General features: G+C 64.2%; 54 protein-coding genes (1 of these 54 cut by a window edge). 26 read left to right on the top strand and 28 right to left on the bottom strand.

Going from position 1 to position 54,958, the window contains the following annotated elements:
• Nucleotides 1-1,489, bottom strand: the 5' portion of a protein-coding gene (locus tag ACE3TY_RS15390; RefSeq protein WP_374654497.1) for a protein-disulfide reductase DsbD family protein. Its footprint begins 425 nt before the window's first position; the window shows 1,489 of its 1,914 coding nt (coding positions 1-1,489); the start codon lies at nt 1,487-1,489; its stop codon lies off the left edge, out of view.
• Nucleotides 1,490-1,671: 182 nt separating this feature from the next.
• Here ACE3TY_RS15390 and ACE3TY_RS15395 point away from each other — a divergent pair, with 182 nt between their 5' ends.
• Nucleotides 1,672-2,247, top strand: coding sequence for a YqgE/AlgH family protein (locus tag ACE3TY_RS15395; RefSeq protein WP_374654499.1), 576 nt, complete (start codon nt 1,672-1,674; stop codon nt 2,245-2,247).
• 18 nt (nt 2,248-2,265) lie between these two features.
• Here ACE3TY_RS15395 and ACE3TY_RS15400 read toward each other — a convergent pair whose 3' ends face one another.
• The 13 genes from ACE3TY_RS15400 to coxB form a co-directional block, all read right to left on the bottom strand.
• Complete coding sequence (locus ACE3TY_RS15400) at nt 2,266-2,907, bottom strand: GNAT family N-acetyltransferase (RefSeq protein ID WP_374654501.1); 642 nt, start codon at nt 2,905-2,907, stop codon at nt 2,266-2,268.
• 82 nt (nt 2,908-2,989) lie between these two features.
• A complete protein-coding gene (locus tag ACE3TY_RS15405) occupies nt 2,990-4,270 on the bottom strand; it encodes a M16 family metallopeptidase (RefSeq protein ID WP_374654503.1) in 1,281 nt (426 codons plus the stop codon).
• 88 nt (nt 4,271-4,358) lie between these two features.
• On the bottom strand, nt 4,359-5,774 hold the full coding sequence (thrC, locus tag ACE3TY_RS15410; RefSeq protein ID WP_374654505.1) for a threonine synthase: 1,416 nt from the start codon (nt 5,772-5,774) through the stop codon (nt 4,359-4,361).
• Nucleotides 5,775-5,931: 157 nt separating this feature from the next.
• The gene (locus ACE3TY_RS15415) at nt 5,932-8,019 is read right to left on the bottom strand and encodes an ATP-binding protein (protein WP_374654507.1); all 2,088 of its coding nucleotides are present in this window, start codon (nt 8,017-8,019) and stop codon (nt 5,932-5,934) included.
• A 135-nt stretch (nt 8,020-8,154) separates the two neighbouring features.
• A complete protein-coding gene (locus tag ACE3TY_RS15420; protein WP_374654509.1) occupies nt 8,155-9,648 on the bottom strand; it encodes a carboxypeptidase M32 in 1,494 nt (497 codons plus the stop codon).
• A 9-nt stretch (nt 9,649-9,657) separates the two neighbouring features.
• Nucleotides 9,658-10,380, bottom strand: a complete 723-nt coding sequence (locus tag ACE3TY_RS15425) for an SURF1 family protein (RefSeq protein WP_374654511.1) — start codon at nt 10,378-10,380, stop codon at nt 9,658-9,660.
• A 7-nt stretch (nt 10,381-10,387) separates the two neighbouring features.
• The gene (locus ACE3TY_RS15430; protein WP_374654513.1) at nt 10,388-10,744 is read right to left on the bottom strand and encodes a DUF983 domain-containing protein; all 357 of its coding nucleotides are present in this window, start codon (nt 10,742-10,744) and stop codon (nt 10,388-10,390) included.
• A 26-nt stretch (nt 10,745-10,770) separates the two neighbouring features.
• The gene (locus ACE3TY_RS15435; RefSeq protein ID WP_374654515.1) at nt 10,771-11,592 is read right to left on the bottom strand and encodes a cytochrome c oxidase subunit 3; all 822 of its coding nucleotides are present in this window, start codon (nt 11,590-11,592) and stop codon (nt 10,771-10,773) included.
• Between the two features lie 77 nt (nt 11,593-11,669).
• The gene (locus tag ACE3TY_RS15440; RefSeq protein WP_374654517.1) at nt 11,670-12,287 is read right to left on the bottom strand and encodes a cytochrome c oxidase assembly protein; all 618 of its coding nucleotides are present in this window, start codon (nt 12,285-12,287) and stop codon (nt 11,670-11,672) included.
• On the bottom strand, nt 12,287-12,421 hold the full coding sequence (locus tag ACE3TY_RS15445) for a hypothetical protein (RefSeq protein WP_374654519.1): 135 nt from the start codon (nt 12,419-12,421) through the stop codon (nt 12,287-12,289). Before ACE3TY_RS15445 ends, ACE3TY_RS15440 begins: the two co-directional genes overlap by 1 nt.
• A 2-nt stretch (nt 12,422-12,423) precedes the next feature.
• Nucleotides 12,424-13,317, bottom strand: coding sequence for a heme o synthase (gene cyoE / locus ACE3TY_RS15450; RefSeq protein WP_374654666.1), 894 nt, complete (start codon nt 13,315-13,317; stop codon nt 12,424-12,426).
• Between the two features lie 127 nt (nt 13,318-13,444).
• Nucleotides 13,445-15,067, bottom strand: coding sequence for a cytochrome c oxidase subunit I (ctaD, locus tag ACE3TY_RS15455; protein ID WP_374654521.1), 1,623 nt, complete (start codon nt 15,065-15,067; stop codon nt 13,445-13,447).
• A 35-nt stretch (nt 15,068-15,102) separates the two neighbouring features.
• Nucleotides 15,103-16,032: a cytochrome c oxidase subunit II gene (gene coxB, locus ACE3TY_RS15460; protein WP_374654523.1), complete on the bottom strand. Its 930-nt coding sequence runs from the start codon at nt 16,030-16,032 to the stop codon at nt 15,103-15,105.
• 456 nt (nt 16,033-16,488) lie between these two features.
• Here coxB and hrcA point away from each other — a divergent pair, with 456 nt between their 5' ends.
• The 3 genes from hrcA (at nt 16,489) to ACE3TY_RS15475 (ending at nt 19,217) form a co-directional block, all read left to right on the top strand.
• Nucleotides 16,489-17,583, top strand: a complete 1,095-nt coding sequence (gene hrcA / locus ACE3TY_RS15465; protein WP_374654525.1) for a heat-inducible transcriptional repressor HrcA — start codon at nt 16,489-16,491, stop codon at nt 17,581-17,583.
• A 39-nt stretch (nt 17,584-17,622) separates the two neighbouring features.
• Complete coding sequence (gene grpE / locus ACE3TY_RS15470; RefSeq protein ID WP_374654668.1) at nt 17,623-18,207, top strand: nucleotide exchange factor GrpE; 585 nt, start codon at nt 17,623-17,625, stop codon at nt 18,205-18,207.
• Between the two features lie 113 nt (nt 18,208-18,320).
• Nucleotides 18,321-19,217, top strand: a complete 897-nt coding sequence (locus ACE3TY_RS15475; RefSeq protein WP_374654527.1) for a DMT family transporter — start codon at nt 18,321-18,323, stop codon at nt 19,215-19,217.
• A gap of 4 nt (nt 19,218-19,221) precedes the next feature.
• On the opposite strand, the gene ACE3TY_RS15480 is transcribed toward ACE3TY_RS15475, so the two are convergent.
• Nucleotides 19,222-20,226, bottom strand: a complete 1,005-nt coding sequence (locus tag ACE3TY_RS15480; protein ID WP_374654529.1) for a helix-turn-helix domain-containing protein — start codon at nt 20,224-20,226, stop codon at nt 19,222-19,224.
• Between the two features lie 261 nt (nt 20,227-20,487).
• Here ACE3TY_RS15480 and ACE3TY_RS15485 point away from each other — a divergent pair, with 261 nt between their 5' ends.
• Together ACE3TY_RS15485 and ACE3TY_RS15490 are read left to right on the top strand one after the other, a co-directional pair.
• Nucleotides 20,488-20,802 (top strand): hypothetical protein, encoded by a 315-nt coding sequence (locus tag ACE3TY_RS15485; RefSeq protein ID WP_374654531.1) that lies wholly within the window; start codon nt 20,488-20,490, stop codon nt 20,800-20,802.
• 57 nt (nt 20,803-20,859) lie between these two features.
• Nucleotides 20,860-22,563, top strand: coding sequence for a methyl-accepting chemotaxis protein (locus tag ACE3TY_RS15490; RefSeq protein ID WP_374654533.1), 1,704 nt, complete (start codon nt 20,860-20,862; stop codon nt 22,561-22,563).
• Between the two features lie 35 nt (nt 22,564-22,598).
• On the opposite strand, the gene ACE3TY_RS15495 is transcribed toward ACE3TY_RS15490, so the two are convergent.
• Complete coding sequence (locus ACE3TY_RS15495; protein WP_374654535.1) at nt 22,599-23,507, bottom strand: LysR substrate-binding domain-containing protein; 909 nt, start codon at nt 23,505-23,507, stop codon at nt 22,599-22,601.
• Nucleotides 23,508-23,643: 136 nt separating this feature from the next.
• Between ACE3TY_RS15495 and ACE3TY_RS15500 the strand changes: the two genes are divergently transcribed.
• Both ACE3TY_RS15500 and ACE3TY_RS15505 read left to right on the top strand, forming a co-directional pair.
• The gene (locus ACE3TY_RS15500; protein WP_374654537.1) at nt 23,644-24,408 is read left to right on the top strand and encodes an SDR family oxidoreductase; all 765 of its coding nucleotides are present in this window, start codon (nt 23,644-23,646) and stop codon (nt 24,406-24,408) included.
• Nucleotides 24,409-24,484: 76 nt separating this feature from the next.
• The gene (locus ACE3TY_RS15505; RefSeq protein ID WP_374654539.1) at nt 24,485-26,347 is read left to right on the top strand and encodes a glycoside hydrolase family 15 protein; all 1,863 of its coding nucleotides are present in this window, start codon (nt 24,485-24,487) and stop codon (nt 26,345-26,347) included.
• Here the strand turns inward: ACE3TY_RS15505 and ACE3TY_RS15510 are convergent.
• The 5 genes from ACE3TY_RS15510 to lgt are packed head-to-tail and all read right to left on the bottom strand — an operon-like array spanning nt 26,344 to nt 30,123.
• Nucleotides 26,344-27,036 carry a MarC family NAAT transporter gene (locus tag ACE3TY_RS15510; RefSeq protein ID WP_374654541.1) on the bottom strand — a complete coding sequence of 231 codons (693 nt, stop codon included), beginning with the start codon at nt 27,034-27,036 and terminating at the stop codon, nt 26,344-26,346. The two genes, ACE3TY_RS15505 and ACE3TY_RS15510, sit on opposite strands and share 4 nt — an antisense overlap.
• Before the next feature lie 55 nt (nt 27,037-27,091).
• On the bottom strand, nt 27,092-27,451 hold the full coding sequence (locus tag ACE3TY_RS15515; RefSeq protein ID WP_374654543.1) for a cupin domain-containing protein: 360 nt from the start codon (nt 27,449-27,451) through the stop codon (nt 27,092-27,094).
• Nucleotides 27,452-27,467: 16 nt separating this feature from the next.
• The gene (gene pgeF, locus ACE3TY_RS15520) at nt 27,468-28,232 is read right to left on the bottom strand and encodes a peptidoglycan editing factor PgeF (RefSeq protein WP_374654545.1); all 765 of its coding nucleotides are present in this window, start codon (nt 28,230-28,232) and stop codon (nt 27,468-27,470) included.
• Nucleotides 28,229-29,311, bottom strand: a complete 1,083-nt coding sequence (locus tag ACE3TY_RS15525) for a class I SAM-dependent methyltransferase (RefSeq protein ID WP_374654547.1) — start codon at nt 29,309-29,311, stop codon at nt 28,229-28,231. Before ACE3TY_RS15525 ends, pgeF begins: the two co-directional genes overlap by 4 nt.
• Nucleotides 29,312-29,313: 2 nt before the next feature.
• On the bottom strand, nt 29,314-30,123 hold the full coding sequence (gene lgt / locus ACE3TY_RS15530; protein ID WP_374654549.1) for a prolipoprotein diacylglyceryl transferase: 810 nt from the start codon (nt 30,121-30,123) through the stop codon (nt 29,314-29,316).
• Between the two features lie 78 nt (nt 30,124-30,201).
• Here lgt and ACE3TY_RS15535 point away from each other — a divergent pair, with 78 nt between their 5' ends.
• From ACE3TY_RS15535 to ACE3TY_RS15555, 5 genes are all read left to right on the top strand, one after another.
• On the top strand, nt 30,202-30,462 hold the full coding sequence (locus ACE3TY_RS15535; RefSeq protein ID WP_374654551.1) for an accessory factor UbiK family protein: 261 nt from the start codon (nt 30,202-30,204) through the stop codon (nt 30,460-30,462).
• A gap of 243 nt (nt 30,463-30,705) precedes the next feature.
• The gene (locus ACE3TY_RS15540) at nt 30,706-31,209 is read left to right on the top strand and encodes a YbjN domain-containing protein (RefSeq protein ID WP_374654553.1); all 504 of its coding nucleotides are present in this window, start codon (nt 30,706-30,708) and stop codon (nt 31,207-31,209) included.
• A gap of 39 nt (nt 31,210-31,248) precedes the next feature.
• Nucleotides 31,249-32,076, top strand: coding sequence for a pyrroline-5-carboxylate reductase (gene proC, locus ACE3TY_RS15545; RefSeq protein WP_374654555.1), 828 nt, complete (start codon nt 31,249-31,251; stop codon nt 32,074-32,076).
• Nucleotides 32,073-32,543 (top strand): YbaK/EbsC family protein, encoded by a 471-nt coding sequence (locus ACE3TY_RS15550; RefSeq protein ID WP_374654557.1) that lies wholly within the window; start codon nt 32,073-32,075, stop codon nt 32,541-32,543. The genes proC and ACE3TY_RS15550 overlap by 4 nt, the downstream gene beginning before the upstream one ends.
• Nucleotides 32,540-33,859, top strand: a complete 1,320-nt coding sequence (locus ACE3TY_RS15555; RefSeq protein ID WP_374654559.1) for an NAD(P)/FAD-dependent oxidoreductase — start codon at nt 32,540-32,542, stop codon at nt 33,857-33,859. Before ACE3TY_RS15550 ends, ACE3TY_RS15555 begins: the two co-directional genes overlap by 4 nt.
• A 6-nt stretch (nt 33,860-33,865) precedes the next feature.
• Here the strand turns inward: ACE3TY_RS15555 and ACE3TY_RS15560 are convergent, their stop codons facing one another.
• The 3 genes from ACE3TY_RS15560 to ACE3TY_RS15570 all read right to left on the bottom strand — a co-directional run bounded on the left by ACE3TY_RS15560 (nt 33,866) and on the right by ACE3TY_RS15570 (nt 38,370).
• Entirely contained in the window at nt 33,866-36,172 is a 2,307-nt protein-coding gene (locus tag ACE3TY_RS15560; protein ID WP_374654561.1) for a PAS domain S-box protein, read from the bottom strand.
• Nucleotides 36,169-37,602, bottom strand: a complete 1,434-nt coding sequence (locus ACE3TY_RS15565; protein ID WP_374654563.1) for a PAS domain S-box protein — start codon at nt 37,600-37,602, stop codon at nt 36,169-36,171. Before ACE3TY_RS15565 ends, ACE3TY_RS15560 begins: the two co-directional genes overlap by 4 nt.
• A gap of 150 nt (nt 37,603-37,752) precedes the next feature.
• Complete coding sequence (locus ACE3TY_RS15570) at nt 37,753-38,370, bottom strand: glutathione S-transferase family protein (RefSeq protein ID WP_374654565.1); 618 nt, start codon at nt 38,368-38,370, stop codon at nt 37,753-37,755.
• A 110-nt stretch (nt 38,371-38,480) separates the two neighbouring features.
• Here ACE3TY_RS15570 and ACE3TY_RS15575 point away from each other — a divergent pair, with 110 nt between their 5' ends.
• The 3 genes from ACE3TY_RS15575 to ACE3TY_RS15585 all read left to right on the top strand — a co-directional run bounded on the left by ACE3TY_RS15575 (nt 38,481) and on the right by ACE3TY_RS15585 (nt 41,313).
• A complete protein-coding gene (locus ACE3TY_RS15575) occupies nt 38,481-38,858 on the top strand; it encodes a DUF427 domain-containing protein (protein WP_374654566.1) in 378 nt (125 codons plus the stop codon).
• A 43-nt stretch (nt 38,859-38,901) separates the two neighbouring features.
• On the top strand, nt 38,902-40,578 hold the full coding sequence (locus ACE3TY_RS15580; protein ID WP_374654568.1) for a flavin monoamine oxidase family protein: 1,677 nt from the start codon (nt 38,902-38,904) through the stop codon (nt 40,576-40,578).
• A gap of 81 nt (nt 40,579-40,659) precedes the next feature.
• Complete coding sequence (locus ACE3TY_RS15585; RefSeq protein WP_374654570.1) at nt 40,660-41,313, top strand: hypothetical protein; 654 nt, start codon at nt 40,660-40,662, stop codon at nt 41,311-41,313.
• 105 nt (nt 41,314-41,418) lie between these two features.
• On the opposite strand, the gene ACE3TY_RS15590 is transcribed toward ACE3TY_RS15585, so the two are convergent.
• Nucleotides 41,419-41,721 carry a plasmid stabilization protein gene (locus tag ACE3TY_RS15590; protein WP_374654572.1) on the bottom strand — a complete coding sequence of 101 codons (303 nt, stop codon included), beginning with the start codon at nt 41,719-41,721 and terminating at the stop codon, nt 41,419-41,421.
• A 2-nt stretch (nt 41,722-41,723) separates the two neighbouring features.
• The gene (locus tag ACE3TY_RS15595) at nt 41,724-41,942 is read right to left on the bottom strand and encodes a hypothetical protein (protein WP_374654574.1); all 219 of its coding nucleotides are present in this window, start codon (nt 41,940-41,942) and stop codon (nt 41,724-41,726) included.
• A gap of 218 nt (nt 41,943-42,160) precedes the next feature.
• On the opposite strand from ACE3TY_RS15595, the gene ACE3TY_RS15600 reads away from it, so the two are divergent.
• The 9 genes from ACE3TY_RS15600 (at nt 42,161) to ACE3TY_RS15640 (ending at nt 52,646) form a co-directional block, all read left to right on the top strand.
• Nucleotides 42,161-42,877: a DeoR family transcriptional regulator gene (locus ACE3TY_RS15600; RefSeq protein ID WP_374654576.1), complete on the top strand. Its 717-nt coding sequence runs from the start codon at nt 42,161-42,163 to the stop codon at nt 42,875-42,877.
• 160 nt (nt 42,878-43,037) lie between these two features.
• Complete coding sequence (gene deoC / locus ACE3TY_RS15605) at nt 43,038-44,039, top strand: deoxyribose-phosphate aldolase (protein ID WP_374654578.1); 1,002 nt, start codon at nt 43,038-43,040, stop codon at nt 44,037-44,039.
• A gap of 3 nt (nt 44,040-44,042) precedes the next feature.
• The gene (locus ACE3TY_RS15610) at nt 44,043-46,442 is read left to right on the top strand and encodes an aldehyde dehydrogenase family protein (protein ID WP_374654580.1); all 2,400 of its coding nucleotides are present in this window, start codon (nt 44,043-44,045) and stop codon (nt 46,440-46,442) included.
• A gap of 87 nt (nt 46,443-46,529) precedes the next feature.
• Nucleotides 46,530-46,985: an RbsD/FucU family protein gene (locus ACE3TY_RS15615; RefSeq protein ID WP_374654582.1), complete on the top strand. Its 456-nt coding sequence runs from the start codon at nt 46,530-46,532 to the stop codon at nt 46,983-46,985.
• 16 nt (nt 46,986-47,001) lie between these two features.
• Nucleotides 47,002-47,937, top strand: coding sequence for a ribokinase (locus ACE3TY_RS15620; RefSeq protein ID WP_374654584.1), 936 nt, complete (start codon nt 47,002-47,004; stop codon nt 47,935-47,937).
• Nucleotides 47,937-48,809 carry a carbohydrate ABC transporter permease gene (locus ACE3TY_RS15625; protein WP_374654586.1) on the top strand — a complete coding sequence of 291 codons (873 nt, stop codon included), beginning with the start codon at nt 47,937-47,939 and terminating at the stop codon, nt 48,807-48,809. Before ACE3TY_RS15620 ends, ACE3TY_RS15625 begins: the two co-directional genes overlap by 1 nt.
• Nucleotides 48,806-49,834, top strand: a complete 1,029-nt coding sequence (locus ACE3TY_RS15630) for a carbohydrate ABC transporter permease (RefSeq protein WP_374654588.1) — start codon at nt 48,806-48,808, stop codon at nt 49,832-49,834. Before ACE3TY_RS15625 ends, ACE3TY_RS15630 begins: the two co-directional genes overlap by 4 nt.
• Nucleotides 49,835-49,893: 59 nt before the next feature.
• Entirely contained in the window at nt 49,894-51,465 is a 1,572-nt protein-coding gene (locus ACE3TY_RS15635; protein WP_374654590.1) for an extracellular solute-binding protein, read from the top strand.
• 89 nt (nt 51,466-51,554) lie between these two features.
• Nucleotides 51,555-52,646 carry an ABC transporter ATP-binding protein gene (locus tag ACE3TY_RS15640; RefSeq protein WP_374654592.1) on the top strand — a complete coding sequence of 364 codons (1,092 nt, stop codon included), beginning with the start codon at nt 51,555-51,557 and terminating at the stop codon, nt 52,644-52,646.
• A 12-nt stretch (nt 52,647-52,658) separates the two neighbouring features.
• Here the strand turns inward: ACE3TY_RS15640 and ACE3TY_RS15645 are convergent, their stop codons facing one another.
• Nucleotides 52,659-53,444 (bottom strand): carnitinyl-CoA dehydratase, encoded by a 786-nt coding sequence (locus ACE3TY_RS15645; protein WP_374654594.1) that lies wholly within the window; start codon nt 53,442-53,444, stop codon nt 52,659-52,661.
• 331 nt (nt 53,445-53,775) lie between these two features.
• Between ACE3TY_RS15645 and ACE3TY_RS15650 the strand changes: the two genes are divergently transcribed.
• Nucleotides 53,776-54,282: a phasin family protein gene (locus tag ACE3TY_RS15650; protein ID WP_374654596.1), complete on the top strand. Its 507-nt coding sequence runs from the start codon at nt 53,776-53,778 to the stop codon at nt 54,280-54,282.
• A gap of 128 nt (nt 54,283-54,410) precedes the next feature.
• Here the strand turns inward: ACE3TY_RS15650 and ACE3TY_RS15655 are convergent, their stop codons facing one another.
• Nucleotides 54,411-54,860, bottom strand: a complete 450-nt coding sequence (locus ACE3TY_RS15655; protein WP_374654598.1) for a hypothetical protein — start codon at nt 54,858-54,860, stop codon at nt 54,411-54,413.
• Between the last annotated feature and the right edge of the window lie 98 nt (nt 54,861-54,958).

The following is a 54,958-nucleotide window of genomic DNA, read 5'->3' on the forward strand; positions in this document are numbered from 1 at the left end:
GCCCCAGCGCCCGCTTCATCCACAGCATCCAGCGGCCGGGGCGCGGCAGCCAGGCAACGAGATGTGGAAACGAAGCGATGGCGAGATAGGGCAGCGCAAGGCCCAGGCCGAGCGCTGCAAAGATCGTGACGATCTCGCCCGGGCCCCGCGCCAGGGCGAAGCCCACCGCCGTGCCGACGAAAGGCGCCGAACAGGGTGTCGCGAGAACGGTGGCGAGAATGCCGGTCGTGAAGCTTGCCAGCAGCGGCCGGCGCGGTTCCGCCCGGTCGGCGATATTGCCGAGCGCGCCCGCGATCGCCGGCACGGGAATCTGGAACAGGCCCCAGACATTGGCCGCCAGCGCAAAGCAGAGCAGCGCCAAGGCGCCGAGGAAGACAGGCTGCTGGAACTGGATGCCCCAGCCGATACTCTCGCCGCTCGCCTTGACGGCGATGAGGACGCCGGCCAGCGCCATGAAGGCGGTGACGATGCCGGCGGCGCTGGCGAGGAATCCGGTGCGCATGTGCCGCCGCGCGGCACCCGCATGCTCCAGCACATGGCTGAGCTTCAGGATCAGCACCGGCAGCACGCAGGGCATGACGTTGAGGATCAATCCGCCGGTCAAGGCCACCAGCAGCATCGGCCACAGGCGCGATTCCGCGGGCAAAACGGGGGCCGGCCTCGCCACATCGGCGAATATTTCCGGCACCACGTTCTGCTCCAGCGCGCGCGTGCCGTCGAAGACGGTGAGCGTCAGCGCGGTGCTGGCGGGATCGGGCGCCTCCGGCTGGCGGTCGATCGGCAATGTCAGGCGGGCGAGGCGGCCTGCCTCCAATATTTCGACTTTGGGTTTGTCGAAATAGAGACCGCTCGGTCCTTCGACGATGGCATCGGGCTTGAGCAGCGGCGCACCGTCGGAGCGCAGCAGAATGGCAAGCGTGTCGTCCTCCACCCGCACATCCTGCAGGCTGAAGCGGGCCTTGGCACCAGCATCGGGCACCAGCGCCTGATAGCGGCTGATCAGGGCGGCATCGTCGCTGACCGCGGCCGTACCCGCTGGCAGGTCGAGGGCTAGTCGATGTTCATAGGGAATGCAGATCTGCTCGCAGACGAGATAGCGCAGAGTGGCGCGCAGGCCGATCGGCGAACCCGGCCGGCGCGGCGTGATACTCAACGGAAAGACGACTTCCTCGCCATAGCCGAAGGTCTGCAGGCCAAAGAGTTCGAACCGGTGCGGCACCGGGAAGGCAAGGTCCGCCGCCGCCACATTCTCCGACCCGGCTATGTCGATGCTGGGCGGAAAGCCGGCATCGCCGGGGCTGCGCCAATAGGTCTTCCACCCGGATTTCAGCGTGATGGCGACACCCAGCGGAATCTTGGCAAGATCGCCGGTGGCGGTGACGGCCGAGACAAGCTCAACGCGCGTCTGGTCGGTCGTGGCCGAATCTTGCGCCAAGGCCGGGCCGAGAGGTCCCGGAACGCCCGCCAGCAGGCCCAGAACGGCCCCCATCCGGCCCGAATTCGCCAGCCATCGCAAAGACTTGATATACGCCAAGAGATTCACTATTTGCCAACTTTCCAGCGCAATTATACCCTCAGGGCTTACGGATGGCGCTGCCATCTTGTTTCACCGGCAGCGCGTCATTTTGCCGCCAAACAGGGCCGAACTTGACCGAATACGGACTGTCTGCCATGCATAAAGGGCTTTTACATCAGGGCTTTATGACAGGGCAACTGCTCGTCGCGATGCCGCATATGCGCGATGCCCGGTTTACCCGGACCGTCATCTATCTGTGCGCCCATACCAGCGACGGCGCCATGGGGCTTGTTCTCAACCGGCTGGTCGGCGCTCTCACTTTCCCCGATCTCCTGAGCCAGCTCGGCATCGATCCGGTGCCGGATGCCGAACATATCCGTATCCGCTCCGGCGGCCCGGTCGAAACGGGCCGCGGCTTCGTGCTGCACTCGGCCGATTATGTCGAGGATGCGACGCTGAAAGTTGGTTCGGAAATCGGCCTCACCGCGACACTCGATATTCTGCGCGACATCGCCGCCGGCCAAGGCCCGCGCCGCTCGGTCCTCGCCCTGGGCTATGCCGGCTGGGGGCCAGGTCAATTGGATGCCGAGATGCAGGCCAATGCCTGGCTCAACGTGCCGGCCGACGAAGAACTCATCTTCGATGACGATCTCAACGAGAAATGGGAACGCTGCATCGGCAAGCTCGGCGTCAACATCAGCGCGCTCTCGGGCGATATCGGCCACGCGTGAGATAGCGCTGCTTCAGCGTCAAGCAAGATGCTGACGGGATAGCCCCCCATATTCCTCCGCCAGCAATTGGTGGCAGAGATGGTCGCGCCAGTCGCCGGCGATCTTGAGATAGCCGGGTGCCAGGCCGATTTCGCGAAAACCGCAGCGACGCAGCAGATGCCTGCTGGGGTCATTGTCCGGGATGCAGGCGGCATCGATGCGATGCAGGCCCAGACCCGGCTGCTCGGCTTCCAGCGGTGCGAAGGCATAGGGCAGCAGCAGATCTAGCGCCGCATGCATCAGTCCCTGGCCCGCGAAGGGTTCCCCCATCCAATAGCCCAGATTGCAGCATTGCGCGGATAGGCGCCGCACATTGTTGAGATTGACGCCACCCAGCAATGTCTCGCGGGCGAGGCCATTCCTGCCGGTGGCGAAAATATAGAAAGCATAGCCAAGGTCGCTGTTCCATTCCCGCACCACGCGGCTGACGCGGCCGCGATAGGTGCCGCGCGAGAGCGCATTCTCACCCCAGACCGGTTCCCAGGGTTCGAGAAAAGCACGGCTATGCCCGCGAAGTTCCGCCCAGGCGCGATAGTCCGCCAGCAGGGGCGGCCGCAGGTAAACTCTTTCGCCCGTCAGGACCGGCGGCTTGGGCCGGTAGGTCGGTTCGAACAGAAACATGCTTCATCCCCAGCCTTTATATCTGGGCCACTATCTCCGGGCCGTGGCTGGGGAACGGCCCGGCGCCGGCTGTTTCGACGATTCAAGCCTGCAGGCGGCCGCGCAAAGATTCAAGGTCCATGACCTTTCCCACCGGCCCCATGGCGGTGAGGGTCGGGTTGCCGGCAACGAGGCGCCTCGCCACGCGGGCGAGGTCGGCCACTCCCACCGCGTCGACCTTGGCCACGATCTCGGCCGGGCTGAGAACCCGGTCGTAGATCAGCAATTGCGCCGCCAGCTGCTCGCAGCGCGCGCTGGTTTTCTCGCGCGCCATGAGGATGCCGGCCTTGAGCTGTGCTGCCGCGCGGTGCAATTCCTCGGCGGAAATATCGTGCGGCAGTTTCAGCAACTCGTCGCAGACGATCGGCAGCAATTCCCCGGCCTCGTCCTCGCCCGTGCCGGCATAGATGCCGAAAAGGCCGGCATCCTTCCAGGCGCTGGCGAAACTGTGGATGCCATAGACGAGGCCGCGCTTCTCGCGCACTTCCTGAAAAAGACGCGAAGACATGCCGCCGCCGAAAAGCTGCGAGAGTACGGCGCCGGTATAATAGTCCGGGTCGTGAATGCCGATCCCCTCGAAACCGAGCAGGATATGGACCTGCTCCAGTTCGCGGCCGTAGCGCGTCTCGCCACCGCGATAGCGCGCCGGCTCCGGCGCCGCCGAATGCCCAAGCGGCAGACTGTCGAAGGCCTTGACCGCCAGATCGACCAGCCGCGCATGTTCCAGATTCCCGGCCGCGGCCAGCACCATGTTGCCGGGGCGATAGTGGCTCGTCTGGTAGGCGGCGATCTCGTCGGCGCGCAAACCGGCGACGATTTCGGCACGGCCCAGCACCGGCCGGCCCATGCTCTGGTCGGGAAAAGCCGCTTCCTGGAAATAATCGTAGACGATGTCGTCAGGAGTGTCTTCAGCTTGCCCGATTTCCTGCAGGATGACGCCGCGTTCGCGCTCCAGCTCCGTCGCGTCATAGGTCGAATGCTGCAGGATGTCGGCGATGAGGTCCACGGCCAGCGGCAGGTCGCCGGAGAGGACCTTGGCGTAATAGGCGGTCTGCTCGCGCCCCGTATAGGCGTTGAGCACGCCGCCCACATTCTCGATCTCGACCGCTATGTCGCGCGCCGAGCGGCGCCGCGTGCCCTTGAAGGCCATGTGCTCCAGAAGGTGCGACACGCCGTTCTCCGCCGCCCCTTCATGGCGCGTGCCGATACCGACCCAGACACCCAGGGATATCGTTTCGACCGACGCCATGCGGTCGCTGGCGATGCGGAAACCGTTATCGAGCGTCGTCACTTCGACGCTCGCATCGGCCTTGCTGGTGATCATATCCAATGCGATGGGACCTATTGCCTGTTATGCCCGCTTGACCGCTCTGCCAGCCTACCTGTTGTGCCAGCCTACCTGTTGTGCCAGCCTACCTGTTGTGACCGAGGCGCGTATGGGCCAGCACGTAGTCTTGCACCTTCTTGAGGTCGTTGGGTAGCTCCGAAAGCCGTTCCTTGCGCGCCAGCAGGTCGGCAAGGTGCGCCGGCAGCGCCGGACGGATGCCGGTTGCCTTTTCCACCGCATCGGGGAACTTGGCCGGATGGGCGGTGGCCAGCGCGATGGTTGGCGCGACCCCGGGCCTGCCCGGCTTGCGTTCATCGAGCGCCGCCGCCAGGCCGATGGCCGAATGCGGGTCGACCAGCATGCCGGTGCGCTTGTGGATGTCCCGCATCGCAGCCAGCGTCTCGCGGTCGTCCAGCCGGTGCGCCTTGAACAGCCTGGCCGTCTGCGCCCAGCCTTTCTTGGGGGCGGCGAAGCTGCCGGTCTCGCGGAAGGCCGTCATGGCGGCACCCAGCTTCTCGCCCTTGCGATCGAAAAGATCGAACAGCAGCCGCTCGAGATTGCTGGAAACCTGGATGTCCATCGAGGGCGAGAGCGATGGCGTCACCTTGCTCATCTTCATGGCGCCCGAGGCGAAGAAGCGGGTCAGGATGTCGTTGCGGTTGGAACCCACGATCAGCCGGTCGATCGGCAACCCCATCGACCGCGCCGCATAACCGGCAAAGACATTGCCGAAATTGCCCGACGGCACGGCGAAGTTGACGGCCCGGTCCGGCGCGCCCAATGCCAGGGCGCCGGTCACGTAATAGACGATCTGCGCCATCACGCGCGCCCAGTTGATCGAATTCACCGCCGACATGTTGATGCGGTCGCGGAACCCGGGATCGTTGAACATGGCCTTCACCATGTCCTGGCAATCGTCGAACGATCCGTCGATGGCGATGTTGTGGATATTGTCGGCTTCGATGGTCGTCATCTGGCGGCGCTGCACCTCGGACACGCGGCCCTTGGGATGCAGGATGAAGATGTCGATCGAGGCGCGATTCTTGCACGCCTCAAGGGCGGCCGAGCCGGTATCGCCGGAGGTGGCGCCAACCACGGTAATGCGCTCGCCGCGCTCCTTGAGCACGATGTCGTAAAGCTGGCCCAGCATCTGCAGGGCGACATCCTTGAAAGCAAGGGTGGGTCCGTGGAACAGCTCCATCAGCCAAAGGCTCTCATCGACCTGCACCAGGGGGGCCACGGCTTCGTGGCGGAAGGTGCCGTAGGCAGCGGCGATGGCCTTTTCAAGCTGGGCCGGTTTCAGGGTGGTGCCGATGAAGGGCTTCATCACCGCCGCCGCCACCTGGCGGTAGGGCTTGCCAGCAAGTTTCTGGAACTGGGCGGCGCTCCATTGCGGCCAGGCCTCCGGCACATAGAGCCCGCCATCGCGTGCCAGCCCTGTAAGCAGGGCCGCCTCGAAATTGAGTTTCGGCGCCTGGCCGCGGGTGCTGATGTAACGCAAGGGAAACCTCGTCTGGATCGGGACTGCGAAATCGGACCCAAATTACGGGGGCGGGCCGTCCCTGACAAGCGAAGGCGGCGCCTTCGGGGCGTTGCCGGGCTTGCGAAATAGTCATATTGCGGGCGTCCCCGACGCATCGTCCCCGGAATGGCGACTTTCAGCCGGTCGTGCGCGTCAGGGTCTCCAGCATATGCAGGCGGGATTCGGGCAAGGTCAGGGTCACGGTGGTGCCCTTGCCGAAGACGCTTTCGATGCTGACCTTGCCGCCATGCATTTCGGCCAGCTTCTGCGAGATGGCGAGTCCCAGCCCGGTTCCCTCCCGCTTATGGCGGAAATCGGCGCCCGAACCCTGGAAAAAGGGTTCGAAAATGCGGGCCAGGGTCTCGGGCGTCATGCCGATGCCGCGATCCGTCACGGCGATGGCGATGCCATCCTTGCCCGTGGCCGGCGGGCGGCGGACAGTGACGCTGACCACGCTGCCCGCCTGGCTGAATTTAACGGCATTGGAGATGAGGTTGATGAGAATCTGGCGCACGCTGCGCTGGTCGGCGTAGAGGCCGAGATTGGCGACCGGATTGTCGATCTCGATGCCGACCTGGCGCTTGGCGGCTTCCCGTTCGTTGAGCCGCGCGGACCCGGCGATGAGCGGTGCCAGCTCCCCCAGCTCCTCGTTGAGCTCGAAGCGGCCGGCCTCGATCTTCGACATGTCCAGGATGTCGTTGATGAGGGTGAGGAGGTGCTGGCCTGAATCGGCGATGTCCTCGATATATTCGCGCTGCTTGGGTGTCAGCGGCCCGAACGATTCCGCATTGAGGACTTCGGCAAAGCCGATGATGGAATTCATCGGCGTCCTGAGTTCATGGCTCATCGAGGCGAGGAAGCTCGATTTGGCGCGATTTGCCTCCTCGGCATGGAGGCGTGCCTCCTGCAGTTCCCGCTCGCGCTGGGCCAATGCCAGCTCTCTGGTCTTCAGGACGGTCACGTCGGTCATCATGCCGCGCAGCTCCAGCGATCCATCGGCCTTGCGGTCGATGCGGAAGAGGTCGCGGATCCACACGGTCGAACCGTCCCGGTGAATGAGGCGGTACTCCCATTCGTAATCCTGCTCCGGCTTCAAATCGCGGCCCGTGATCTGTTCCATGCGCACGCGGTCTTCCGGGTCCATGAAACCGAACCAGGCCATCGGCTTGTGCCATTCGGCGATCGAATAGCCGGTCATCGCCTCGATCCGGTCGCTGATGAAGGAATAGGTGATGAAGTCCGGCCCCGGCATGGCATAGGGCGAAACCTTGTTGTTGTCGATGAGGATGCGCAGCCGCGATTCATTCTCGGCGATGCGGTCCTGCTGCCGGTCATGTTCCGACCGCGCCACCGCGGCCGCGATCAGCCCCAGCTCGCAGCTCAGCAGAAACAGCATCAGCGCCGCATGCTCATGCGTTCCGGCGATATGGTGGAAGAGGATCGCGCCATGATGCGACCCGCTCATCATGATGAGCGCGAAGGCGAGAGCGGCAAGGCTGGCGCCGCGCCTTCCATATCGGGTCAGTACATAAAACGCCGGCGGCAGGGCCAGCAGACACAGGAAGACCAGTTCGCGGATGATGGAAAGCGGCGGATTCAGCGTCAGCCATAGGAACAGCGACGCCGCGACCGCGACCCAGAACAATTCGGCCCGATAGGGCGGGCGCGACTGGGCCTGCGTCGTCCAGACGAGCATGAAGGGAACGACCGCCAGCAAGGTCACGGCGTTGGCGCCCAGCATGACGATGAAGGCGGGCATGGGGTCGCGGACGGCCCCCATCATGGTCGCGACGCTCGTGGTGGCGGTGAATACCGCGGCGGGGACGAGCACGGCCGCCACGAGCAGCAGCTTCCACAAGTCGCGCTGCCAGCGCAGGCGCAGGTCGATCGGCACGGCAACCAGCGTCAATAGATAGACAAGGCCGGCACCGGCCAGATCGGCGGCTCCGGTGGCAATGGCCATCGGCCAGTCGTCCTGGATGAGATAGCGCGCGCCAATGCCGGCTGCCAGCAAGACCGGCGCCATGCGCCAGCCCAGGAGGAGGAGCGGTGCCAGCAGAAGGGCCGGGGCTCCCCACAGGATGGCGGCCAGTTCCGGCCAATAAATCCCGATTTCGAAGGCGATGCGATAGGCATAGGCGATGCCCAGCGCTGCCAGCAAAGCGACATAGGGCCGCCGTGCCGGTTCAATCGTCGCCCAGGATCTGCCGCCGCTTTTCTTCATTCACCCCAGCCAGGCCACCATGCTGCCAAGCCACGCCGGGCGACTCAAGCGATTAAGTGAATTCCGTGACACCGCACAGATTAGGGTGTGCGCCGGCCGTGGGGACAAGGCGAAGGGGCGCCGAATCCTCCGATTTCACGCATTCAGATAGCGCCTTTCCAGGTGGCGCCGGAAGACCCCGGCATCGAGCGGCTTGCCGGTTGCGGCGCGGATGATTTCGGGCGAACTGAGGCTCGATGCCCGCCCATGCACGTTGACGCGCAGCCAGCCGATGAGCGGCGCAAAATCGCCGCGTTCGATCGCCGCCGGGATGCCGGGTTCCGCATCGATGGCGGCGGCAAAGAACTGCGCGGCAGTCATGGCGCCCAGGCTATAGCAGGGGAAATAGCCGAAGGCGCCGTCGAACCAGTGGATATCCTGGAGGCAACCCTCGCGGTCGCTGGTGACGGTGAGGTCGAGGAGCTGCTTCATGCCCGCGTTCCAGGCCGCCGGCAGATCGGGCAGCTTGAGGTCGCCCGCGACGAGCGCCTGTTCCAGCCGGTAGCGCAGGATGACATGCGCCGGATAGGTCACCTCGTCGGCCGAGACGCGGATGAAGCCGGGTTCGACCCTGGTATAGAAGCGGGCGAGATTATCGGGCGCAAAAGCCGCCCCGTTTCCAGGATAGGTCTCGCTCAGCAGCGGAGAGAGGTAGCGGCAGAAAGCAAGGCTGCGCGCCGCCTGCATCTCGACGATCAGGGATTGGCTTTCGTGGAGCGCCATGCCGCGCGCCTGGCCGACCGGCTGGCGGCGCCACGCCACCGGCAGGCCCCGCTCGTACATGGCATGGCCCGTCTCGTGGACGACGCCCATCATGGCGTCGGCGAACTGTTCCTCGTTGTAGCGCGTGGTGATGCGCACATCGTCGGGCGTGCCGCCGCAGAAAGGATGCAGCGAGGTGTCGAGCCGGCCGTGATGGAAGTCGAAGCCGATCGTCGCCATCAGCTTCTCGCCGAGCTTCTTCTGCGACTCGATGCTGAAGGGTCCCTTGGGGTAGACGATGGGGACCTGGCGCTTCTGGTGCTCCAGCACCCGGCCCAGGAAATCCGGCAGGAAGGCCGCGTAATCGTCGAAGATCGGCGTGATGTCGGCAGCGCGCGCCCCTGGCTCGAATTCGTCCATCAACGCGTCATAGGGGGAAAGATCCAGCTTTTCCGCCTTGGCCGCCGCGGCTTCGCGGGTGAGGTCGAGCACGGCCTGCAGCCTGGGCAGGACCAGCTTGAAATCGCCCTTGGGCCGCGCCTCGCGCCACGTCTTCTCGCAGGCCGCGCGCGCCTTGGTGCTGGCCTCGACCAGATCGGGGCTGAGCGCCGTCGCATGCGTGTGGACGCGCTTCATTTCGCGCAGATTGGCACGCTGCCATTCGTCGAGCCCACCTTCGCCGGCGAGCGCCAGCAGATCGCCGGTCTCGGCCGAGGTCAGCATTTCGTGGGCGATGACGTTGATCGTGGCCAATTGTTCGGCGCGGCTTTCATGGCCGCCTTCGGGCATGACGGCTGCCATGTCCCAATGCAGCATGCCGGCCGCTTCGCCGAGCGCGCCCATGCGGGCAAAGCGCTTTTCCAACTGGGTATAGGCGTTGCTGCTCATCTTTCGGGATCACTCCGCGCGTTGGCTGCCGGTCTTGAATCCATGGATGGCATAAATGACGGCCAGCGCCAAGGCCAGGGCACCCCAGGTGATCGCATATTGCAGATGATCGTTGGGCATCTGGATCCGCGTCTGCCCGCCCAGGGGATAATTCCCCGGAATCTCGGTCTTCACCGCGTCGAGATAGAGATCGTCGCGGAAGGCTAGGCCGCTGGCGGCCGCCATCTCGGCCGGGGCCAGATAGAACCAGCGGTTCTTCGCCGGCTCATTGTCCGGCTGGAACCAGCCCTGCACCTGCGGCAGGCGGACGATGCCGTCGAAGGCGACTGCGTTCGCGAATTGGCCGCCAGGCCGGGCCGCCGCGTCGCGCTTTTCCTCCGGCACCCAGCCGCGGTTGACAAGCAGTGCCTGGGTGCCGTCGGCGGGCAGGAACGGTGTGACGATCCAATAGCCGACATTGCCGTTCTGGGAGCGCGCCGGCATGTAGAATTCATGCGCGTGATCGAAGCGGCCGTCGAGCGCCACGCGGCGGAACTCCACCTCGGCCAGGTCGCTTCCCACGGGCGGCAGGGCGACTGGCGCAGCGGTCGTGCGTTCGACCCGCGCGGCGATCAGCCCTTCCTTCCAGTAAAGCCGCTGCACCTGCCAGACGCAGAGCGCCAGCATGAACAGCACGGCCGGAACGGTGAACAGGGTCGGCCACAGGCCTGGCCGGAAAGCACGCGCATTCATATCGGGTCTATTCGTTACGGTGTTCGGCGGCCTGGTGGTGGAATTGCAGGGCCACGAGAATGCCCTTGGCCGGGCGCAACAGGCCGATGGCGCCGCCGCCCACGATCACCGGCCAGATCAGGATATGCACCCAGATGGGCGGCTCAAAGGCGAATTCAAGCCAGATCGCCAGGGGGGCGACGATGGCGCCCAGGATCATGATGATGAAGACCGCCGGCCCGTCGCCGCTGTCGGCCGATTTGAGGTCGGCACCGCAGGCCGGGCAGGTCTCATTGAGCGTCAAGACGCCACGAAAAAGCCTGCCCCGCCCGCAGCGCGGGCAACGGCAGGCCAATCCGGTCAGAATGGGCGAGGGCGCGCTCAACGCACCCTCACCGGAACCCGTTCGTCTCAGCCATGGTAGGGCCCGGGACCCGAACCCCAGATGTAGACGAAGGTGAACAGGAACAGCCAGACCACGTCGACGAAGTGCCAGTACCAGGCGGCCGCCTCGAAGCCGAAATGATGGTCGGGCGTGAACTGGCCCTTGAGGCCGCGGATCAGGCAGACCAGCAGGAACAGGGTGCCGACGATCACGTGGAAGCCGTGGAAACCGGTCGCCATGTAGAAGGTCGACGAATAGATGCCGTCCTTGAAGGCGAACGGCGCATGCAGATATTCGAAGGCCTGGAAGCTGGTGAAGATGACGCCCAGCAGCACGGTCAGCGACAGGCCCTGGATGAAGCTCTTGCGGTCGCCTTCGCGCAGGGCATGGTGCGCCCAGGTGACGGTGCAACCCGAGAGCAGCAGGATGAGGGTGTTGAGCAGCGGAATGGCCAGCGGATCCAGCACCAGCACGCCCTGGGGCGGCCACACGCCGCCGATCGCTTCCTTGGGAAAGAGCGAGGCGTCGAAGAAGGCCCAGAAGAAAGCGACGAAGAACATCACTTCCGAAGCGATGAAGAGGGCCATGCCGTAGCGCAGGCCGATCTGCACGACCGGGGTATGCGCCTTGTCCACTTCGGCCTCGCGCACCACGTCGCGCCACCACCCGTACATGGTGCCGAGGATCATCACCAGGCCGGGGACGATCGCATAGAGCGGCAACTTGTCGTGCATGTAGAGCACCATGCCCATGAAGAACACGCCGCCGGCAAGGCTGCCGACCAGCGGCCAAGGGCTCGGATTGACGAGGTGGTAGGGATGGTTTGGCTTATGGGCCGCGTCGCTCATGGCTCTCACTCTCTCTTCTAAAACGACCGATCACCCCGGGTTGTCCCCCTGATCGGCCGGATTTCGTCACAATCTACTTAACTGCCGCTGCCTTGGCCAGCTTCCGCCGGCCGGGTTTCCGATTTCGCGCCGCCGGTTCCCACCGCCACGTCCGGGTCGTTGGGCACCTGGAAGAAGGTGTAGGCCAGGGTCACATCCTGCAATTTGGCGAGATACGGATCTTCCTCCAGCTTCGGATCGAGGAAGAAGACGACCGGCATCTCGACCCGTTCGCCGGGTTTCAGAACCTGGCGGTCGAAGCAGAAGCACTGCACCTTGACGAAATACTGCCCGAACACGTCCGGCGATACGTTGAAGGTGGCCGATCCCGTGATCGTGCGGTCGGTCGGATTCTCGGCGATGAAGAGCGCCTTGTAGGTGATTCCGGTACGCACTTCCATGCTCGTGACTTCCGGCCGGAAGTGCCACGGCATGCCTTGGCCCAGATCCGTGTTGAAGGTCACGCGCATGTCGCGCGTGCCGGCCTGGGTGTTATTTCCTTCCGCGCGTTGCGGCGTGCCGCCGAAGCCGGTCGCCTTGCAAAAGAGGTCGTAGAGCGGCACCGAGGCGTAGGCGAGGCCGATCATGCCGGCGACGACGCCCACCAGCGACATCATCACATTGCGGTTGCGCTGCGCGAGGGGCGTCCTGGCCATCACGCACCTCCCATCTTGACGATGGAAACGACGAAGACGAGGACGACGAACAGGATGAGCGCGCCGGCCAGGGCCCAATTGCGCTGCCTGAGGCGCTTCAGCCGCTCCAGTTCGATGGGGTCGGGGCCGGCCATTCTCAAATCCTTCCCAGCAGGGCGACGAGGCCGGGCGCGCGGTCGATCACCAGCATTGCGAAATGCAGGAACAGATAAAGCAGCGAGAAGCCGAACATGCGCTTGGGCCACTTCATGTCATCCGATTTCAGCACGCGCCAGGCGTGGTAGATGAAGCCGACGTTGAGCATGATGGCGGTGGCGCCATAGATCCAGCCGGCGACACCCAGATAGACGGGCGCCAGCGCGATCGGCGCCAGCAGCAGCGTGTAGACCAGCATCTGCCGCTTGGTGGCCTGCATGCCGGCCACGACCGGCATCATCGGCACGCCGGCCTTGGCGTAATCCGGGTTGCGCCAGAGAGCCAGCGCCCAGAAATGCGGCGGCGTCCACATGAAGATGAGGAGGAAGAGCGCGATCGAGGCGATGTCGATCCGCCCCGTGACGGCGGCCCAGCCGATCATCGGCGGGAATGCGCCCGAGGCACCGCCGATGACGATGTTCTGCGGCGTGCGGCGCTTCAGCCACATCGTATAGATGACGACATAGAAGAAGATGGTGAAGGCCAGGAGGGCCGCGGCGGTCAGGTTGACGGCCAGGCCCATCAGCATGACCGCGAAAACGGAAAGGGTCAGCCCGAAGGCCAGCGCCTGCTCCGGCGCCACATAGCCTTTCGGAATGGGACGGCCGCAGGTGCGGCTCATGACGCTGTCGATGTCGCGGTCGTACCACATGTTCATGGCGCCCGAGGCGCCGGCGGCGACCGCGATGCACAGCACCGCCACCGCGCCGATCAGCGGATGGACGTGGCCGGGCGCCACATAGAGGCCGGCGAAACCCGAGAAGACCACCAGCGACATGACGCGCGGCTTGAGGAGCGCCCAGAAATCGCCCACGCGTGCACCGGCCAGCACCATTTCGGATGCCGATTCGCTCTCAAGCGACAGATCGAGCGCGTTGCGACGCACTTTAGCCATTCAAAACTATCCGATCTCAAACCAGTCGGGCGGCGGAGGGTTGCTCCGCCGCCCGCTTTTCGTCACGTCAGTGGTGCTTGGCTGCCTCGATCACCGGCAGCTCTTCAAAGGTATGGAACGGCGGCGGCGAGGGCAGCGTCCATTCCAGCGTGGTGGCACCGGCCCCCCAGGGGTTCGACACCGCCTTGCGGCCGGCGAAGACCGTGTAAAGGGCCATCACCACGAAGAAGAGCGTGGAGCCGAAGGCGATGAAAGCGCCGATCGACGACACATAGTTCCACGTCGCATAGGCGTCCGGATAATCCGGGTAGCGCCGCGGCATGCCCGCCAACCCTAAGAAGTGCTGCGGGAAGAAGGTCAGGTTCACACCGATGAAAGTCGTCACGAAGTGCAGGTGGCCTGCCCAGGCCGGATGCTCGCGGCCGGTGATCTTGGCTATCCAATAATAGTAGGCGGCAAAGATCGCGAACACGGCACCGAGCGAAAGCACGTAGTGGAAATGCGCCACCACGTAATAGGTGTCATGCAGGCTCTGGTCGAGACCGCCATTGGCCAGCACCACGCCGGTCACACCGCCGACGGTGAACAGGAAGATGAAGCCGAAGGCCCAGACCATGGGCACCTTGAACTCGATCGAACCGCCCCACATCGTGGCGATCCAGCTGAATATCTTCACGCCCGTCGGCACGGCGATGACCATCGTGGCGGCGGTGAAATAGGCACGCGTGTCGACATCGAGGCCCACCGTATACATGTGGTGCGCCCAGACGACGAAGCCGACGAAGCCGATCGCGACCATCGCGTAGGCCATGCCGAGATAGCCGAACACCGGCTTCTTCGAGAAGGTCGAGACGATCTGGCTGATGATGCCGAAGCCCGGGAGAATGAGGATGTAGACTTCCGGATGGCCGAAGAACCAGAACAGATGCTGGAACAGGATCGGGTCGCCGCCCTGGTCCGGCTTGAAGAAGGCCGTGCCGAAATTGCGGTCGGTCAGCATCATGGTGATGGCGCCGCCGAAAACCGGCAGCGAGAGGAGCAGCAGGAAGGCCGTGACCAGCACCGACCAGACGAACAGCGGCATCCGGTGCAGCGTCATGCCGGGGGCGCGCATGTTGAAGATGGTGGTGATGAAGTTGATGGCGCCGAGGATCGACGAGGCACCGGCGAGGTGCATCGAGAAGATCGCCATGTCGACCGCCATGCCAGGCTGCCCTTCCGAGCAGAGCGGCGGATAGAGCGTCCAGCCGCAGCCGACACCGCCATCGACGAAGGCCGAGCCGACGAGGAGGGCGATCGAGGGAACGAGCAGCCAGAAGCTGATATTGTTCATGCGCGGGAACGCCATGTCGGGCGCGCCGATCATGAGCGGCACGAACCAGTTGCCGAATCCGCCGATCAGCGCCGGCATGACGGTGAAGAAGATCATCAGCAGGGCGTGGGCGCTGATGATGACGTTCCAATGCTGGCCGTCGACTTGCGCATCGGTGCCGAAATACTGGATGCCGGGGTTCATCAGCTCGGCGCGCATGTAGATCGAGAAGGCACCGCCGATCAGGCCCGCGAAGATCGCGAAGATAAGGTACATCGTGCCGATGTCCTTATGGTTCGTCGAGAAGAGGTAGCGGGATAGACCGGTCGGATGATGGTCGTGATGGGCGTCGTGATGATGTGTACTGACGGGGCTCATGGCTCTTGTCCCTAAATCGGATTAGCTATGTTCGATCAATTGGCCGCCGGGGCCGCGCTGCTCGTTGCGGCCGGTGCGGCAATCGCGACATCCGTCGGATTGCTGCCGGGGACCGTAACCCCGTCTACCTTGGCAAACTTCTTCTGCGCTTCCGCGACCCAGGCATTGTACTCGGCCTCGGTGACGGCGCGGATCTTGATCGGCATATAGGCATGGGCCGTGCCGCACAGTTCCGAGCACTGGCCGTAATAGAGGCCCGGCTTGTCGGCATCGATGTTGAACCAGCTCTCGTTGACGCGGCCCGGCACGGCGTCGTGCTTGATGCCGAAGCTGGGCACGGTCCAGGAATGGATCACATCGGTCGAGGTGATCTGGATGCGGATGTTCTTGCCGACCGGCACGACCACTTCATTGTCGGTCTCCAGAAGGCGCAGCTGGCCGGGCTTCAGATCCGCGGTCTGGATCATGTTCGCGTCGAAGGTGAAATTGCCATTGTCCGGATACTCGTAGGACCAGTACCACTGGTGGCCGATGGCGCGGATGGTGAGGTCGGACTTGGGCAGGTCGAGCTGCTTGTAGAGCAGCTTGAAGCTGGGGATCGAAATGACAATCAGAATCAGGATGGGAATGACGGTCCAGGCGATCTCGAGGCCGGTGTGATGCGTCGTCTTCGAGGGCACCGGGTTCTTCGAGGCGCGGAAGCGGAACATGATATAAAGCAGCAGCAGCATCACGAAGATGCTGATCACCGTGATGATCGGCAGCAGGACCATATTGTGGAAATGATGGCTGTCGGCGGCGATCGAGGTCGCGGCTACCTGCATGCCCAGCTGTTGCGGCTGCGGCGCGCCGATGACGGCGGCTTCCTGGGCGAAGGCCGAACCGGCGCTCCCCAGCAGGGTGGCATTCAGCAGAGCGAAAGCCCCAGCCAGCCTCATTCCGGTATTCGTGCGATTGAGAAACATATCGGTCCCATCCGTTCTGGCTAGGGGATTGGGACTAAAATCCTTAAACAGGATCCGACCCGACCGCCCTGGCATGATCAATCTCGCGATCCGAAGGCCACCGTTGCCGGCTCCCTCCTGGTCGCGCATCCCCTTATCGACTTCGTGCGGCCGATTCCAGTAGCTGGAAAACCTCCGCAAGCAGGCTGAAACTACACGGGACCTTGATCTAGCTCAAGCTTCCCCAAGGGCTAAATGTCGCAGGAAGTGTCTGAAAACGCCCTAAAAATGCGGCGAAAGCATGCGCCTTGGCAAAACCCTGGGGCGAGTGCGGCAATACGCCGCAAGAACCTTGGTCAATATTTGTTAACGATTGGGGAGGATTTGCCGTGGCCGCAGGTAACGGACATAATGCGCCGGACTGTTGAACGCGACCGCGGGACCGCCTAGATACAGCCGGAAAACCTGGGTAACGCCATGCAATATAGACCGAATTCGACCTTGAATCCGAATCAGCACCGGCCGGTCTTGAGCGAATTGTCGGCCCGCTCGCGCGATATTTTCCGGACCATCGTCGAGGCCTATGTCGAAACCGGCGAACCGGTGGGCTCCCGCACGCTGTCGCGCCGGCTCGGCCAGATGACCGGCGGGCAATTGTCGCCGGCGACGATTCGCAACGTCATGGCGGATCTCGAGGAACTGGGCCTGCTCTTTGCCCCGCATACCTCGGCCGGACGCCTGCCCACCGATCTTGGCCTCCGGCTCTTCGTCGACGGACTGATGGAGACGGGGGGCTTGACGGAAGACGACCGTGCCTCGATCGACGTGCAATGCGCCGCCACCGGGCGCTCGCTCCCGGAAGTACTCGATCAGGCGACCTTGATGCTCTCCGGCCTGTCGCGCTGCGCCGGCATGGTGATGGCGCCCAAGAGCGACAGGCCCCTGAAGCATATCGAATTCGTGCATCTGGCGCCCGGCCGCGCCCTCGTCGTCATGGTGACCGAAGGCGGCATGGTCGAGAATCGCATTATCGACGTGCCGCTGGGTCTGCCGTCTTCGGCACTGATCGAGGCCACGAACTATCTCACCACGCGCCTTGCCGGCCGTACGCTCGGGATGGGCCGCGACCAGATCCTCGTGGAACTGGAAAGCGAGCGCGCGGCCCTCGATGCCCTGGCCAAGCAGGTGGTCGAAGCTGGCCTTGCCTCCTGGTCGAAGGAAGACAATAGCGGCGCCCTCATCGTGCGCGGCCAGGCGCATCTCCTTGAGGATGTAACCGGAATCGGCGACCTGGAGCGCCTGCGTTCGCTCTTTGCCGCCCTTGAAACCAAGGAGCAGCTGCTTAAATTGGTCGAGGCGGCGGAAGTGGCCGATGGCGTGCAGATCTATATCGGCGCCGAGAACGACCTTTTCGGCCTTGCCGGCTGTTCGGCGGTCATCTCGCCCTACCGCGACAGCCAGCGCCGGCTGATCGGCGCCATCGGCGTGATCGGCCCCAGCCGCATAAATTATGCGCGCATCATTCCCATGGTGGATTATACCGCCAAGGTCATCGGCCGAATCCTCGGCTGATTCAGCAATTTGATTATCGAGTAGGAGTTCGACGTCGTGATGACGGGTTCTGAGGAAAAAGAGGTTGTGGACAATCCGGTGGGCGGCGCAGAGGAGAATGTGGCGCCGGAGGCGATCGACCTTGCGGCCTTGCAGGCCGACTATCTCGCCATGAAGGACCAGCTGCTGCGCGCGGTGGCCGAGACCGAGAATACGCGCCGCCGTCTGACGCGCGAGCGCGACGAGACCGCCAAATATGCGGCCGCCAGCTTCGCCAAGGAGATGCTCGACGTGGCCGACAATCTGCACCGGGCGCTGGCTGCCATTCCGGCCGAGGCACTGGCCCAGGACGAGGCGCTGAAATCCCTCTTCGACGGCGTCTCCGCGACCGAGCGGCAATTGGATGCGGCCTTCACCCGCCAGCATATCAAGCGCCTGTGGCCCGAAGGCGAGAAGTTCGACAGCAACCTCCACCAGGCCATGTTCGAAGTACCGGGCACCACCCAGCCCAACGGCATCGTGGTCCAGGTGCTGCAGGCCGGCTACACCATGCACGACCGCCTCCTGCGCCCAGCCCTCGTCGGCGTCGCAAAAGGCGACCCCAAACCCGCCGGCGATCCAGGCCATGTCGATACGGTGGCGTGACATCCGTCACTTTGAACGGCCGCAACCGCCTCGTTCCATCCCTCTGCCCCCTTGAGGGGGGCGAGCTGGAGAGGGGGCAGGCGACCCTCTTTCTCCAACGCATATCCGGCCCCATGCCTCACGCCCAGCGCCTTCTCGCCCTACGCCTCCTCATCTCCACCGGCGTGCTGCTTGGCCTCTTCGCGCCGATGGGCAAGATCGCGCGCGAGAGCGGGATTTCCGCGGCCGCCTGGGCTTTCGCCATTGCCGGCGGCGGCGCCCTGGTGCTCCTTGCCATCCTGATGGCGCGCCGGCAGCGCGTGCCGTTCGACCGGCAGCATCTGCGCTATTATCTCGTCACCGCGTTCCTTGCCTACGTCATCCCCAACCTCGTCATCTATACGGCGATCCCGCATCTGGGCGCCGGCATGACGACGATCTATTTCACGCTCTCGCCGATCGTTACCCTGGTCTTCTCGATCCTCCTCGGCACACGCCGCCCGGGCGCGCTGGGGATCGCCGGCATCGTGCTGGGCTGCATCGGGGCGCTCGTCGTCGTCTTCTCCAAGGGGCAGGTCGACCGCCCGGCCGACCTCAGCTGGGCACTCCTCGCTTTGGTCATTCCGCTGAGCCTTGCCGCCGGCAATGTCTACCGCACGATCGACTGGCCCGATGGCGGCGTGCCGCTGGTACTCGCCACGGGCAGCAATGCGGTGGCGGCCCTCTGTCTCATCGCGGCGGCCCTGCTCCTCGACGGCGGCCTGCCGTTCGCGATGCTGGCCCTCAACCCCTTCCTGGTGGCGGCACAGGTGGCGCTGGCGGCGCTTATGTTCGCGCTCTTCTTCCGCCTGCAGGTGGCGGGCGGTCCGGTCTATCTCAGCCAGATCGGCTATGTCGCCGCCGCCACCGGCCTCATCGTCGGCGTTTGCGTGCTGGGCGAACGCTATGGGCCGGTCACCTGGGCGGGCGCCGCCGTCATCGTCGCCGGCGTCGTCGCCACGACCTTCGATCGCGGGCCACGGGCCGCCTAGGAACCTACAGCGGATCGCCGCCGCGTCGCGGCACGCCGTTCAGCTCCGTTCCGGCACGTTCGAAAGCGCTGCGGTATTGGCGCGGCGACTTGCGGTAGGCGGCGCGGAACAGGCGGCTGAAATGCGCCTGGCTGGCAAAGCCCGCCGCCAGCGCGATCTCGCCGATCTGGCGGGCGGTGGCATCCAGCGCTTCCAATTGCCGCCGCGCCCGCTCCAGGCGCCGCTGGCGCAGGAATTCGCCGAACGTGGTGCCGTCCTCGCGGAACAGCATGGCGACATAGCGTGCGCTGATGCGGTATTTCGCGGCCGCCACCTGCACGCCCAGCATCGGCTCGTGGAGATGTTCCTCGACGAAATCCTTGATCCGGCGCAGCAAGGCGGCGCGGTAGGGCGTCGTGGCGGGCTCCTGCGCCATCACGTCGCCGAGCGCGATGCCGAGCAGGTCGACCGCGTGGCCGGCGATGCGCAGCGCGGTCGGCTGGCTGAGGTCCGCCGCAGCCGCGCCGAAATTCTCATAGAGGTTGGTGAAGAAGCCGATCGTCATCTGCTGCATCGGCAGGCCGGCCGGCAGCTTGGCGGCGGCAAAACGAGCGCCCGTCGGCAGCCTGTCGGCCAGCGCCTCGCGCGGCAGGCTGAGCGCCAGGGTGAGGGCGTTGCCGGGAATGCTGTAGGCCGACGGCAGCCGCGCGTCGACCAGCGCCATGTCGTGCCGTTCCAGGGTCACGTCGCTGTCGCCATGCCGAAGGTGAATCGTGCCGTCGAGGTTGATCAGCAGCAGACAGCGTTCGCCCAGCACCGTGCGCCTGCCGCTCTGTGCGGTCGTGCTGATCTGCGCCAGCTTGATGTCGTCGAGGCTGCCGGCCGTCAATTCGGCACGGAAGGGCGCATCTCCCTGCGGCCGGATCGACATCGGCAGGTAGACGCGCGCGACGCAGGCCTCCCAATAGGCCAGCCGCTCGCCGGACGGCACATCCTCGGTCGAGAGCGTCAGCATGCCCCGTTTCGCCATCGCCCCCATCTGGCTTTCGCCCCCACCCATCGCCCTTAAGACTACTGTCCTGCGATGGCCGTTCTCGACAAGGGCCGGCGGCAAAGTTTGTTTGGAAAAGAAGCAAGTTTTGCATGAGCGGGAACAATCAAACCGAGTTCTGTCGAACGCCCGCTTCAATCAATAAAGCGTTAATTCTTAACGTCGACCTTGCCGGCTTGCGGACAATGTTCCCAAAGAGGGCACGTCGTCCATCCATCATGTTCCTGGGCTGGGGTGCCAATGCATTCGCGATTTCAGATTCGGCGGTACGAGGTTCTGGCCCAGCGGAGCGCGGCCCTGGCGACGACCGCCGAGCGCGTTGTCGGCGAGCTGCTGCAGCTCGCCCGCGAGCAGGACAGCGCCGCCCTGGTGCGCCTTACCGATACCTATTGCGGCGCTATCGACGCCGTGCGGCGCGCCATCGTCAGTGGCGAGGATCTGGCTGTCAGTCTCTACCGGATGGAAGCGGTCGGCCGCGATATCGCCACCTTGCTCAACGCCCTGCAGCAGGACGTGGCGCTGGATCCGCCGCGCTCGGCCGCCGCGCCGATCTAAGCCCGCCACCTCACTCACTCATCCCCACGAACAAAACTCTCTGGAGACGAAGTCATCATGAATCTCAGCAATTGGAAGATGCGTTCGAAACTGATCCTGCTTGTCGGCGTGATGGCCGTGATCATCGGCACGGTGGCCGGGGTCGGCGTCGTCTATCTCAGGAGTGCTGCCACCGATCTCGGCAATGTCACCATCAGCGCGCTCGAAGGCGTCACCAGCGCGCGCCTCAACCAGAACGTCATCGGCCTCAACCGCACCGAATATTTCCTGGCCCTCGACCCCTCGCAGCAGGGGCTTGAGGCGCGCCTTGCCCGTCTCGCCGAGGACCGCAAGCTGTTCGAGGAGCGCCTGGCGCAGCTGCGCAGCACCGCCGGCGAGATCCGCCTGAAGCTGCTCGACGAGATCGAGCAGAACTACAAGGCATATAACACGCATGTCGACGGCACCTTCGATCTGGCGCGCCAGATCGGCGCCAGTGTGCAGCTGGGCGGCGCGCAAGCGCAGCTCCTCGATGCGGTGGCCAAGAGCCGACCGCAGGCGGACGAGTTGCAGAAGACCGTGCGCGCCTATTCCGACTTCGTCAACCAGCAGGGCGACGAGGTTTCGGCCAAGGCCGCTGCCGACGCCGCCTTCGCCCAGACGCTGATGATCGTCGTCGCCCTGGCCGGTGTCGTCGGCGGCCTCGCCTTCGGCTATCTGCTGGCCACCGTCGGCATCAGCAAGCCGCTCACCGGTTCGATCGACCAGCTCAACCGCCTCTCCCGGAACGATCTCGCCATCGAGATTGCCGGGGCCGCGCGCGGCGACGAAATCGGCGATATCGCCCGCGCCCTCCAGGTCTTCAAGGACACGGCGCTGGCGGCCGAGGCGATGCGCGCCGAGCAGGCCGAGGAACAGCGCGCCAAGGAACGCCGCCAGCAGGTGGTTGACGGCCTCATCAAGACTTTCGACGACACCATGTCGAACGAACTGACACAGCTCACCTCGGCCTCGACCGAATTGCAGGCGACCGCGCAGAGCATGTCCTCGACCGCGGAGGAGACCAGCCGCCAGGCCACGGCGGTGGCCGCCGCCTCCGAACAGGCATCGGCCAATGTGCAGACGGTGGCCGCCGCCGCCGACGAGCTCTCGGCCTCCGTGGCCGAGATCAGCCGCCAGGTCGAGCAATCGACCCATATAGCGGGGCAGGCCGTGGCCGACGCCGAGCGCACCGACGCCGCCGTGCGCATCCTCGCGGAGGCGGCGCAGAAGATCGGCGCCGTGGTGGGCCTCATCAACGAGATCGCCAGCCAGACCAATCTCCTCGCCTTGAACGCCACCATCGAGGCGGCGCGCGCGGGCGAAGCCGGCAAGGGTTTTGCCGTCGTGGCGTCGGAGGTGAAGAACCTCGCCACGCAGACGGCCAAGGCCACCGACGATATCAGCGCCCAGATCAGCGGCATGCAGACCAGTACCGAAGAGGCGGTCTCCGCCATCAAGGGCATCTCCACCATCATCGGCCAGATGAGCGAGATCACCACCACCATCGCCTCCGCCGTGCAGGAACAGGGTGCCGCCACCCAGGAGATCGCGCGCAACGTCCAGCAGGCGGCGCAGGGCACTCAGGACGTCTCCACCAATATCGGCGGCGTCACCCAGGCGGCCGGTGAAACCGGCGCCGCCTCGACCCAGGTGTTGGGCACCGCCGCCGATCTCTCGCGCCAGGCCGACACGTTGCGCCAGTCGGTGACGCAGTTCCTCGAAAGCGTCCGCTCGGCCTGAGGGTTCGGGCGGACTCCCCTGGCAAGAGGGTTCGCCTACACCCGCTCCCAGGGCGGCGTTCCCTTGAACGCGGTGGCGAGGAAGTCGACCATGACGCGGACCTTGGCGCTGATATGCCGGCGGCTGGGATAGATCGCCAACAGGTCGGTGTCCGGCAGCGGATGTTCGCCGAGGATGCGCACCAGCCGCCCCGCTTTCAGATCCTCCGCCACCATGAACATCGCCGGCCGCATGATGCCGTGGCCGGCGATGGCGGCCGCCCGCATCGTGTCGCCATTGTTCGTGTGCATGACGGCGCGCGTCCTCACGATCTCCGCCTTGCCGTCCTTGCCGGCGAAGTGCCATTCGTCGCCCGTGGCGGCATAGGAATAGCCGATGGTGGCGTGGCGGGCGAGATCGGCCGGTATCTTGGGCGTGCCGTGGCGCTTCAGATAGGCGGGTGCCGCGCAGACGATGTTGCGCGAGACGGCGAGCTTCCGCGCCACATGCGCGGTCGAACCCTGCGGCGAAACACGCACCACCAGATCGTAGCCTTCCTCCACCATGTCGACGACGCGGTCGCCGAGGTCGACGTCGAGGGCGATTTCCGGATAGCGGCGCATGAAGTCCGGCCACAGCGCCGCCAGATAGCGGATGCCGAAGCTCACCGGCGCGTTGATGCGCAGGTGTCCGCGCGGTCGCAGGGTCGTGGCGCCGGCCAGGGCCTCCGCTTCCGCCACATCATCGAGGATCGCCGTGCAGCGCTCATAGAGCGCCCGGCCGCTTTCGGTCAGCGACAATTTCCGTGACGAACGGTTGAGGAGGCGCGTCGCCAGATGCGCCTCCAGCTCGCTCACATAGCGCGTCACATTGGCGGGTGACGTTTCCAAGGTCTCCGCCGCCTTGGCGAAGCTGCCCTTGGCGACGACGGAAGCGAATATTTCGAAGGCGCGCAGCCGATCCATGCTCCACCTCATCATTCATAAAAGCTGAATGATATGATCATTTCCACTGTCTTCCTTCAAGAACGCTTGCGACCTACCTTCCTCGCATCGGCCGGGCGCTGGGCCCGGCCCGCGAAGAATTTCAGGAAGGTGCGTCATGGGACGATTGAGTGGAAAAGTGGCGATCGTGACCGGGGCCAGCTCCGGCATCGGCCGGGAAACCGCCAAGCTGTTTGCGCGCGAAGGCGCCAAGCTGGTCGTGGGCGCCCGCCGCCAAGCCGAACTCGACAGCCTGGTGGCCGAAATCGGTTCGGCCGGCGGCGAAGCCGTGGCGCTGGCCGGCGACGTGGTCTCGGAAGCCTATAGCAAGGCCATGGTGGCACTGGCCGAGAAGGTTTATGGCGGGCTCGACATCGCCTTCAACAATGCCGGGACCCTGGGCGCCATGGGCTCGGTCGTCGATGTGACCGAGCAGGGCTTCGCCGAGACGCTCGCCGTCAATCTCACTTCCGCCTTTCTCGGCGCCAAGCATCAGATCCCGGCGATGAGGAAGCGCGGCGGCGGTTCCATCGTCTTCACCTCGACCTTCGTCGGTCATACGGTGGGTTTCCCGGGCACCGCCGCCTATGCCGCCAGCAAGTCGGGCCTTATCGGTTTGACCCAGGTACTGGCCGCCGAACACGGCCCCGAGAACATCCGCGTCAACGCCATCCTGCCGGGCGCCGTCGACACGCCGATGTACCGCGGCATGAACGACACGGCCGAATCGCAAGCCTTCATCACTGGCCTCCACGCCCTGAAGCGCGCCGCCCGCCCCGAGGAACTGGCCCGTTCTGTCCTCTATCTTGCGTCCAACGATGCAAGTTTCGTCACCGGTACCGCCTCGCTGGTCGATGGCGGGGTTTCCATCACCAGGACCTGAAACGGAACCGGGCGCCGCTTCCATCGTTGCTCCTGGACCGGACTTGTCTCGCCCAAGAGGCGCACTCAGGAGACGCATGAGCTCGCGCATCGAAGATTATGCCCTGATCGGCGATTGCGAGACGGCGGCGCTGGTCGGGCGCGACGGTGCCATCGACTGGCTGTGCTGGCCGCGCTTCGACTCGCCGGCCTGTTTTGCAGCGCTTCTCGGCGACAGTGCGAATGGAACCTGGCGGATTGCGCCAGCGAACGGCGCGGTCGCGGCCGGGCGTTCGTATCGCGGCGACACATTGGTCCTGGAGACTGTCTTCGCCACCGCCGAGGGCGAGGTGGCGGTGATCGATTTCATGCCGCCCCATCATGACGAGACGAGCGTCGACCTGTCCGATCTGGTGCGCATCGTCGAAGGACGCCGCGGGCGCGTGACGATGCGCATGGAGCTGGTCTTGCGTTTCGACTATGGCGCTTCGGTGCCCTGGGTGGAAAAACTGGGGGCGGAAAAACTGGGGGTCGAACAGCTTGCCGGCGAGGCCGGCATCTCCATCGTGGCGGGGCCCGACCGGGTCATCTTGCGGACTGCCGTGCCGCTGCACGGCGAAGACAGGCGTACGTCGGCGGAATTCTCGGTCGCGGCCGGCGAGCGTGTCGATTTCGTCCTCACCCACCAGCCATCGCACCTCCCCCTGGCGCCCAGCATCGATGCGATCCAGGCGCTGAACGACACGATGTCCGGCTGGGCGGAATGGGCCGGACGCTGCAATTATAGCGGACCCTGGCGCGACGCGGTGATGCGCTCGCTCCTCACGCTGAAGGCGCTCGCCTACCGGCCGACGGGCGGTATCGTCGCCGCGCCCACGACGTCGCTGCCCGAAAAGATCGGCGGCATCCGGAACTGGGATTATCGCTATTGCTGGATCCGCGATGCCACGCTGACGCTTCTGTCGTTGATGCATACCGGCTATTTCGACGAAGCTGAATCCTGGCGGCATTGGCTGATTCGCGCTGTCGCCGGCAGCCCGGCGCAGATGCAGACCGTTTACGGCATTGCCGGTGAACGGCGCCTCGCCGAATGGGAGGCGGACTGGCTCGCCGGATATGAAGGTTCCAGGCCTGTCCGCATCGGCAATGCCGCCGCCGGACAGCTGCAGCTCGATGTCTATGGCGAGCTGATGGATGCGCTCTATCAGGCGCGCCATGGCGGACTCTCCTTTGATCCGACCGCCTGGGGGGTGCAGCGGGCCGTTACCGAACATCTCGAGCGGGTCTGGCAGGAACCCGACGAAGGTATCTGGGAAACACGCGGCGGCCGCCAGCATTTCACTTTTTCCAAGGTCATGGCCTGGGTCGCCTTCGACCGCGCCATCGCCAGCGTCGAAAAAGGCCATGGCACCGGGCCGGTCGTGCGCTGGCGGAACCTGCGCCGCCGCATCCACGCCGAAATCTGCGCCCATGGCTTCGACGCGGCACGGAACAGCTTTGTCCAGGCCTATGACAGCAGCGCGCTCGATGCCAGCCTTCTGCTGCTGCCGTTGGTGGGTTTCCTGCCGCCCGACGACCCACGCATCGTCGGCACGGTCGCGGCGATTCGGCGTCATCTTACGGTCGATGGCTTCGTGCTGCGCTACAATACGGACGAGACGCGGGACGGCCTGCCGCACGATGAAGGGGTCTTTCTGGCCTGCAGCTATTGGCTGGTCGACAATCTCATTCTCCAGGGCAGGCCGGATGAAGCGGCGGCCCTATTTGAACGCCTGCTGGCCTTGCGCAACGATCTCGGCCTGCTTTCGGAAGAATATGATCCGCGCGAAAGACGCCTTATCGGCAATTTCCCGCAGGCCTTTTCCCATATCGCTCTCGTCAACTCCGCGCTCAACCTGACCCGTGCCAGGGGCCCGGCATCGCAGCGCGCCGAGGATGGACATGGCGCCGCGGACGCCTAATGCGTCCCCGTTGCCGACGGTGGAAAGCTCGCCGGCCAGAATTCCGGATCGTGCAGCAGGTCCTTGACGCCGTTGATGGCGAACTGCACGCCGATGCACACCATCAGGAAGCCCATGATGCGTGAAATGGCGGCGATGCCGTTGGCGCCGAGCAGCCGGTTGAAGAGGCCCGCCGCGCGCAGGCAGAACCAGATGATGATGGCGGTGATGACGATGCCGATCGAAATGACGGTATAGGTCATCGGCGTACTGAGCTCGCCCGATTGCTGCACCGTCGTGGACATGGTGATGACCAGTGCAATGGAGCCGGGACCGGAAAGTCCCGGCATCGCCAGCGGCGTGAAGGAAATGTCCATCTTCTGCCGCGCCTCGATATCGGAATCGGTGTCGAGCGTGCTCTCCTGCGGGAACAGCATGCGAAAGCCCAGGAACGCCACGATCATGCCCCCGGCGATGCGCAGGCCCGGGATGGAAATGCCGAACAGATCCATGATCAGCACGCCGGCCAGCAGGAAGCTCAGCAGGATGCCGGTCATGTAGATGCAGGCCATGGTGATCTGCCGGTTGCGCTCGACCGTGGTGAGGTTGCCGGTAATCCCGATCAGCATGCCCGCGGCCGAAATCGGATTGATGATCGGCAGCAGGGTCGCCACCGTCCAGCCGACGTAGGAGAGGAAATTGGAGGTCATGGTCGCTGTTTGTCACCTCGGTCATGCATCGGTCGCCACCCTCGTTCCCGCTCAACTAGTGTCGCTGCCAATCGATCCCCAGCAGCAGGCAGCCCTTTTCCGTGCGGCTGTTATGGGCCGTGCCCGGCTCATACATGACGAAGTCGCCCACGCGCAGCACGGTGCCGTCGCTCTCGATGAGTTCGCCTTCCAGGATGATGAATTCCTCGCGGAAGGGATGTTCGTGGGTAATGGTTTGGGCGCCGGGTTCCATGCGGATGAGATAGGCGCCCTGCTTGTTGCCCCGGTCGTAAGAGAGTTCGATCACCGACATGTCGGTTTGCACCGGCCCTTCCATGTCATAGGGCGCGAAGGGCTTGGCCTTGGTATGAATGATGCGCCGTCCGGGCTTATATTCTTCATGTGCGTGCGACATAGGCGAACCTCTTCCTTCAGATGAGACCGATCACCGAAACCTGTCTGCCGTAATCCGGTTCGCCCCGCTTGGTCTTGCGTCGGTAGCTGAAGAAATCATCCTCCAGCGCGCAGGTGTCGTGGCCGGTCACGATTACCTGGGCAAGGTTCAGCGCTTCGAGCTGTGCCGCGCAATAGCCGGCCAGATCGAACTGGAACCTGCGGCAGGCATTGGCGGCGAAGAAGCGCGCATTGCCCTTGTCCTGCTCGATGAAGGGTGTGGGGAATTCGGTGCCGACTTCATATGAATCCTGACCGATGCAGGGTCCGACCGCGGCGACGATGTCCTGGCGCCGGGCGCCCAATGTTTCCATCGCGCGCACCGTCTCCTGGAGGACACCGCCCAGCGCCCCCTTCCAGCCGGCATGCGCGGCGCCGACCACGCCGGCCCTTGCATCGGCAAGGAGCACCGGCCCGCAATCGGCGGTGAGCACGCCCAGATTGATGCCCCTGATGCGGGTGACGAGGCCGTCCACTTCCGGCCGGTTGGACTGGTCGAGCGGCTGGTCCACCACCAGCACCTTGGCCGAATGCACCTGATAGGCGGTGTTGAGGGGGGCATCGGGAAGGCCCGCGGCCTTCATCGCACGGGCGCGGTTCTCGAACACGCGTGTTCGTTCGTCGGTTGTCCCCAAGCCGCAATTGAGGGAATCGTAGATGCCGTCGCTGACGCCGCCGCGGCGGGTGAGGAAGCCGTGCCGGATGTTCTGGAGGCGGTCGAATTCATCCACGGTCACGATCATAATCCGGCCAATCCTCCCAATCTGTCGGTGTCGAGCGCGGGTCCGGCCAGGCCGATGGCCTTGAACAGCCTGCCCATTTGTTCGGGCGCAATCAAGCGGTGCACCTGTCGGCGCAGGATTTCGGTGGTGGCGAGGTCCGATTTCTTGGCCAGCATGTCGGCCCGAAGTTCGATGCCGAGCGCGCGGAGGAAGTCGCCTTGCGTCACCGGGCCGAAGACCTGCGCGCCGGCCTCTTCCGCCGCGGCCTTCAGCGCGCCGAAATCGACATGGGCGGTAAGGTCGGCCGCCCCCAATTCCTCGAGCGGCGCATGATAGCGATGCCGCTTCAGCGCCTGGAAGGAATCGCCGAGGCCGCTCTCCGCAGGTCCGTAATCGACGATGAGTGCCGCGCCATTGTCGGCCACGATGCGCCGGGCGATCGCATCCACCAGGCCGATCGAGGCGGGGCTTACTTCGGCGATGGCGCCCGTCTCGGCGGCTTTGTGCGCCGGGCGCAGCAGGCCGAGTGCCGGCCCGGGTGCCGCAAGGCCGAATTGCAGCGTGTCGCCGTTCAGGGCCACGACGCGCTCGCGCCAGCCCTGCGCCGTCATTTCCAGCTGATGGATCGGCAGCGCGTCGAACAGTTCGTTGGCGATGAGGATCATCGGCCCGTCCGCCACCTCGGCCAAGGTTGTGTGCCAGCGGGGCGTGTGCTCGTGCAGTTTTTCCGCCTGCTTGCGCTGCAGCGCCTCGTTGATCTCGACCAGGTGCAATTGCTTGGCGGCGAGGAAAGCGGGTGCCACGCGCGCGGCGCGCAGCGCATCCGCCATCAAGGTGCCGCGCCCAGGCCCCATCTCGACCAGATGGAAAGAAGCGGGCGAACCCAGGCGCTGCCAGGTATCGACGCACCACAGGCCGATAAGCTCGCCGAACATCTGGCTGACTTCGGGCGCGGTGATGAAATCGCCTTCCACCCCCAGCGGATCGTTGTCGCGGTAGTAGCCGTTGCGTCCCGCGAGCGCCTCTTCCATCAGCGCCGCCACGGTGAGCGGCCCTTCGAGCGCGATGCGTTGCCGGATGCTGCGCTGGGCCGGATGCATCTCTATCGGGCCGCCACCGGGCGCCGGCCGCGCCAGACCAGATAGAGGCCGTAGACCAGCATCGGCACGGAAAGCCACTGGCCCCAAGTGGTCTCGACCAACGTGCCCGTGAGCGCTTCCGGCTCGCGGAACATTTCCGAGAACATGCGCGCAAAGGCATAGCCGATGAGGAACACGCCGGAGAGCGTGCCGAGACGCTCGCGGATCTTCTGCTGGTGCGCGAGGATGGCGAGGATCGCGAACAGCAGGACGCCTTCGGTCAGCGCCTCGTAAAGCTGGCTCGGATGACGCGGCAGATTGTCGATATGGGGAAAGATCACCGCCCAGGGCACATCGGTCGGGCGCCCGACCAGTTCGCCATTGATGAAATTGGCCAGCCGCCCAAGGCCCAGCCCGATCGGCGTTGCCGCGGCGGCAAGGTCGGCCAGGGCGAAGAACGGAATCTTGGCCCGGCGCGCATAGATCAACATGGAGACGATCACGCCGATGAGGCCGCCATGGAACGCCATGCCGCCCTGCCACACCATCAGGATCTCGAGCGGATGGCCGAAATAGTAGCCGGGATCCCACAGCAGCACATGGCCAAGCCGCCCGCCGACGATGGTGCCGATCGTGGCCCAGGCGATCATGTCCTCGCAATGGTTGGGCTTCACGATCGCTGGCGGCTTCTTGGCGAGGTAGAGCATGTAGCGCCAGCCGATGAGAATGCCGAAGATATAGGCCAGCGCGTACCAGCGGATGACGATGGGACCCAGGGCGAGGGCCACCGGATCGAATTCGGGAAAGATGAAATAGCTGGTTTCCGGTGTCATTCCAGGGCTCTCGTCAGCGGGGCGCGGCTCGGTTATATAGGGCTTGAGGATCGAGCCACAAGATTAGGAACATTCAGCATGCAGAGCGACAACCGCATTCTCGACGACATGGCCAAAGTGGCCACCGGTGCCCTGGGCTCGCTCACCGGTCTGCGGGCCGAGATCGAGGGCAAGGTGCAGCAGCATCTGGAACGGCTTCTCGGGCGGATGAACCTGGTCAGCCGGGAGGAATTCGAGACCATGAAGGCCGTCGCCCAGGCCGCCCGCGAGGAGCAGATCAAGCTGGAACGCCGGCTCCAGGAAATCGAGGCCAAATTGACCGAAAGGGGCCTGGGCTGATCGATTAGCCAATCGATTATGGGGCGATTCCGGATCGCCTTTTAAGACAGGCCTATTAAACTTCGTAAATGCCCCTTGCACTGCAGCGCTAAATTTGCGACTCTAGATGTGGTGGGAAATTAACCAATCCCATCAAGCCTTAGGGGTCGCGCGCCCCATGAGTGGCGGCTCCGATGAGGCAAAGTCCTGGTCGATCATAGGCGGCCGGCAGGCCCGGCAGCCACCGCATGGAGGGCGCTTCCGATGCAGTTGAACCACGAATCGACCCTGGCCCCGACCGCTAATCCCCTCGACATGATGGAAGAATTGGTCAACGCCAATGAATGGCGCTACGACCGTTCGACCGACGAGGAGATGATCGTCGAATTCACCGGCCAGTGGTGCGAATACCGCATGTTCTTCGTCTGGCAGGAGGATCTGGGGGCCTTGTATTTCTCCTGCCTGTTCGACACCAAGGTGCCGGCTGGGAAGCGCGCTGGCGTTGCGGAATTGCTGGCGCATATCAACGAACGCCTGTGGCTGGGCCATTTCGATCTGTGCTCGGAAGAATCGGCGCCGATGTTCCGCCATACCATCCTGCTGCGCGGCACGGCGGGCGTTTCGGCCGAGCAGCTCGAGGATCTGATGGAAGCGGCGATCAACGAATGCGAACGCTTCTACCCCGCCTTCCAATTCCTGCTCTGGGGCGGTAAGAAACCGCAGGAGGCGGTCGAAGCGGCATTGCTCGATACGGTGGGCACGGCCTGACAAGCATCGACCGCCCGGGCATCTGAGGGCGGGGACGACATGGGCAAGTTGACATTACCGGGTGCGCTGCTGCTCGTCGGCTGCGGCAAGATGGGCGGCGCGCTGCTCAGGGGCTGGCTGAAAGAGGGTGCCGATCCCGAGCAGGTCTATGTCGTCGACCTCGCTCCCAAGGAACTCGACGACGTCAAGGCGGCCGGCGTCCACATCCTCAACCATCCGGACCAGCTGCCTGGCGACCTCAAGCCGGCGATCGTGCTTCTTGCGGTCAAGCCGCAATTCATGGACGAGGCCCTGGTCCATTACAAAAAGATGGCCGGTCCCGACACGACCTTTCTTTCCATCGCGGCAGGCAAGACGGTCGCTTATTTCAAGCGCATGCTCGGCGACGACGCGCTCGTCGTGCGCTCTATGCCGAACACACCGGCGGCGGTCGGCCGCGGCATGACCGTGATCTGCCGCGACAGCCGCGTCCCCGCCAATATCCTCGATCTTTGCGGCCAGTTGCTGTCGGCGGTGGGCGAAGTGGCCTGGATCGATGATGAGGAACTGCTCAACCAGGTGACGGCGGTTTCCGGCGGTGGCCCGGCCTATGTCTTCCTGCTCATTGAAGCGCTGGCGGAGGCCGGGCGGGTCAATGGCCTGCCGGCCGATCTTGCCATGCAACTCGCGCGTTCGACCGTGTGCGGTTCCGGCGAGCTTGCGTATCAGTCGAGCGAATCCGCCACTGCCTTGCGCCAGGCGGTGATGAGCCCGAAGGGCACGACGCTGGAGGCAGTCAATGTGCTGATGGCCGAGGACGGAATCCAGCCCTTGATGAACCGCGCCATCGCCGCCGCCACCCGCCGCTCGCGCGAGCTTGCCAATTGAGCGCCAGCGTCGAGCGTGTGCGCGATTGCCTGATCGCGGCCGGACTGCCGGCCGAGATCGAGGCGTTCGACGCATCGACCCGCACCGCCGCCGACGCGGCGCAGGCCATCGGCTGTACCCAGGCACAGATCGCCAAATCGCTGGTCTTCCGCGGGAAGGAGTCCGGCAAGGCGATCCTTGTGATCGCATCGGGCATCAACCGCGTCGATGAAAAGAAGCTGGCGCTTCTGATCGGCGAGAAGATTGCCAAAGCCGATGCCGATTTCGTCCGCAGCGAGACGGGGTTTGCCATCGGCGGGGTGGCGCCCGTCGGCCATACCGGCCAGGTCACCGTGCTGATCGACGCCGATCTCGCGCAATATCCTGAAATCTGGGCCGCCGCCGGTGCCCCCAACGCGGTCTTCCGGCTGACGCCGGCGGAACTGGCGCGGCTTACCGGCGGGCAGGTTGCCGAGGTGAAGGCATGAACGCCGCTCCTTCCATTGCCGACCGCAGCGGCTGGGTGGCGCTGGCTGGCACCTATCGGGCGTTTCCGCAGCTTGGCGGCGATATCAGGACCGATTGGCTGGTGATCGGCGGCGGCTTCACGGGGCTGGCGGCGGCGCGGCGCCTGGCCGAGTTGCATCCCAACGACCGCATCGTGCTCATTGACCGCAGACGCCTGGGACAGGGGGCGAGCGGACGGAATTCGGGTTTTGCGGTTTCGGTGGAAATGCCGGGGCCGGGCGAGCTTGAGAAGCCGGCCGACCGCGCTGCCTATCTGGCGCATGCCGCGATCCACAAGGCGGCGGGCGCGGAGGTGAAGCGGCTGGTGACGGAGCTCGGCATCGCATGCGACTATGACGCGGGCGGCTATATCTTTGCCGTGCGCGAGCGGGCGAAGTTCAAGGCGCTGGAGGAACGGGCGCGCGTCCTCAACGACAATGGCACGCAAGCGAAGATCCTCGATGCCGACGCACTCAAGGCGCGGCTCGGCATCGCCTTCTACAGTCACGGCCTATGGATCGGCGGCGGCAACGCGCTGCTGCAGCCGGCGCGCTTCGCCAAGGGCCTGATCGACAATCTGCCGCCGCAGATCGAATGTCATGAAAATACCGAGGCGTTGAAGATCGCGCCCAATGCCGGCGGCGGTGCCACGGTGACGCTGGCGCAAGGCAGCATCAAGGCGGCGCACGCGATCGTCGGGCTCAATGCCTTCATGCCGCGGCTGGGCCTGAAGCAGGGCCGGGTCTTTCCGATCTCGCTCACCGCCAGCCTGACGCGGCCGCTGACGCCAGCCGAGGAAGAAGAGATCGGCAAGGTGGCGCCATGGGGCATGTTGTGCCCGGTCGAAGGCGGCGCCACCGTGCGCCTCACGGCCGACCGGCGCATTCTGATGCGCAACACGGCCGAATATGAACCGGACGGCATCAGCGCGCAGATGCTGGAAAAGCGCCGGGCGTGGCACGAGATGGGCCTCAATCATCGCTTTCCCTTCCTGCCCAAGGATGCGATCGAGTTCACCTGGTCCGGTCATATGTGCGCCAGCCGCAACTGGAGCTTCGTCTTCGAGGAAGTGTCGCCGGGCATCTTTGCCGCCGGCTGCTATAACGGCGCCGGCCTGGCGCGCGGAACGCTGCTGGGCAGGCTCATTGCCGAACATGCCGTCGGCGAAACCTCGCTCCTCGCCGAAAATGCGCTGGCGCGCGAAAAGCCGAGCTGGGTCCCGACCGGACCCTTGTTCACGCTGATCGCTAAAATGCGCCTGGCCCATGAACTGCGCCAGGCACGATCCGAGCACTGAGCGGCGTCATTTGTCGTGCCACGGCGGCAGCACCGTCGTCACGGTCGTGCCCTTGCCGAACTCGCTGGCGATATCGATACGCCCGCCCATCGCCTCGATCAGCGATTTGCAGATCGCCAGGCCCAGGCCCACGCCGCCGGTATCGCGCACGAGCGCGTCGGATACCTGGACGAAGGGCTTCAGTACGTCGGCGAGTTTGTCGGTGGGGATGCCGCGGCCGGTATCGCGCACGAAGATGGCCGGGCCATCGATATCCGCACATCCGATTTCGACCGAGCCGCCGGACGGGGTGAATTTGATGCCGTTGGATACGAGATTAAGCAGGATCTGCGACAGCGCCTTTCGATCTGCGTTGAAGGCGATGCGGTCGGCCGGTTCCAGCAGGCGCAGCGTGACACCCTTGGCATCGGCCTGGGCCATCAGGGGACTGACTATGCCGGCCCAGGTGTCGCTCAGGGTCACCCGGCCCAGCTTGAGATCGTGCCGGCCGGATTCGATGTGCGACAGGTCAAGGATGTTGTTCACATGGTCGCGCAGCAACCGGCCGCTTTGCAGGATGTCGGCAACATATCCGCGATAGACGGGGTCGAGCGGTCCCATCATTTCCCGTCCCATCAGTTCGGAAAATCCGATGATGGCATTGAGGGGCGTGCGCAACTCGTGGCTCATGACGGCTAGGAAGCTCGATTTGGCCCGGCTCGCTTCCTCGGCGCGCTCGACCGCGATTTCACGCTCGGCCAGGAGCCGGCGCAGGTCGGCCTCGGCCTTCTGCGCTTCCGACATGTCGCGCATGATCGCGGTCATCGTGACCCTGCCCGCCACTTCGACGCGGGAAACGATGATGGCTAGCGGGATGACGCGTCCATCGGCGGTAAGCCCGGTCACCTCGCGCCAACCTCCCATCTCGCGGCTGGTTTCTTGGCCCTTGAGGAAATGCCGCATATGTTCCTGGTGGCGGTAAAGCAGCGGCCGGGGGATAAGGCGGTCCAGCGTGGTTCCGATCATCGAGTCGACGGGATAGCCGAAGATGCGTTCCGCCTCGCGGTTGAAGGAGAGGACGCGCATGTGATCGTCGACCGTCACGATGCCGACCGCCGCCGTATCGAGAATGGTGGCGAGGCGTTTCTCGCTTTCGGCCAGGCGTTTGTTTGCAGCCTCGGCCTCCACCTCCGCCGTCTTGAGGCTGGTGATGTCGACCATGAGGCCGCGGACCAGGGCGGTGCGCTCGGTGCGGGCGACGGTCGAAACGACTTCGTGAATCCAGACGATATCGCCCTTGGCATCTATCATGCGATAGGTCGATTCGTAGTCCCGGCCGGCCGTCGTCGCGAGATGATACTCAGCCACCGCCTGGGCCCGGTCGCCGGGGTAGAGATGATGTTCCCAGAACATGGGCGTCGACATCCATTGCGCCGCGGTGTAGCCGAGAACCCGCTCGGCGCTGTCGCTCACATAAGTCAGGACGCCGCGACCGACGTCCGCTTCCCAGACGATCGCATCGATGGTTGATATCAGGTCGCGATAGTTCTTTTCCGACCGGCGCTGCTGTTCCTCGGCCTCCTTCAGGTTGGAAATGTCGCGCACGACCCCCAGCAACCGCCTCCTTCTTTCGCTGTCGTCGATAAAGGTCCTGCCGATGACGCGGAACCAGCGGGCATCGCCGCTGCCGCTCAGCCGGCGGAATTCGACCTCGCACAGATCGGTCCGGGTGGTGGCGACGTGGAAGGCTTCCTCGACCAGGTCCCGGTCGGCTTCATGTACGGTGGGCAGGAAGTCGCGAAAGCTCTCGGCGATCAGCCGGGGTGCCGCGTCCGAATAGAGGGCCGCGTGCTCCTTGCAATAGATCCGGCCCGTCTCGGCCTCGACCTCCCAGGAGCCGAGTTCGGCCGCCGCAAGGGCGAGGCGTAGGCGTTCCTCGCTCTCGCGCACCGCCACGTCGCTCTGCCGGCGTTGCAGCGCCATGGTGATGGTGGCGTGCAATTCGCGCTCGGAGAAGGGTTTCACCAGATAGCCATAGGGCTTGGTGCCGCGCGCCCGTTCCAGCGTCGCGTCCTCGGAATAAGCGGTGAGGTAGATCACGGGCAGCATCATGCCGGGCGGGATGCGCGCCGCCGTTTCGATGCCGTCGATTTCGCCTTCGATGTGGATGTCCATCAGGACGACATCGGGTTTTTCATCGCGGATGGTGCGCAGCGCTTCTTCGCCGCTGGAGACGATCGTCGACGCCTTGTAGCCGAGCCGGTTGAGCGTACGGCACAGATTGAGCGCCACGATGCGCTCGTCCTCCACCACCATGACAGTTGCAGCATTCATTCAGCCCACCTCATTTCGTCGGGACGGGGAATGTGGAGTGTAAAGCGCGTCGGATCCCGGCGCCTTATGTCGAGCTTGCCGCGCAGTTGATCGCCCAGCATCGATACCAGCTGCAGGCCCAGGCTGCCTGCCATCTTCAGGTCGAGTTCCTGCGGCAGCCCAATCCCGTCGTCACTGACCGACAGGATCAGATTACCGTCCTCGTCCGGTTTCAGTTCAAGCAGAATCTGCCCCTGCCGTCCGTCGGGGAAGGCGTGTTTCAAGGCGTTCGAGACGAGTTCGTTGACGATCAGGCCGCAGGGAATGGCGCTGTTGATCGGCAGGGAGACCTCATGCGCGTCGATCTGCACCGATATCTTGTTGCCATGGATGGCATAGGAAGAAATCAGCAGTGGCACGAAACTGTCGAGGAACGCGCCGAAATTGAGCCTGGCGAAATCCTGCGACTGGTAGAGCGTCTGGTGAATGAGCGCCATGGAGTGGACGCGGTTCTGGCTGTCGCGCAGCATGGCGAGGACGACAGGGTCGGAGATTTGACTGGATTGCAAATCAAGGAGCGAGTGCACGATCTGTAGGTTGTTTTTCACCCGGTGATGAATTTCGCCGAGCAGGACATCCTTTTCCTTCAATGCCTGCTCGATGCTGCGTTCCTTCTGCTTACGGTCGGAAATGTCGACAATGGCCGAAAGGATCTTGGTGCCGTCCTCGGTTTCGATCGGATTGAGGCCGATTTCCACCGGAAACTCGCTGCCATCCCTGCGCCTTGCATAGAGGTCGCGCCCGGCGCCCATGGGCCGCGCCAGGGAATTGGCGGCGAACGAGCGGCGCAGGCCGGGATGATGGTCACGCAGCCGTTCCGGGACCAGCATCTCGACGGCCTGACCGAGCATTTCCGCGCGTTCGTAGCCGAAGACGCGCTCGGCCTGGGCGTTCACCATTTCGATCTCGCCCCGCGCATTGATCATGACCATGGCACTGGGGGCCGCCTCGACCACCAGGCGGAAACGCTCCTCGGAGCGCCTGCGTTCCGAAATATCGACGATGGCCGAGAGCACCATCGTGCCTTCCTCGGTCTCGATCGGGCTGAGACCGATTTCGACTGGAAACTCGCTGCCATCCTTGCGCCGCGCGAAAAGATCGCGGCCGATGCCCATGGGGCGCGATTGCGGTTCGGCGAAAAAAGCCTGACGCAGACTCGGGTGATGTTCCCTGAGACGCTGTGGCAGCAGGATCTCGACGGGCTGGCCGATCAGCTCGGCGCGCTGATAGCCGAAGACGCGTTCCACCTGCACATTGACGAGTTCGATGCGGCCGGCGGCATTCACCATGACCATCGCGCTGGGCGCCGCTTCGACGACGCGCTGAAAGTGGAAATCGCTGCGATCCGCGCCGCGGCACGATTCCGGAGATGCACTCCCTGCGTCAGACAATCGAGGTTTCTCCCTCTGCGATCCGAAGCCGACACGATAATGGCCCGCCGATCAACGCGTCTGCAAGCCCAGATATCGCAGGATGCGAACAGTGCAACTATAAAATCGCGCACCTTCCATTCTCCGGGAAGGGAATAAAATCTGGACCCGTCAGTTGTGCAATGCCGTGACGGCCTTGACGGCCGGGCGGGCCGCCATCCTGTCGCGATGCGCCAGGATCTTCGGGAACCGGGCCGGATCGACGCCGTCACCCTCAAGCCAGGTCGCCAACGTATAGAGATATGGATCGGCGACAGTATAGGCATCGCCCATGACATAGGGGCCGGTAAACATCTCCGACTCTATCAGGGCGAAGCAATCGGCGACGTTCTGTGTCGCCTTGCGCTTCATCTCGGCCTGCGCCGCCGCGTCGTCGGCCCAGCGATAGGCGCGCATGCGGTGGGCGTGCGCCACATGGACGGTTGAACAGAGATAGCTGTTGAAGGCCTGGATGCGGCCGAGGGCGAAGGCGTCGTCGAGCGGCGCGAGCCTGGCCTGCGGATATGTCTGGGCGATGTAGAACAGGATCGCCGGCGTTTCGGTGAGGATGCCGCGGTCGGTTGCCAGTGCCGGCACGCGGCCCTTGGGATTGATCTTCAGATAGGCAGCCTGGCGCTGCTCCTCGCGGGAAAAATCGAGTCTTGCCGCGTCATAGGTGGCACCTGCCTCCTGCAGCGCAATATGCGAGGCGAGAGCGCAGGATTGCGGCGAGTAATAGAGCGTCAGCATGGAACTCTCCCGAGCAGTGCGCGCGAGCGGCAAGGCGGACAGGGTAGCACTCGACAGCGCCGCCGGTCATTCATAGAGTTGCACGCAGCCATCATCCGGAGGTTATCCTCATGTCGTCACCTGTGAAGCCGCCTGGTTCCGATCATCCCATCACCATTGTCCCGACACGCGGCCGCGTCATGGTGAAGCGGGGCGGCATCGTCATCGCGGAGAGCACGCGGGCGCTGACCCTTACCGAGGCGAGCTATCCGCCCGTGCAATACATTCCTCGCGCGGATGCGCGGCTCGACCTGATGACTAGCAGCGCCCATCGGACGCACTGCCCCTATAAGGGCGATGCCGCCTATTACAATCTGGACGACGGCAATCCGGGAAACGGCGAGAATGCGGTCTGGACATATGAGCAGCCTTTCCCGGCAGTGGCGGCGATCGCCGGGCATCTGGCCTTTTATCCGAACAAGGTTGATTCCATCGAGATTGCGCCGTAAGCGGATGCCCCAACAGGGCACAATCCGGGGGAATGAAGCCGCCATGACCGCAACAACATCGTCAGATCGGAAGCCCGTCACCATCTTCGGGCCGGATTTCCCTTTTCCCTTCGACGATTGGATCAGGCATCCGGCAGGGCTCGGTCGGATTCCCGCCGAACAGCATGGGCAGGAGGTGGCGATCGTCGGCGCCGGCATCTCCGGCCTGGTCACCGCGTACGAGCTGATGAAGCTGGGCCTGAAGCCCGTCGTCTACGAAGCCTCGCAGCTAGGCGGGCGGTTGCGCTCGCAGCCTTTCGAAGGAGCGCCCGAAGGAATCGTCGCGGAACTGGGCGGCATGCGCTTCCCGGTCTCCTCGACCGCTTTCTATCATTACGTCGACCGCCTGGGGCTGGGATCGCGGCCCTTCCCAAATCCGCTGACGCCGGCCGCCGGCAGCACGGTGATCAACCTGGAAGGCCAGACCTACTATGCGCGTACGCTGGACGACCTGCCAAAGCTTTTCCGCGAAGTGGCTGATGCCTATCACGCGGCCCTTGAGGAGCATGCGCAATATGGGGCGCTGCAGCAGGCGATCCGCGACCGCGACGTGGCGACCATCAAGCAGATCTGGAATCCGCTGGTTAAGGAATGGGACGAGCGGACCTTTTACGATTTCGTGACGCGTTCATCGGCCTTCTCGAAGCTCTCCTTCCATCACCGCGAAGTGTTCGGGCAAGTAGGCTTCGGCACTGGCGGCTGGGATTCGGATTTTCCCAACTCGATGCTGGAGATCCTGCGCGTCAACGTCACCGAATGCGACGACAATCAGCGCTTCATCGTGGGCGGCGTCGAGCAGGTGCCGCAGGGCATCTGGCGCCGCCAGCCGACGCGCCTGCAGCATTGGCCCAAGGGCACCTCGCTTGGCTCCCTGCATGGCGGAGCACCCCTGCCGGGCGTGGCGCATATCAAGCGGCGCGCCGACCAGCGCTTCGACCTGGTCGACCGCTGGGGCCGCACCAAGACCTATGCGGCGGTGGTCGCCACCTGCCAGAGCTGGCTGCTCACCACCAGCATCGACACCGACGAATCGGTCTTCTCGCAGAAGATCTGGATGGCGCTCGACCGCACCCGCTACATGCAATCCTCGAAGACCTTCGTCATGGTCGACCGACCCTTCTGGACGGACAAGGATCCGGAGACCGGCCGCGATGTCATGAGCATGACCCTGACCGACCGGCTGACACGCGGCACTTATTTCTTCGACAATGGACCGGGGAAACCCGGCGTCATCTGCCTTACCTACAGCTGGATGTCCGATGCGTTGAAGATGCTGCCGCTTCCCGTGGAGCGGCGCGTCGAGCTGGCGCTGTCGGCGCTCTCCAAGATCTACCCCAAGGTCGATATCGCCCAGCACATCATCGGCGATCCGATCACCGTTTCGTGGGAGGCGGATCCGCATTTCCTGGGGGCCTTCAAGGGCGCGCTGCCGGGGCATTACCGTTACAACCACCGCATGTTCGGCCATTTCATGCAAGACAAGATGCCGCCTTCCGAGCGCGGCATTTTCATGGCGGGTGACGATGTCGCCTGGATTCCGGCCTGGGTGGAAGGGGCGGTGCAGACGGCGCTCAACGCGGTCTGGGGCGTCATGACCCATTTCGGCGGGCATACGCACAAGGACAATCCCGGTCCGGGCGACGTCTACGACAAGATCGGGCCGGTGGCTCTTCCGGACTGAGGGGGAACCGCGCTTCGCTTGTCGGCGTTGCATCGAAGCCTGTATCATCGGTATCTGAAGCCCGGGACATCGGAGGCGATCATGGCCAAGGCAGCACGCGCAGCGAAGAAACCGGCGGCGAAGAAGCGGACCGCACCGCGCAAACCGGCGGCACATGCCGGCGATCCCGCGAGCGCCATGCGCGCGGCCCTGCTGCAGCTCATCGCCACACAGGGCTGGTGCGATCTCTCTCTGGCCGAAATCGCGACAGCGGCGGGGCTCGACATGGCGGCGGCCCATGCCGTCTATCCGACCAAGGCCGCGATCCTGCTCGGCCTCGTCCGGGCGACGGACGAAGACATCCTCACCTCGTTGACGGGCGATCCGCTCGATGGCGATGCCAAGGACCGGCTGTTCGACCTCCTGATGCGGCGCTTCGACCGCTTGCAGCGGCACCGCGACGCCTATCTGACCCTGCTTCACGAATTGCCGCGCACGCCGCTGGAAGCCGCGTGCCTTGCGAGGCAAGTGCGCCGCTCCATGGCCCTGACGCTGGAAACGGCCGGGGTCAGCGCCTCGGGCCTCAAGGGGCTGATGCGCGTGCAGGGGCTGATGGCGATCTACGCCGCCGGCCTTCATGCCTGGCGCCGCGACGAGAGCGAAGACCTTTCCAAGACGATGGCGGAGATCGACAAACGCCTGGCCCAGGCGGTGAAGATCACCGAAATGCTGCATGCCAGGCGAGCCGCGGCTTAAATCGCCTGGGTGGACATGAAGGATCCGGAAATGGGGCGCCCCAGACTGCAGCACCAAACTGCGGCAAAGATGAGCCGCCCGCTAAGCCGGAACCGGCGATAGATATCAGCCGGCGCGCTTCCTGCGGGTGGCGGCCGCCTTCTGGGCCGACGCCTTGCGGGCCGCCTCGGGCCGTGCCGCCGATGCGGCGCCACCCTTGCGGCCGCCTTTCCGGGCCGGAGCCATGTCGGTTTCCTTGCCGACACCTGAGCCGCTCTTCCTGCCGCCGCCACTCATCTTGTTGACCGTGGCCCAGGCGCGCGCTTCCGCTTCATCCTTGCCGACGCCGCGCTTCTCGTAGCCTTCTTCGATGCGCGCGGCCTGGCGCTTCTGTTTGGCGGTGTATCTGTCCTTGTCGCCGCGGGGCATTCCTATCTCCTCTTCTTCAGCAACCGGGGGTCTTCCTCCGGTGTCGCCTGGACCCTGCCCGGTCCCAGATAGTCCCCTGGCGGGCGCGTCTTCCCGGCACCCGGGCGCTTGCTTTCAGCTTCCTGGATTTCGAGGCCGAGCTTGGCAGCTTTGCCGGCAGCATCCTTGCCCTTCTTGTGCAACGTTTCGCGGTATTCCCGAACCATCTTCGATTCCGCCATCGCCGCTCTCCTCGTCGAGCCGACATGATCGTTGGACCATTACTGGATCCAATTCGGCTCGGCATCGAGGGTTCCCCGAATCCACGAGGATGTTAAGAATTTAACATTTTCGTGTTGACGGCCTCGCTTCCAGCGTCGCATGCTGATCGAGATGCCAGACCCAGAGAGCCGACCCAACCGGCCCGACCGCGCATCGCCGCCAGGGGAGTATTGTCAGAATGTCCAGCCGCAAATCCGAGCGCGCGAATCTGCTGGCCGAGGCTTTGGCCCAGCGCGGCGTGCTGCACTTGCGAGATGCGGCGGCCCTGCTCGGCGTTTCCGAAATGACTGTGCGGCGTGACGTCAGTGCCAGCCCGGAGCGCTTCGCCTATCTGGGCGGCCATATCGTCAGCGCCGAGGATATTGCCGGCGGCTATGAGCTGGGGCGGGAGGCCGACAGCCATGCCAATGCCAAGTTCCGTGCCTGCGCCCATGCCCTCAAGCTGATCGCGCCGGACGATACGATCTTCATCGATTGTGGTTCGACGCTCGATCATTTGGCCCAGCAAATACCGGCAGATCTGACGATCACGGTGATCTGCTATTCGCTCAATGTGGCCGACCGGCTGGCGCAGAAACCGAACCTGCGCATGATCATGCTGGGCGGGCTCTATCATGGCCCTTCCGCGACCTTTTCCAGCGGCGAATGGCTGGAACCCCTGGGCCGTTTCGGTATCAACAAGGCTTTTATTTCAGCAGGCGGCGTCGATGTGGAACGCGGGGCCAGCTGCTCGCATTTCCATGAAGTGCCGATCAAGCAGAAGGCGATTGCCAGCGCCCTTGAAAGCCATCTGGTGGTCGATGAAAGCAAATTCGGGATCGTGAAGCCGGCCTATTTCGCCAGGCTCTCCGATTTCCGCTCGATCATCACGGAGGAGGGCCCGCGCGCCGCTTGACGGCTCTGTGGGCCAATGTCATAAAGTGATCAAAGTTTGGTAGAATATTAACAAGCGCCGCAAAGAGCGCCGATGGGGAGGAAACCGGGCCAACTCCAGGCCCTGACCCACCTTTTTCGGCCGTTTCGCGCGGATGTTCTTTCAAAGAGACGGTGCCGGCATGGCTGATCTCAAGATCGCCCCCATCGCTTCGCATGTTGCGGGTCATAACGCGCTGGCGCGCAATGTGGCCCAGCCGCTCGATCTCGGCTGGGTGCAGGGTGTGCGCGTCAATCTCTCGGCCGCCGAGCGGCGCGTGGCGACGCTGCCCGGAAGGCGCACGGTGAAGAAGGATGCGCAGGCGGCCTGGCTCTTGAAGGCCATCACCTGCATCGACCTCACCACCCTCAATGGCGACGACACGACTGAGCGCGTGAAGCGGCTTTGCGCCAAGGCCAAGGCGCCCGTGCGCGCCGATCTCCTCGAAGCGCTCGGCATGGCGGATCGCGGCCTCACCACCGGGGCGGTCTGCGTCTATCACCGTTTCGTGGCGACAGCGGTCGAGGCGCTGGCCGGTTCCGGCGTGCCGGTGGCGGCCGTTTCGACCGGCTTTCCGGCGGGCCTCGTGCCCCATGACGTCAAGCTCAAGGAAATCGAGGCCTCGGTCAAGGACGGGGCGCGGGAAATTGACATCGTCATCACGCGCGAGCATGTGCTGACCGGCAATTGGCAGGCGCTCTATGACGAGATGCGCGATTTCCGCGCCGCCTGCGGCCAAGCGCATGTGAAGGCCATTCTGGCGACCGGCGATCTCAAAACCATGCGCAACGTGGCGCGCGCGTCGCTGGTCTGCATGATGGCGGGCGCCGATTTCATCAAGACCTCGACCGGCAAGGAAAGTGTCAACGCCACCTTGCTGGTGACGCTGATCATGATCCGCATGATCCGCGAGTATCAGGAACAGACCGGCTTCAAGGTCGGCTACAAGCCGGCCGGTGGAATCTCCGCCGCCAAGGATGTGCTCAATTACCAGTTCCTGATGAAGGAGGAATTGGGGCGCGAATGGCTGGAGCCGAATCTGTTCCGCATCGGCGCCTCGAGCCTGCTCGCCGACATCGAACGCCAGCTCGAACATCACGTGACCGGCCGCTATTCGGCCTATAACCGGCATGCCGCAGGATAGATCATGAGTGTCGCCCGCTTTTTCGACGAGATGTCCTATGGGCCGGCGCCGGAAGCCGATGGTGAGGCACGCGCCTGGCTGAAGCGCCACGAGGCTGGCTTCGGCCATTTCATCGGCGGCGCCTTCGTGAAGCCGGCCGGCGGCCAGTTCTTCAACGCCATGGACCCAGCGACCGGCGCCATTCTCGGCCGCGTGGCGCAAGGCGATGCCAGTGACGTCGACAAGGCGGTCGCTGCCGCACGCAAGGCGCAAGGACCTTGGGCGAAACTTTCCGGCCACGCCCGCGCGCGGCATCTTTATGCCTTGGCCCGGGCGGTGCAGCGCCATGCGCGGCTCCTTGCCGTCATCGAGGCGCTCGATAACGGGAAGCCGATCCGCGAAACGCGTGATATCGACGTGCCGCAGGTGGCGCGGCATTTCTATTACCATGCTGGCTGGGCGCAATTGCAGGCGACCGAGTTCGCCGACCAGCTTCCGGTGGGTGTCGTCGGGCAGATCATTCCGTGGAACTTCCCGCTCCTGATGCTGGCCTGGAAGGTGGCGCCGGCCTTGGCGCTCGGCAACACGGTGGTGCTGAAGCCGGCCGAGTTCACCTCGCTCACGGCACTGCTCTTTGCCGAAATCGCCGCCGCTGCGGGGTTGCCGGCCGGTGTGCTCAACGTCGTGACCGGCGATGGCAGCACGGGTGCCACGCTCGTCGGCCATGAAGGTATCGACAAGATCGCCTTTACCGGTTCCTCTGAAGTGGGCAAGCTCATCCGCGAGAAGACGGCGGGGTCGGGCCAGTCTCTGACCCTGGAACTGGGCGGCAAATCACCCTTCATCGTGTTCGACGATGCCGATATCGATGGCGCCGTCGAAGGTGTCGTCGACGCCATCTGGTTCAACCAGGGTCAGGTCTGCTGTGCGGGTTCGCGCCTGCTGGTGCAGGAAGGCATCGCCGAAAAATTCCTTTCCCGCCTCAAGCGCCGCATGCAGAATCTGCGCGTGGGACTCCCGCTCGACAAGGCGATCGATATGGGCGCCATCGTGGCGCCGGTGCAGTTGGAGCGCATCAAGTCGCTGGTGGCGACCGGTGTCGCCGAAGGGGCGGAACTCTACCAGCCGGATATCGACCTGCCCAAGGGCGGCTGCTTCTATCCGCCGACCTTGCTTTCCAATGTGCAGACGGCGGCGACCGTGGCGCGGGAAGAGATTTTCGGGCCCGTCCTGGTGTCGATGACTTTCCGCACGCCGGACGAAGCGGTGATGCTGGCCAACAATACGCGCTATGGCCTGTCCGCCAGCGTGTGGAGCGAGACCATCGGTCTGGCACTCGATATCGCACCCAAGCTGCAGGCGGGCGTGGTATGGGTCAATGCCACCAATCTGTTCGATGCCGCGGTCGGTTTTGGTGGCTATCGCGAATCCGGTTATGGACGCGAGGGCGGCAAGGAAGGTGCCTATGAATATCTGAAGCCCAAGGCCTGGGCCGGCCGCAAGCCGCGCGTGGCGGCGGAAGCGCCCAAGGAAGTCGAAAGCGTCGCCAGTTTCGATTTGCCGGTGCTCGATTTGCCGGTGCTCGATCGGACGGCGAAGCTCTTCATCGGCGGCAAGCAGGCGCGCCCCGACGGCAATTATTCGCGCGCCGTATTGTCGCCCAAGGGCGTTCGCCTTGGTGAAGTGGGCGAGGGTAATCGCAAGGACATCCGCAACGCGGTCGCCGCCGCGCGCGGTGCCGAGGGCTGGTCGAAGGCGACCGCCCATAACCGCGCCCAGATCATGTATTACCTGGCCGAAAATCTCTCGGCGCGCGCCGATGAATTTGCCGGCCGCATCGCCGCCATGACCGGTGCCACCAAGGCCAAGGCGGTGGCGGAAGTCGAAGCCAGTATCGCGCGGCTATTTTCCTATGGCGCCTGGGCCGACAAGTTCGAAGGCAGCGTGCATCAGCCGCCCTTGCGCGGTGTCGCTTTGGCGATGAACGAGCCCATCGGTGTGGTCGGCGTAATCTGCCCCGACGAGGCGCCGCTGCTGGCGCTCATTTCGCTGGCAGCGCCGCTCATTGCCATGGGCAACCGCGTCGTGCTGGTGCCGTCGGAGCGGCATCCTCTAGCCGCCACGGATTTCTATCAGGTGCTGGAAACCTCCGACGTGCCGGCCGGCGTCGTCAACATCGTGACCGGTGCCGCGAAAGACCTCGCAAAGACTTTGGCCGAACATGATGATGTCGATGCGGTCTGGGTCTTCGGGACCAAGGAGAATGCCGCGCTGGCGGAGAAGCTGTCGGTCGGAAACCTTAAACGCGTGCTGACGGATCAGGGACTTGTCACCGATTGGTTCGCACCGGAAGCGGCCGAAGGACCTATCTTCCTGCGCCATGCCGTGCAGGTGAAGAACATCTGGATTCCCTATGGTGAGTGAATAGAGTGAAGGCCGAAGGCGGCGCCATGAATCGCCAGCGACGATAAAAAGGCCGGGGACGATAAAGATAAAAGGGAGGAATGGGACGTGCTGAAGAATATCAATCCGCTGCTGAACGCGGATCTGCTCTATGCACTGCGCGCCATGGGCCATGGCGACCGGCTGGTGCTGTGCGATACCAACTTCCCGGCCGATTCCGTCGCCCGCGAAACCACGCTCGGCAAGCTGCTGCGCATCGACGGCGTCACCACTGCCGAGGCGACGCGCGCCATTCTTTCCGCGATGCCGCTCGACACCTTCATCCCGGATGCGGCGATGCGCATGGAGATCGTCGGCAGCCCGAAGGAAGTGCCGCCGGTACAGCGGGAAGTGCAGGCCGAAATCGACCGCGCCGAGGGCAAGTCCTGGCCGCTGGTGCCGGTCGAGCGCATGGCCTTCTACGAGATCGCCAGGAAATCCTATTGCGTGATCGCCACGGGTGAGCGCCGTTTCTACGGCTGCTTCATGTTCACCAAGGGCGTCATCCCGCCGGAAGCGAAATAAGGGAGCGGCGCACATCATGAGCGGGGGACGGGAAGGCGTCTGCATTCTGGGGATCTTCGTCGCCGATCTTGCCTTCATGGGCGACCGGATGCCGAAGGTCGGCGAGACGATCGCCGGGTCCGGCTTCAAGATGGGGCCGGGCGGCAAGGGTTCGAACCAGTCGGTGGCGGCGGCACGCGCCGGGGCCAAGGTCACCTTCATCACCAAGATCGGCCGTGACACGTTCGGCGAGATCGCGCAGAAGACCTGGGCCGATGTGGGCATCAAGGCCGAGATCGGCATCTCCGAGGCGGATCCAACGGGTGCCGCTTTCATCTATGTGAACGACAAGACCGGCGAGAACGCAATCATCGTCTATCCGGGTGCCGCCGGCACCTTGTCACCGGCCGATGTCGAGGCTCATGCCGCGCAGATTCGCGGTGCCAAGGTGTTCGTCACCCAGTTGGAGCAGCCGGTGGCGGCCGCGCAGCGTGCCCTCGCGATCGCCAAGGCGGCAGGTGTCACGACCGTTTTCAACCCGGCACCGGCGGAAGCCTTCCCGGATGCGATCTATTCCTTGTGCGATTACATTGCCCCCAATGAGAGCGAAGCGGCGGCCATCGTCGGATTTCCCCTGGAATCGATGGAAGATGCACGCCGCGCCGGCGATGCGATTCTGACCAAGGGAGCTGGCCACGCCCTCATCACCCTGGGCGAGCGTGGGGCGCTGCTCCATTCCAAGTCGGGCTCGGTCCATGTGCCGGCGGTCTCGGCCGGCACCGTGATCGACACGGCCGGGGCGGGCGACGCCTTTGTCGGCGGGTTCGCCGCGGCGATTGCCGGTGGTGTCGCCCCGGCGGAAGCAGTACGCTTCGGTTGCACGGTCGCCGGAATTTCGGTCACGCGCCGTGGCACCGCGCCGGCCATGCCGTCGCGCGCCGAGATCGATGCTCTGCTGGCCAAGGTAGCGTGATGCGCAACGATCCGATAAAGTATTTCTTCATCTGGCCGGCCCTCTTTGTGGTGCTGGCGGTCTCGATCTTTCCGCTGATCTATTCGCTCACCACCAGCTTCATGAGCTTCCGCCTGGTGCCGCCGACGCCGCCGCGCTTCATTGGCCTCGAGAATTACGGCAACCTGCTCGCCAATCCGCGCTTCTGGCATGTGACGCTCACCACCAGCATCATCGCCTTCGTCTCGGTAGCCATCCAATATGTGATCGGCTTTGCCGTGGCGCTGGCGCTTCATGCCAAGGTGCCGGGCGAAAAGCTGTTCCGTGTCGGTTTCCTGATGCCCATGCTGATCGCCCCGGTCGCGGTGGCCCTCATCGCGCGCCAGATCTTCAACCCGACGCAAGGTCCGCTCAACCAGTTCATGACGTTCCTGGGCTTCCCGAACCTGCCCTTTCTGACCGATACCTATTGGTCCATCGGCGCCCTCATCACGGTCGAGGTCTGGCAGTGGACGCCCTTCATCATCCTGATGCTGCTTGCTGGCCTCGCCACCCTGCCGGACGATGTCTATGAGGCGGCCTCGCTGGAGAATGCCAGCCCCTGGCGGCAGTTCTGGGACATTACGTTCCCGATGATGCTGCCCATCTCGGCGGCGGTGGTCTTCATCCGCCTCATCGAGAGCTACAAGATCATCGATACCGTCTTCGTTCTGACCGGCGGCGGGCCGGGCATCTCGACCGAGACCCTGACGCTCTTTGCCTATCAGGAGGGCTTCAAGAAGTTCAATCTCGGCTACACCTCGGCGCTCTCCTTCCTCTTCCTGATCGTCATCACGGTCATCGGCGTGGTCTATCTCGCGATCCTCAAACCCTATCTGGCGAAGCATCGATGAGCACTCGAACCCTCAACGGCCCGTCACGCTGTTTCGCCCTGCTCGGCATCCTGTTCTGGGCGCTGTTCACCCTGTTCCCGCTCTATTGGGTGGTGGTGACCTCGTTCAAGACCTCGCTTTCGGTCGTTGGCCATGCCACGTTCATCCCCTTCATCGATTTCGAACCTTCGCTGCAAGCCTGGCGTGAGCTGTTCTCCGGCGAACGCGGCGAGTTCTTCAACAATGTCATCGCCTCGACCATCATCGGCCTGACCTCCTCCGTGCTGGCGACCGCCATCGGCGCGATGGCGGCCTATGCGCTGGTGCGCTTTCCCTTCAAGGTCAAGCTTGCCTCCGGTCTCGTCTTCTTCATCGTCGCCTGCGGCGGCTATCTCGCCTTCTACAATGCCTTCGGCTTCAGCCGTGCCGCGGCGATGATCATCGCCTTCGCGGCCGCGCTCATCCTGTCGCTGGCCACCAACCGCCTGCGCGTTCCCGGACCGGTACTGGGCAACGAGGACATCATATTCTGGTTCGTCAGCCAGCGCATGTTTCCGCCCATCGTCGCGGCGTTCGCTCTCTTCCTGATGTATACGGAGGTCGGCCGTCTGGGCTTCAAGATGATCGATACCTATGTCGGCATGGTCCTCGCCTACATTGCCTTCAGCCTGCCGATCGTCGTCTGGCTGATGCGCGATTTCTTCGCCGCCTTGCCTCTCGAAGTGGAAGAGGCGGCGATGGTCGATAATGTGCCCTCATGGCGCATCTTCACCGGCATCGTGCTGCCGATGTCGGTGCCGGGTCTCGTCGCCACCTTCATGATCACCCTGGCCTTCGTGTGGAACGAGTTCCTGTTCGCACTCTTCCTCACCAATGCCAAATGGCAAACGCTTCCCATCCTCGTCGCCGGCCAGAACAGCCAGCGCGGCGACGAATGGTGGTCGATTTCCGCCGCCGCCCTGGTCGCCATCATTCCGATGATGATCATGGCGGCGTTGCTGAGCAGGCTCATGCGGTCCGGTCTGCTGCTCGGTGCCATTAAATGACCGCCTGATCGACGTTCACTGAACTAGCCAATCAACCAAGAGAGAATGGGAGTGAGGACATGAGAAAATTTCTGCTCGGCGCGACGGCGATGATTGCGCTGTCGTTCACCTTGAGTGCCTGCGGCGAGGAAAAGAAGGAGGAGGCGCAATCCTCCACCAACGCCACCACCACGACCGAGACATCGCAGGCTGCACCGGCCACCTCCGAGGCTGCCAATCAGACGGCGGCGGCGCCCGCGACGGGATCATGCTCGCCGGATTATTCCGGCGTGACCCTGACCGCCGCCTCGCAGACCGGTCCCTACATCGCCTCGGCCCTGCAGAGCGCCGGCGAGGAATGGTCGAAGAAGACCTGCGGCAAGGTGAACGTGGTCGAATTCCCCTGGTCGGAACTCTATCCGAAGATCGTCACCTCGCTCTCCTCTGGCGAAGTGAATTTCGACGTGGTGAGCTTCGCCCCGGCCTGGTCGCCGGACTTCACCGACTTTCTCGCCGAAGTGCCGGAAGCCATGCGCAAGGGTGCGGCCTGGGACGATATCGCGCCGATCTACCGTGAACAGCTGATGGTCTGGAACGGCAAGACGCTGTCGCAGACCATCGACGGCGACGTCCATACCTATACCTACCGCATCGACCTCTTCGAGGATCCGAAGGAGAAGGAGGCGTTCAAGGCCAAGTATGGCTACGACCTCGCCGTGCCGCAGGATTGGAAGCAGTATCTCGACATCGCCGAATTCTTCACGCGCCCAGACCAGGGCCTGTGGGGCACGGCGGAAGCCTATCGCCGCGGCGGCCAGCAATTCTGGTTCTTCTTCAGCCATGCGGCGTCCTACACCAACATTCCGGGCCAGAAGGGCGCGATGTTCTTCGATCCGGACACGATGGATGCCAACATCAACAATCCGGGCTGGGTGCGGGGCCTCGAGGAATATGTGAAATCCTCGAAGCTGGCGCCGCCCAACGCGCTCAACTTCTCCTTCGGCGAAGTGAACGCGGCCGTGGCAGGCGGCCAGGTCGCCCAGTCGATCGGCTGGGGCGATACCGGCGTCATCGCGGCGGACCCGAAGCAGTCGAAGATTTCCGGCAAGGTAGGGTCGGCCGTGCTGCCGGGCGCCAGCGAGATCTACGACTACAAGACCAAGGAATGGAAGAAGTTCGACCATGTCGTCAAATCGCCGTTCATGGCGTTCGGCGGCTGGCAGGCGGCGGTGCCCGCTTCCTCGAAGAACCAGGAAGCTGCCTGGAACTACATCGAATTCCTCTCCAGTCCGGAAATCTCCGGCAAGGCGGCGATCACCGGCGGTACCGGTGTGAACCCCTATCGCGTCTCGCACACGACCAACCTCGAACTATGGTCGAAGCTGTTCAGCGAGCGCGAGGCGAAGGAATATCTCGCCGGCCAGGCTGATTCGCTTGCCGCCGAGAACGTCGTCCTCGACATGCGTCTGCCCGGCTACTTCTCCTACACCGAAGTCGTTGAGATCGAGCTTTCCAAGGCTTTGGCCGGCGAAGTCACAGCGCAAGCGGCGCTCGACAATGTGGCCAAGGAATGGAATCGCCTGACCGACGAATTCGGCCGCGACAAGCAGCTCGCCGCCTATCGTGCTTCGATGGGTCTGCCGCCGAAGTAATCGGGCGGTGCAAGTTAGGTTAGACTGAACGCGATCCCGCCCCGGCATTTCGGCCGAGGCGGGATCGCCCAACACAGAAGAAGACGCCCATGGCCCGCGTAAGCCTCGAACGCATCACCAAATCCTTTGGCGATGTCACCGTCATTCCGCCGCTCGATCTTGAAATCGCCTCGCGCGAATTCGTCGTTCTGGTCGGGCCTTCGGGCTGCGGCAAGACCACGACGTTGCGCATGGTCGCGGGGTTGGAAACGGCCAGTTCGGGCACCATCCGCATCGGCGACCGGGACGTGACGCAGCTGCGCCCGGGCCTGCGCAATTGTTCGATGGTGTTTCAGAATTACGCGCTCTATCCGCATATGACGGTGGCCGAGAATATCGGCTATGGCATGAAGGTGCGCGGCACGGCGGCGGGTGAAATCGAGACGGCGGTGAAGAATGCGGCGCGCATTCTCAACCTCGATCCCTATCTTGAGCGGCGCCCGAAACAGCTTTCCGGCGGCCAGCGCCAGCGCGTCGCCATCGGCCGCGCCATCGTGCGCAATCCGGATGTGTTCCTGTTCGACGAGCCGCTCTCCAATCTCGACGCCAAATTGCGTATCGAAATGCGCACCGAGATCAAATCGCTGCACCGGCGCCTGCAGACGACCGTCGTCTATGTGACCCACGACCAGGTCGAGGCCATGACCATGGCCGACCGTGTCGTCGTCATGAATGGCGGGCGCATCGAACAGGCAGCCGACCCGATCACGCTCTACGAGAAGCCGTGCAACCTGTTCGTGGCCGCCTTCATCGGTGCGCCCAGCATGAATTTCATCGAGGGTGAGCTGGCGCAAGGCGATGGCGGTATCGCCTTCGAGACGGCCGGCGGCGTCAGCATCCCGGTGCCCGCCTCGCGCCAGGCCGCTTACGCCCCGCATCTGGGTGCCAGGGTCGTGGCTGGCATCCGCCCCGAGCATACGGTGGCCGGCGGCCGCACATTGCCGATCGTCGAACTCAAGGTGCGCGACGTGGAGCCCCTGGGGCCGCATACGCTCCTGATCGGCACCGTTGGCGAGGCACCCTTCACCGCGCAGGTGGCCGCCCAGACCAAGGCGGCGGCCGACGACACGGCGCTCATACCGATCGATGCCGAAAAGATGCATATCTTCCAGAAGGAAACGGGCGCCGTCATTCCCGCCTGAAGATACCGCCTCTCAGCAGCCTTTCCAGACGGGCTTGCGCTTCTCGGCGAAGGCCCTGGCGCCCTCGATCTGGTCCCGGCTGCCATAGAGCTTCTGGATGGTGGGAAAGTTGCGCTGGCCGATCTGCGTCATCACGCCGGCAAAATCGCGGTTCTCGGCGGCGCGGGCCACTTCCTTGATCGCGGCATAGACGAGTGGCGGCCCGTCGGCCAGGATTTGGGCAAGCGCCCGCGCGCGGGCCATCAGATCGGCGGCGGGGACCACCTCGTTGACCAGGCCCCAGCGCTGCGCCTCGGCCGCCTCCATCCAGCGGCCGGTGAAGAGCAGATCCATGGCGATGTGATAGGGGATGCGCTTGGGCAGCTTGATCGTCGCCGCATCGGCCAGCGTGCCCGAGCGGATTTCCGGCAGGGCGAAGCGCACATGGTCGGCGGCGACGATGAGGTCGGCCGCGAGCGCCAACTCGAAGCCGCCACCCACGGCCATGCCGTTCACCGCGGCAATGACCGGCTTGTTGAGATCGGGGAGCATCTGCAGCCCGCCGAAGCCACCGACCCCGTAATCCGCATCCGGCGCTTCACCTTCCGCTGCAGCCTTGAGATCCCAGCCGGCGGAAAAGAACTTCTCGCCCGCTCCGGTCAGGATGGCCACGCGCAAACCGGGATCGTCGCGGAAGCCGGCGAAGACCTCGCCCATCCTGCGGCTGGTCGGCGCGTCGATCGCATTGGCCTTGGGCCGGTCGAAGACGACTTCCAGGATGGCGCCATTGCGGCTTACGCGCAGGGGGTGATCGGTCATATTTTCTTTCTCCCTCAATCCCGCCCCGACTCCGTGGGGCCCGGCATAATCCTGAATCTCCGGTATGGCGGCAATGGCAGCGGTCGACCGAGCGGGTGATTGACCGGGCAGCGGGTTGGGCAGCGCCGCGACGAACCCGCGCAGTCAAGTCATTGCCATCACTCTGTAAGAAGACTGTAATGTATTGTTCTATAATGGATTTTAAGTAGTTTGTGCACCGCAACAAAAAATCCCTTGATTTTGCGCCATCTCTGCCTCATATAGAGCCTCAGATTGTGCACCGCACAATGAACCCATAGCATCAGAACCGTTTCACTGAGGAGACGCCACCATGGCCAAAGCCCAGACCACGTTCGAGAGCACCCCGACCCCGACATTCCCGGATTTCACCAAGTTCGACTTCGCCAAAGCTCAGGCGGATTTCGGCAAGTGGTTCGGCGATTACAGCAAGGCCTTCACCAACGGTAAGGCCCTGTTCGACATCGACGGTGTCGTCGCGGCCCAGAAGAAGAATTTCGAAGTCCTGACCGCCGCCAATCAGGCCGCGTTCGAAGGCGTCAAGGCCGTTGCCCAGCGCCAGGCCGAAATCGCCCGCAAGGCGGTCGAGGAGTTCGGCAAGGTAGCCAAGGAATTGGCCGAGCCGACCAGTGCCGAAGAGAAGCTCGTGAAGCAGGCCGAGATCACCAAGGCCGGTTTCGAGCAGGCCGTTTCGAACCTGCGCGAGATCACCGACCTCGTGCAGAAGTCGGGCACCGAAGTCGCCGAGCTGATCCAGGGCCGTTTCGTCGCCCAGATCGACGAAGTGAAGGCCGCGATCGCCAAGGCCGCGAAGAAGTAAGCCAGCTCGATCCTGCCCCGCGGCGCGCAAGCGCCGTGGAGCGGTCGAAAGTATGAAGCCGCCCGCATCGCAGGATGCCGGGCGGCTTTTCGTTGGGGCCAGAGCTCTTTGTGGGGGCCAGGGGGCCTTCAGGAAAGGCGCCGCAGCGCTTCGTCCTTGCTGGCCGGGTCGGCGGCGATCGGTGTTTCCGGCGGCGCAATGGGCTTTCCGCCGATCCGGTCCGTCAGCGCGGCAATGAAGAGCGCGGCAAGGCCAAGACCCAACACCGCAGCACCCGCCACAAGGATCCTGCCGCCCATGGACAGGCCGGCCGGACCCAGAAACCAGATCACGATCAGAAAGGCGAGGAGCCCCCCCAGGGCAAGCAGGCCACGCCCGCGCCATTTCCCGGCGGATGCCACAGGCGACTGGCGCCACAGTTCGGCATCGATCTGCCGGCGCAGCAGCGCACGTCGCAATTCCTGCTTGGCTTCGCGCGCCCGCACATAGCTTTCCGCCACCTTCTCGACCTGGCGTTCGGTGGTAGTGATCTCGGCGGCCTTGGCCGCCTCCCGGGCATCGAGTGGCAACGTCATCATGTCGACCCCGCATGGGCGGCGGGCAAATCGCCCATGCAGCCTGCGCTAATGGATCGCGGCCCGTGAGGACCGCCCTTTCCCGCATCTTCCGCGCAAGC

The sequence above is a fragment of the Dongia sp. genome (genome assembly GCF_041918875.1).
GTDB lineage: Bacteria > Pseudomonadota > Alphaproteobacteria > Dongiales > Dongiaceae > Dongia.

What these genes read in the sequence shown, in the direction of transcription:
- ACE3TY_RS15600 (WP_374654576.1), top strand. Translation starts at nt 42,161, where the DNA reads ATGTCCAGCCGCAAATCCGAGCGCGCGAATCTGCTGGCCGAGGCTTTG.
- proC (WP_374654555.1), top strand. Translation starts at nt 31,249, where the DNA reads ATGGGCAAGTTGACATTACCGGGTGCGCTGCTGCTCGTCGGCTGCGGC.
- ACE3TY_RS15570 (WP_374654565.1), bottom strand. Translation starts at nt 38,370, where the DNA reads ATGCTGACGCTCTATTACTCGCCGCAATCCTGCGCTCTCGCCTCGCAT.
- coxB (WP_374654523.1), bottom strand. Translation starts at nt 16,032, where the DNA reads ATGTTTCTCAATCGCACGAATACCGGAATGAGGCTGGCTGGGGCTTTC.
- ACE3TY_RS15655 (WP_374654598.1), bottom strand. Translation starts at nt 54,860, where the DNA reads ATGATGACGTTGCCACTCGATGCCCGGGAGGCGGCCAAGGCCGCCGAG.
- lgt (WP_374654549.1), bottom strand. Translation starts at nt 30,123, where the DNA reads ATGACACCGGAAACCAGCTATTTCATCTTTCCCGAATTCGATCCGGTG.
- ACE3TY_RS15620 (WP_374654584.1), top strand. Translation starts at nt 47,002, where the DNA reads ATGAGCGGGGGACGGGAAGGCGTCTGCATTCTGGGGATCTTCGTCGCC.
- ACE3TY_RS15435 (WP_374654515.1), bottom strand. Translation starts at nt 11,592, where the DNA reads ATGAGCGACGCGGCCCATAAGCCAAACCATCCCTACCACCTCGTCAAT.
- grpE (WP_374654668.1), top strand. Translation starts at nt 17,623, where the DNA reads ATGACGGGTTCTGAGGAAAAAGAGGTTGTGGACAATCCGGTGGGCGGC.
- ACE3TY_RS15625 (WP_374654586.1), top strand. Translation starts at nt 47,937, where the DNA reads ATGCGCAACGATCCGATAAAGTATTTCTTCATCTGGCCGGCCCTCTTT.
- ACE3TY_RS15505 (WP_374654539.1), top strand. Translation starts at nt 24,485, where the DNA reads ATGAGCTCGCGCATCGAAGATTATGCCCTGATCGGCGATTGCGAGACG.
- ACE3TY_RS15475 (WP_374654527.1), top strand. Translation starts at nt 18,321, where the DNA reads ATGCCTCACGCCCAGCGCCTTCTCGCCCTACGCCTCCTCATCTCCACC.
- ACE3TY_RS15440 (WP_374654517.1), bottom strand. Translation starts at nt 12,287, where the DNA reads ATGGCCAGGACGCCCCTCGCGCAGCGCAACCGCAATGTGATGATGTCG.
- ctaD (WP_374654521.1), bottom strand. Translation starts at nt 15,067, where the DNA reads ATGAGCCCCGTCAGTACACATCATCACGACGCCCATCACGACCATCAT.
- ACE3TY_RS15630 (WP_374654588.1), top strand. Translation starts at nt 48,806, where the DNA reads ATGAGCACTCGAACCCTCAACGGCCCGTCACGCTGTTTCGCCCTGCTC.
- ACE3TY_RS15510 (WP_374654541.1), bottom strand. Translation starts at nt 27,036, where the DNA reads ATGACCTCCAATTTCCTCTCCTACGTCGGCTGGACGGTGGCGACCCTG.
- ACE3TY_RS15580 (WP_374654568.1), top strand. Translation starts at nt 38,902, where the DNA reads ATGACCGCAACAACATCGTCAGATCGGAAGCCCGTCACCATCTTCGGG.
- ACE3TY_RS15585 (WP_374654570.1), top strand. Translation starts at nt 40,660, where the DNA reads ATGGCCAAGGCAGCACGCGCAGCGAAGAAACCGGCGGCGAAGAAGCGG.
- ACE3TY_RS15400 (WP_374654501.1), bottom strand. Translation starts at nt 2,907, where the DNA reads ATGTTTCTGTTCGAACCGACCTACCGGCCCAAGCCGCCGGTCCTGACG.
- ACE3TY_RS15485 (WP_374654531.1), top strand. Translation starts at nt 20,488, where the DNA reads ATGCATTCGCGATTTCAGATTCGGCGGTACGAGGTTCTGGCCCAGCGG.
- ACE3TY_RS15535 (WP_374654551.1), top strand. Translation starts at nt 30,202, where the DNA reads ATGCAGAGCGACAACCGCATTCTCGACGACATGGCCAAAGTGGCCACC.
- pgeF (WP_374654545.1), bottom strand. Translation starts at nt 28,232, where the DNA reads ATGATCGTGACCGTGGATGAATTCGACCGCCTCCAGAACATCCGGCAC.
- ACE3TY_RS15595 (WP_374654574.1), bottom strand. Translation starts at nt 41,942, where the DNA reads ATGGCGGAATCGAAGATGGTTCGGGAATACCGCGAAACGTTGCACAAG.
- ACE3TY_RS15480 (WP_374654529.1), bottom strand. Translation starts at nt 20,226, where the DNA reads ATGGCGAAACGGGGCATGCTGACGCTCTCGACCGAGGATGTGCCGTCC.
- ACE3TY_RS15395 (WP_374654499.1), top strand. Translation starts at nt 1,672, where the DNA reads ATGCATAAAGGGCTTTTACATCAGGGCTTTATGACAGGGCAACTGCTC.
- ACE3TY_RS15490 (WP_374654533.1), top strand. Translation starts at nt 20,860, where the DNA reads ATGAATCTCAGCAATTGGAAGATGCGTTCGAAACTGATCCTGCTTGTC.
- ACE3TY_RS15495 (WP_374654535.1), bottom strand. Translation starts at nt 23,507, where the DNA reads ATGGATCGGCTGCGCGCCTTCGAAATATTCGCTTCCGTCGTCGCCAAG.
- ACE3TY_RS15560 (WP_374654561.1), bottom strand. Translation starts at nt 36,172, where the DNA reads ATGAATGCTGCAACTGTCATGGTGGTGGAGGACGAGCGCATCGTGGCG.
- ACE3TY_RS15420 (WP_374654509.1), bottom strand. Translation starts at nt 9,648, where the DNA reads ATGAGCAGCAACGCCTATACCCAGTTGGAAAAGCGCTTTGCCCGCATG.
- cyoE (WP_374654666.1), bottom strand. Translation starts at nt 13,317, where the DNA reads ATGGTGCTGGCCGGTGCACGCGTGGGCGATTTCTGGGCGCTCCTCAAG.
- ACE3TY_RS15635 (WP_374654590.1), top strand. Translation starts at nt 49,894, where the DNA reads ATGAGAAAATTTCTGCTCGGCGCGACGGCGATGATTGCGCTGTCGTTC.
- ACE3TY_RS15610 (WP_374654580.1), top strand. Translation starts at nt 44,043, where the DNA reads ATGAGTGTCGCCCGCTTTTTCGACGAGATGTCCTATGGGCCGGCGCCG.
- ACE3TY_RS15590 (WP_374654572.1), bottom strand. Translation starts at nt 41,721, where the DNA reads ATGCCCCGCGGCGACAAGGACAGATACACCGCCAAACAGAAGCGCCAG.
- ACE3TY_RS15500 (WP_374654537.1), top strand. Translation starts at nt 23,644, where the DNA reads ATGGGACGATTGAGTGGAAAAGTGGCGATCGTGACCGGGGCCAGCTCC.
- ACE3TY_RS15575 (WP_374654566.1), top strand. Translation starts at nt 38,481, where the DNA reads ATGTCGTCACCTGTGAAGCCGCCTGGTTCCGATCATCCCATCACCATT.
- deoC (WP_374654578.1), top strand. Translation starts at nt 43,038, where the DNA reads ATGGCTGATCTCAAGATCGCCCCCATCGCTTCGCATGTTGCGGGTCAT.
- ACE3TY_RS15525 (WP_374654547.1), bottom strand. Translation starts at nt 29,311, where the DNA reads ATGCATCCGGCCCAGCGCAGCATCCGGCAACGCATCGCGCTCGAAGGG.
- ACE3TY_RS15650 (WP_374654596.1), top strand. Translation starts at nt 53,776, where the DNA reads ATGGCCAAAGCCCAGACCACGTTCGAGAGCACCCCGACCCCGACATTC.
- hrcA (WP_374654525.1), top strand. Translation starts at nt 16,489, where the DNA reads ATGCAATATAGACCGAATTCGACCTTGAATCCGAATCAGCACCGGCCG.
- ACE3TY_RS15445 (WP_374654519.1), bottom strand. Translation starts at nt 12,421, where the DNA reads ATGGCCGGCCCCGACCCCATCGAACTGGAGCGGCTGAAGCGCCTCAGG.
- ACE3TY_RS15425 (WP_374654511.1), bottom strand. Translation starts at nt 10,380, where the DNA reads ATGAATGCGCGTGCTTTCCGGCCAGGCCTGTGGCCGACCCTGTTCACC.
- ACE3TY_RS15555 (WP_374654559.1), top strand. Translation starts at nt 32,540, where the DNA reads ATGAACGCCGCTCCTTCCATTGCCGACCGCAGCGGCTGGGTGGCGCTG.
- ACE3TY_RS15645 (WP_374654594.1), bottom strand. Translation starts at nt 53,444, where the DNA reads ATGACCGATCACCCCCTGCGCGTAAGCCGCAATGGCGCCATCCTGGAA.
- ACE3TY_RS15540 (WP_374654553.1), top strand. Translation starts at nt 30,706, where the DNA reads ATGCAGTTGAACCACGAATCGACCCTGGCCCCGACCGCTAATCCCCTC.
- ACE3TY_RS15405 (WP_374654503.1), bottom strand. Translation starts at nt 4,270, where the DNA reads ATGATCACCAGCAAGGCCGATGCGAGCGTCGAAGTGACGACGCTCGAT.
- ACE3TY_RS15515 (WP_374654543.1), bottom strand. Translation starts at nt 27,451, where the DNA reads ATGTCGCACGCACATGAAGAATATAAGCCCGGACGGCGCATCATTCAT.
- ACE3TY_RS15640 (WP_374654592.1), top strand. Translation starts at nt 51,555, where the DNA reads ATGGCCCGCGTAAGCCTCGAACGCATCACCAAATCCTTTGGCGATGTC.
- ACE3TY_RS15415 (WP_374654507.1), bottom strand. Translation starts at nt 8,019, where the DNA reads ATGAAGAAAAGCGGCGGCAGATCCTGGGCGACGATTGAACCGGCACGG.